Annotated in this window: 51 protein-coding genes (1 of these 51 only partly in view); 13 read left to right on the plus strand and 38 right to left on the minus strand. The window is 68.3% G+C overall.

The annotated features are described in order from the left end of the window. Positions 1-527, minus strand: partial view of a family 4 glycosyl hydrolase gene (locus tag ACZK39_RS02365; RefSeq protein WP_459056395.1) — the start only. 853 nt of this gene lie to the left of the window's left edge; 527 of the gene's 1380 nt are visible here — the first part of the coding sequence; it begins with the start codon at positions 525-527; its stop codon lies beyond the left edge, outside the window. A 133-nt stretch (positions 528-660) separates the two neighbouring features. Between ACZK39_RS02365 and ACZK39_RS02370 the strand changes: the two genes are divergently transcribed. After that, entirely contained in the window at positions 661-1824 is a 1164-nt protein-coding gene (locus ACZK39_RS02370; protein WP_459056394.1) for a carbohydrate kinase family protein, read from the plus strand. Between the two features lie 18 nt (positions 1825-1842). On the opposite strand, the gene ACZK39_RS02375 is transcribed toward ACZK39_RS02370, so the two are convergent. The 17 genes from ACZK39_RS02375 to ACZK39_RS02455 all read right to left on the minus strand — a co-directional run bounded on the left by ACZK39_RS02375 (position 1843) and on the right by ACZK39_RS02455 (position 15945). Further along, positions 1843-2844: a neutral zinc metallopeptidase gene (locus tag ACZK39_RS02375; protein ID WP_463612398.1), complete on the minus strand. Its 1002-nt coding sequence runs from the start codon at positions 2842-2844 to the stop codon at positions 1843-1845. A 36-nt stretch (positions 2845-2880) separates the two neighbouring features. Continuing rightward, on the minus strand, positions 2881-3243 hold the full coding sequence (locus ACZK39_RS02380) for a DUF1707 SHOCT-like domain-containing protein (protein WP_459056392.1): 363 nt from the start codon (positions 3241-3243) through the stop codon (positions 2881-2883). Between the two features lie 60 nt (positions 3244-3303). Continuing rightward, a complete protein-coding gene (gene map / locus ACZK39_RS02385; protein ID WP_459056391.1) occupies positions 3304-4119 on the minus strand; it encodes a type I methionyl aminopeptidase in 816 nt (271 codons plus the stop codon). Continuing rightward, entirely contained in the window at positions 4119-4700 is a 582-nt protein-coding gene (locus ACZK39_RS02390; RefSeq protein ID WP_459056390.1) for an adenylate kinase, read from the minus strand. Before ACZK39_RS02390 ends, map begins: the two co-directional genes overlap by 1 nt. After that, positions 4697-6010, minus strand: coding sequence for a preprotein translocase subunit SecY (gene secY / locus ACZK39_RS02395; RefSeq protein WP_459056389.1), 1314 nt, complete (start codon positions 6008-6010; stop codon positions 4697-4699). The genes ACZK39_RS02390 and secY overlap by 4 nt, the downstream gene beginning before the upstream one ends. Before the next feature lie 193 nt (positions 6011-6203). Then, positions 6204-6644: a 50S ribosomal protein L15 gene (gene rplO / locus ACZK39_RS02400; protein WP_182800129.1), complete on the minus strand. Its 441-nt coding sequence runs from the start codon at positions 6642-6644 to the stop codon at positions 6204-6206. A gap of 2 nt (positions 6645-6646) precedes the next feature. Beyond that, positions 6647-6829, minus strand: coding sequence for a 50S ribosomal protein L30 (rpmD, locus tag ACZK39_RS02405; protein ID WP_182782390.1), 183 nt, complete (start codon positions 6827-6829; stop codon positions 6647-6649). Further along, the gene (rpsE, locus tag ACZK39_RS02410) at positions 6829-7434 is read right to left on the minus strand and encodes a 30S ribosomal protein S5 (protein ID WP_182782389.1); all 606 of its coding nucleotides are present in this window, start codon (positions 7432-7434) and stop codon (positions 6829-6831) included. The genes rpmD and rpsE overlap by 1 nt, the downstream gene beginning before the upstream one ends. 26 nt (positions 7435-7460) lie before the next feature. After that, positions 7461-7844, minus strand: coding sequence for a 50S ribosomal protein L18 (gene rplR, locus ACZK39_RS02415; protein ID WP_182782388.1), 384 nt, complete (start codon positions 7842-7844; stop codon positions 7461-7463). Then, positions 7844-8386 carry a 50S ribosomal protein L6 gene (rplF, locus tag ACZK39_RS02420; protein WP_182782387.1) on the minus strand — a complete coding sequence of 181 codons (543 nt, stop codon included), beginning with the start codon at positions 8384-8386 and terminating at the stop codon, positions 7844-7846. The genes rplR and rplF overlap by 1 nt, the downstream gene beginning before the upstream one ends. 25 nt (positions 8387-8411) lie before the next feature. Then, positions 8412-8816, minus strand: coding sequence for a 30S ribosomal protein S8 (gene rpsH / locus ACZK39_RS02425; RefSeq protein WP_182782386.1), 405 nt, complete (start codon positions 8814-8816; stop codon positions 8412-8414). Positions 8817-8899: 83 nt separating this feature from the next. Continuing rightward, the gene (locus ACZK39_RS02430) at positions 8900-9085 is read right to left on the minus strand and encodes a type Z 30S ribosomal protein S14 (RefSeq protein ID WP_182782385.1); all 186 of its coding nucleotides are present in this window, start codon (positions 9083-9085) and stop codon (positions 8900-8902) included. Between the two features lie 8 nt (positions 9086-9093). Next, on the minus strand, positions 9094-9723 hold the full coding sequence (gene rplE, locus ACZK39_RS02435; RefSeq protein ID WP_182782384.1) for a 50S ribosomal protein L5: 630 nt from the start codon (positions 9721-9723) through the stop codon (positions 9094-9096). Next, positions 9723-10094 carry a 50S ribosomal protein L24 gene (gene rplX / locus ACZK39_RS02440; protein ID WP_182782383.1) on the minus strand — a complete coding sequence of 124 codons (372 nt, stop codon included), beginning with the start codon at positions 10092-10094 and terminating at the stop codon, positions 9723-9725. Before rplX ends, rplE begins: the two co-directional genes overlap by 1 nt. Before the next feature lie 2 nt (positions 10095-10096). After that, entirely contained in the window at positions 10097-10465 is a 369-nt protein-coding gene (gene rplN, locus ACZK39_RS02445) for a 50S ribosomal protein L14 (protein ID WP_068749476.1), read from the minus strand. A gap of 240 nt (positions 10466-10705) precedes the next feature. After that, the gene (locus ACZK39_RS02450) at positions 10706-14371 is read right to left on the minus strand and encodes an ABC transporter ATP-binding protein/permease (protein WP_463612399.1); all 3666 of its coding nucleotides are present in this window, start codon (positions 14369-14371) and stop codon (positions 10706-10708) included. Positions 14372-14529: 158 nt separating this feature from the next. After that, positions 14530-15945, minus strand: a complete 1416-nt coding sequence (locus ACZK39_RS02455) for a DEAD/DEAH box helicase (RefSeq protein ID WP_182800131.1) — start codon at positions 15943-15945, stop codon at positions 14530-14532. Between the two features lie 357 nt (positions 15946-16302). On the opposite strand from ACZK39_RS02455, the gene ACZK39_RS02460 reads away from it, so the two are divergent. Together ACZK39_RS02460 and ACZK39_RS02465 are read left to right on the plus strand one after the other, a co-directional pair. Beyond that, complete coding sequence (locus tag ACZK39_RS02460; RefSeq protein ID WP_182782380.1) at positions 16303-17070, plus strand: NAD-dependent epimerase/dehydratase family protein; 768 nt, start codon at positions 16303-16305, stop codon at positions 17068-17070. 143 nt (positions 17071-17213) lie between these two features. After that, positions 17214-19031, plus strand: a complete 1818-nt coding sequence (locus ACZK39_RS02465; protein WP_463612400.1) for a DUF5585 domain-containing protein — start codon at positions 17214-17216, stop codon at positions 19029-19031. Between the two features lie 74 nt (positions 19032-19105). Here the strand turns inward: ACZK39_RS02465 and rpsQ are convergent, their stop codons facing one another. The 14 genes from rpsQ to ACZK39_RS02535 all read right to left on the minus strand — a co-directional run bounded on the left by rpsQ (position 19106) and on the right by ACZK39_RS02535 (position 31017). Further along, positions 19106-19384, minus strand: a complete 279-nt coding sequence (gene rpsQ, locus ACZK39_RS02470; RefSeq protein WP_182782378.1) for a 30S ribosomal protein S17 — start codon at positions 19382-19384, stop codon at positions 19106-19108. A gap of 2 nt (positions 19385-19386) precedes the next feature. Then, positions 19387-19620 (minus strand): 50S ribosomal protein L29, encoded by a 234-nt coding sequence (gene rpmC / locus ACZK39_RS02475; RefSeq protein ID WP_182782377.1) that lies wholly within the window; start codon positions 19618-19620, stop codon positions 19387-19389. After that, positions 19620-20039 carry a 50S ribosomal protein L16 gene (gene rplP, locus ACZK39_RS02480; protein ID WP_182782376.1) on the minus strand — a complete coding sequence of 140 codons (420 nt, stop codon included), beginning with the start codon at positions 20037-20039 and terminating at the stop codon, positions 19620-19622. Before rplP ends, rpmC begins: the two co-directional genes overlap by 1 nt. Positions 20040-20041: 2 nt before the next feature. Further along, on the minus strand, positions 20042-20857 hold the full coding sequence (gene rpsC, locus ACZK39_RS02485) for a 30S ribosomal protein S3 (protein ID WP_182782375.1): 816 nt from the start codon (positions 20855-20857) through the stop codon (positions 20042-20044). 2 nt (positions 20858-20859) lie between these two features. Continuing rightward, complete coding sequence (gene rplV, locus ACZK39_RS02490; RefSeq protein ID WP_182782374.1) at positions 20860-21261, minus strand: 50S ribosomal protein L22; 402 nt, start codon at positions 21259-21261, stop codon at positions 20860-20862. Between the two features lie 27 nt (positions 21262-21288). Beyond that, the gene (gene rpsS, locus ACZK39_RS02495) at positions 21289-21570 is read right to left on the minus strand and encodes a 30S ribosomal protein S19 (protein ID WP_182782373.1); all 282 of its coding nucleotides are present in this window, start codon (positions 21568-21570) and stop codon (positions 21289-21291) included. Positions 21571-21588: 18 nt separating this feature from the next. Continuing rightward, a complete protein-coding gene (gene rplB, locus ACZK39_RS02500) occupies positions 21589-22425 on the minus strand; it encodes a 50S ribosomal protein L2 (RefSeq protein ID WP_182782372.1) in 837 nt (278 codons plus the stop codon). Between the two features lie 33 nt (positions 22426-22458). Beyond that, positions 22459-22770 (minus strand): 50S ribosomal protein L23, encoded by a 312-nt coding sequence (gene rplW, locus ACZK39_RS02505; RefSeq protein WP_370585710.1) that lies wholly within the window; start codon positions 22768-22770, stop codon positions 22459-22461. Continuing rightward, the gene (gene rplD / locus ACZK39_RS02510; protein WP_182782371.1) at positions 22767-23507 is read right to left on the minus strand and encodes a 50S ribosomal protein L4; all 741 of its coding nucleotides are present in this window, start codon (positions 23505-23507) and stop codon (positions 22767-22769) included. Before rplD ends, rplW begins: the two co-directional genes overlap by 4 nt. Then, the gene (gene rplC, locus ACZK39_RS02515) at positions 23504-24163 is read right to left on the minus strand and encodes a 50S ribosomal protein L3 (RefSeq protein WP_370585709.1); all 660 of its coding nucleotides are present in this window, start codon (positions 24161-24163) and stop codon (positions 23504-23506) included. The genes rplD and rplC overlap by 4 nt, the downstream gene beginning before the upstream one ends. Before the next feature lie 8 nt (positions 24164-24171). Next, the gene (gene rpsJ, locus ACZK39_RS02520; RefSeq protein WP_040284687.1) at positions 24172-24483 is read right to left on the minus strand and encodes a 30S ribosomal protein S10; all 312 of its coding nucleotides are present in this window, start codon (positions 24481-24483) and stop codon (positions 24172-24174) included. Positions 24484-24758: 275 nt separating this feature from the next. Continuing rightward, positions 24759-25598: a pyruvate formate-lyase-activating protein gene (gene pflA / locus ACZK39_RS02525; RefSeq protein ID WP_463612401.1), complete on the minus strand. Its 840-nt coding sequence runs from the start codon at positions 25596-25598 to the stop codon at positions 24759-24761. After that, positions 25599-27869, minus strand: coding sequence for a formate C-acetyltransferase (gene pflB / locus ACZK39_RS02530; RefSeq protein ID WP_463612402.1), 2271 nt, complete (start codon positions 27867-27869; stop codon positions 25599-25601). It abuts the gene before it with no gap. Between the two features lie 166 nt (positions 27870-28035). Then, entirely contained in the window at positions 28036-31017 is a 2982-nt protein-coding gene (locus tag ACZK39_RS02535; protein ID WP_463612403.1) for a glycoside hydrolase family 2 TIM barrel-domain containing protein, read from the minus strand. A 175-nt stretch (positions 31018-31192) separates the two neighbouring features. On the opposite strand from ACZK39_RS02535, the gene ACZK39_RS02540 reads away from it, so the two are divergent. The 5 genes from ACZK39_RS02540 (at position 31193) to ACZK39_RS02560 (ending at position 37951) form a co-directional block, all read left to right on the plus strand. Further along, entirely contained in the window at positions 31193-33016 is a 1824-nt protein-coding gene (locus tag ACZK39_RS02540; protein ID WP_463612404.1) for a DUF294 nucleotidyltransferase-like domain-containing protein, read from the plus strand. Further along, positions 33013-33681 carry an exonuclease domain-containing protein gene (locus tag ACZK39_RS02545; RefSeq protein WP_182782367.1) on the plus strand — a complete coding sequence of 223 codons (669 nt, stop codon included), beginning with the start codon at positions 33013-33015 and terminating at the stop codon, positions 33679-33681. The genes ACZK39_RS02540 and ACZK39_RS02545 overlap by 4 nt, the downstream gene beginning before the upstream one ends. Before the next feature lie 71 nt (positions 33682-33752). Beyond that, positions 33753-35138 carry a cryptochrome/photolyase family protein gene (locus ACZK39_RS02550; RefSeq protein ID WP_463612405.1) on the plus strand — a complete coding sequence of 462 codons (1386 nt, stop codon included), beginning with the start codon at positions 33753-33755 and terminating at the stop codon, positions 35136-35138. 64 nt (positions 35139-35202) lie between these two features. Next, on the plus strand, positions 35203-36954 hold the full coding sequence (locus ACZK39_RS02555; RefSeq protein ID WP_463612406.1) for a DEAD/DEAH box helicase: 1752 nt from the start codon (positions 35203-35205) through the stop codon (positions 36952-36954). Positions 36955-36994: 40 nt separating this feature from the next. Further along, a complete protein-coding gene (locus ACZK39_RS02560) occupies positions 36995-37951 on the plus strand; it encodes a glutathione S-transferase family protein (RefSeq protein WP_182782364.1) in 957 nt (318 codons plus the stop codon). 60 nt (positions 37952-38011) lie between these two features. Here the strand turns inward: ACZK39_RS02560 and ACZK39_RS02565 are convergent, their stop codons facing one another. Next, positions 38012-38464, minus strand: a complete 453-nt coding sequence (locus ACZK39_RS02565; RefSeq protein ID WP_182782363.1) for an Hsp20/alpha crystallin family protein — start codon at positions 38462-38464, stop codon at positions 38012-38014. Positions 38465-38605: 141 nt separating this feature from the next. Between ACZK39_RS02565 and ACZK39_RS02570 the strand changes: the two genes are divergently transcribed. Then, positions 38606-39661: a hypothetical protein gene (locus tag ACZK39_RS02570; protein ID WP_459056375.1), complete on the plus strand. Its 1056-nt coding sequence runs from the start codon at positions 38606-38608 to the stop codon at positions 39659-39661. Beyond that, positions 39654-40577 carry a hypothetical protein gene (locus ACZK39_RS02575; RefSeq protein ID WP_459056374.1) on the plus strand — a complete coding sequence of 308 codons (924 nt, stop codon included), beginning with the start codon at positions 39654-39656 and terminating at the stop codon, positions 40575-40577. The genes ACZK39_RS02570 and ACZK39_RS02575 overlap by 8 nt, the downstream gene beginning before the upstream one ends. 6 nt (positions 40578-40583) lie before the next feature. On the opposite strand, the gene gltX is transcribed toward ACZK39_RS02575, so the two are convergent. Beyond that, complete coding sequence (gene gltX, locus ACZK39_RS02580) at positions 40584-42038, minus strand: glutamate--tRNA ligase (protein WP_182782362.1); 1455 nt, start codon at positions 42036-42038, stop codon at positions 40584-40586. A 32-nt stretch (positions 42039-42070) separates the two neighbouring features. On the opposite strand from gltX, the gene ACZK39_RS02585 reads away from it, so the two are divergent. Both ACZK39_RS02585 and ACZK39_RS02590 read left to right on the plus strand, forming a co-directional pair. Next, on the plus strand, positions 42071-42643 hold the full coding sequence (locus ACZK39_RS02585) for a DUF4112 domain-containing protein (RefSeq protein WP_459056373.1): 573 nt from the start codon (positions 42071-42073) through the stop codon (positions 42641-42643). 37 nt (positions 42644-42680) lie between these two features. After that, positions 42681-44363 carry a glutamine--tRNA ligase/YqeY domain fusion protein gene (locus tag ACZK39_RS02590; RefSeq protein ID WP_459056372.1) on the plus strand — a complete coding sequence of 561 codons (1683 nt, stop codon included), beginning with the start codon at positions 42681-42683 and terminating at the stop codon, positions 44361-44363. 74 nt (positions 44364-44437) lie between these two features. Here the strand turns inward: ACZK39_RS02590 and tuf are convergent, their stop codons facing one another. The 4 genes from tuf to rpsL form a co-directional block, all read right to left on the minus strand. Next, the gene (tuf, locus tag ACZK39_RS02595) at positions 44438-45631 is read right to left on the minus strand and encodes an elongation factor Tu (RefSeq protein WP_182800141.1); all 1194 of its coding nucleotides are present in this window, start codon (positions 45629-45631) and stop codon (positions 44438-44440) included. 216 nt (positions 45632-45847) lie between these two features. Beyond that, positions 45848-47932: an elongation factor G gene (gene fusA / locus ACZK39_RS02600; RefSeq protein WP_463612407.1), complete on the minus strand. Its 2085-nt coding sequence runs from the start codon at positions 47930-47932 to the stop codon at positions 45848-45850. Between the two features lie 69 nt (positions 47933-48001). Further along, positions 48002-48472 carry a 30S ribosomal protein S7 gene (rpsG, locus tag ACZK39_RS02605; RefSeq protein ID WP_182782358.1) on the minus strand — a complete coding sequence of 157 codons (471 nt, stop codon included), beginning with the start codon at positions 48470-48472 and terminating at the stop codon, positions 48002-48004. Continuing rightward, a complete protein-coding gene (gene rpsL, locus ACZK39_RS02610) occupies positions 48472-48843 on the minus strand; it encodes a 30S ribosomal protein S12 (RefSeq protein ID WP_077340453.1) in 372 nt (123 codons plus the stop codon). Before rpsL ends, rpsG begins: the two co-directional genes overlap by 1 nt. A gap of 359 nt (positions 48844-49202) precedes the next feature. Between rpsL and ACZK39_RS02615 the strand changes: the two genes are divergently transcribed. Then, complete coding sequence (locus ACZK39_RS02615; protein ID WP_463612408.1) at positions 49203-50438, plus strand: integrase catalytic domain-containing protein; 1236 nt, start codon at positions 49203-49205, stop codon at positions 50436-50438. The last annotated feature ends 70 nt before the right edge of the window (positions 50439-50508 follow it).

Raw genomic sequence — 50508 nt, forward strand, 5'->3', positions numbered from 1 at the left:
CCGATGGGGGTGTCGCAGATCCCCACGACGCGGTCGCCGAGGACCGTGCGCATCGCCTGGGTGACGATCCCCGCCGGGTTGGTGAAGTTGATGGTCCAGGCGTCGGGTGCGACCTCAGCGATGGTCTCGGCCACCTGCCTCATGACAGGCACCGTGCGCAGCGCGTAGGCCAACCCTCCGGGGCCGACTGTCTCCTGGCCCAGGAGGCCCAGGTTGAGGGCGACCCGCTCGTCGGCGATCCGCCCCTCGGCGCCGCCGACCCGGATGGCGGCGAAGACGAAGCGGGCGCCGACGAGGGCGTCGCGCAGGTCCGTGGTGACGCGCAGGCTGGGTGGATCGACGAGCTGGCGGGCTCGTTCGCCGATCACCCGTCCGATCGCATCGAGCCTTGAGGCCGAGGTGTCGTGGAGGACCACCTCGGTGATGTCGACCGCGGGACGTCCCGAGGCGGACAGCGCGTTGGTGGCGACGGCGTCGTAGACCAGCGGCACGCGGAAGCCGCCTCCGCCGAGGATCACGAGTTTCATGGGTGGCAACCTCCGGTCGACAATGATCCGCTCAGCCGGCGGAGTCGCCGACGTCCAGCTCGCGGCCCTGCAATGAGTGGCAGTATCGAGCATAACGATTCGATTCCGGTACGCCGGAAGGAGCGGCCACGCCATGACGGAGCACGAGCACGCCGAGGACGACGACACGCCGCTGTGCGAGGAATGCTCGCCGTGGGACCCCCTCGAGGGTCAGCGCACACCTGAGGATCCCCCGCTGGACGTCATGACCACCGGGACCATCTTCTTCGACATCATCTTCACCGGTCTCCCCCGCCTGCCGGAGCCGGGTGAGGAACTCTCCAGCGCGGGCATGGGCTCGTGTCCAGGCGGGATCGCCAACCTCGCCACGGCGGCCGCGAGGCTCGGGCTCCGGACCGGCCTGGTGGCCGGGTTCGGCGACGACACGTACGCGGACTGGATGTGGGACACCCTCAGCGGGCAGGAGAAGATCGACCTCACCGCCTCACGTCGATTCTCGAACTTCCACTCGGCCCTCACCGTGTCCATGGCCTTCAAGGGCGACCGCGGCATGGTGACCCACATGCACCCCCTGCCCGAGTCCCTCGAGACTGACCTCTTGGCCGCCCCCGCTGCCCGTGCGGCCACCGTTGAGCTGACGGACCCCGCCTCGTGGTGGCGCACGTTCAAGGATCGCGGCAGCCTGATCTTCGCCGACGTGGGCTTCGACGACACCGGGCGCTGGGACCGATCGGTTCTACAGCTCCTCGAGGACTGTCATGCCTTCACTCCCAACGCGGTGGAGGCCATGTGCTACACCCGCACAGACCGCCCCACCGATGCCGTGCGCAAGCTGGCTGGTCTGGTGCCCCTGGCTGTGGTGACCGACGGCGTCCACGGCTCCTTCGCCATCGACCAGGCGACCGGGGAGGAGGCCTACTGCCCGGCGGTCCCCGTCGAGGCGATCGACCCCACCGGCGCGGGCGACGTGTTCGCCGCGTCGATCCTGTTGGGGACGCTGGCCGGCTGGCCGCTGCAGCACCGCCTGCATTTCGCGGCCCTGACGTCCTCGCTCGCCGTGCGCCAGTTCGGCGGCTCGCTCGCGGCGCCCGGTTGGGGCGACGTGGCCGACTGGTGGCGTTCCACCTCCGCCCGCGCCGCCGCGGGAGACCTGAAGGCCTCCTACGTTCTTCGCGACTACGGCTTCCTCCAGGACCTGCTCCCGGACCATCCGGTCCTCGGGGTGCGTCGGGCGCAGGGCACCTTCGCCCTGGCATCCGACGCGGGCGCCCGCAACGGACTCCGGCCACCGCGCTGATCGGCGTGCAGTTCGCTTTCAGTCCACGTCGGAGGGCTCAGCCGTCCAGGTGTTGCAGTTGGCGAGCGTGGCGGAGTACAGCCCGCGCATGCCCCAGGTGGCCACCGAGTCCTGTGAGCCGTGGATCCCGTCCTCGATGACGGCCCGAAGATAGGGCTCGAAGGAGTCGTACACCTCGCGGGTCATCTCGAAGGACCGGTCGTGGGCCATCATCGCGTAGGAGAAGCAGGTGGCCTGAAGCTCGAGCCGGCGAGCCGACTCATTGTCACCACCCACGCTGTACTCCGCCATGAACATGCCCGCCTCTGACTGGAGGTGGTGCCCGTACTCGTGCCCGGCCATGTCCTTGACGCCGAAGTCGTGCCACGAGGCACCGTTGAGGGTGGTTTCACCGAAGTAGATGGCGCCTCCCTGCGCCGAGCAGTACAACGCCGGAGCAACCACCTCTCCGCAGGGCGTCTCCACCCGGTCTCCGGCGTAGAAGAAGACGGGGATGTCCTCGGTGCTGTAGCCCAGGGCGGCCAGCGTGGGCTTCCACGCCTCCTGGAGACAGGCCATCTGCGCCCGGGCGGCGCCCTCGAGCTCGGCAAGGGAGAACACTGCCGCCGGTGTCGGACATCCGTCGAGCGTGGGCAGGGCGGGGCCGTAGAGCGCGCTCTGCTGCAGCGTGATCCAGTCCGGGTGGGTGGAGGTGGGTCCGGGGAGCGGAGGCCACTCCCGGGCCGGCAGGCCGACGGTTTCAGGCTCGAGGATGGGGGCCACGGGCTCCGACGCGGCCGGCGCCGTCGTCTCGGAATCCTGTGCCTCGGTGGGCTCCGGGGCTGCAGAGGATGGGTCCGGCAGGACGATCTGCGGCTCGCGGGAGGTCATTCCCACGAGCGCGCCGAACAGGGCTGCCGCGACGACCAGGCCCACTCCCCCGAGCACGAGCAGGACCACGAGGACCACACCACCGCCCCCTCGCGAGCGTCGCGGCGGCGGCTGGACCCACACACGGTGCTGCGAGTACCAGTCCTGCATCAACGACCTCCTCGGCCTCGGGAACCCAGGAGCGGCTCAGAGAAGGGTGATCACCAGCAGCAGAAGCAGGACGGCCACCAGCGCCACGCCGACCACGCCCACCCCGAGGGCCATCGGCACCAGGTTGCGGGGTTCCGACACCCTGCCGGCGGGAGGACCTCCCTGCTGGACGATGGCGGGCACCTCAGTGGCCGCGGCGGGCAGCCTCTCGATGACGGGGACCAGGTCCCCCAGCGTCCGCGCCGCGTAGACGACGTCCATGGAGCCGGCGTACTCGTCGTGCGTGATCCGCCCGTCGGCGAACGCGGAGTTCAGCCGGGTGGTGAGAGACTCGCGCTCAGTCTCGTCGACCGGGTCGGCCGCACGTTGGAGGTACTTTGAGGACGGTGGGAGCGCCATGGCCCCATCTTAGGCTGCGCCGGCAAGCCTTGACCCGCGGGCGGGAGCGTCGGCAGGTCGTCAGTCGGCCAGCGGGCCGAACAGGTCCCCGAGCATCTCGGCGCCCCCGTCGTGCTCCGTGAGGACCCACAGGCCCTTCCCGGTGAGGGCCACCGTGTTCTCCCAGTGGGACCCGCGCGAGGAGTCCCTGCTCACCACGGTCCATCCGTCGTCGAGTTCGAGCGTCTGATGGAGGCCTGTGGTCAGCATGGGCTCGATGGCCAGCGCCATGCCCACGGCCAGCTTCGGGGTGGGGCGCCGCCGGTACCAGTTCGGCACGTCCGGCTCCATATGCATCTCGGAGCCGATGCCGTGCCCTGTGTACTCCCGGAGGGTGGCGTAGCGCACCGGCAGAGACTTTACGTAGTCCTCGATCGCCCGCGACACGTCCCCGACGCGCCCGCCTGCGCGCATCGCGCGCGCACCGGCCCACATGGCCTCACGCGTGGCGTCGATGAGGGCCACATCCTCGGGCGCGGGGGCCCCGACGATGATGGTGCGGGCGGCGTCGCCGTGCCAGCCCTGCACGATCGCGCCGAAGTCGATGGAGACGAGGTCGCCGTCGCGCAGAACCCGTTCCCCGGGGACGCCGTGGACCAGTTCGTCGTTGACGGAGATGCAGGCGACCCCCGGGAATCCGACACCCCACATCGAGCCGTAGTCCAGGAAGGACGACTCGGCGCCGTGGCGGGCGAGGACTTCGCGCCCGATGGCGTCGAGTTCGCCCGTGGTGATGCCCACCGCGGCCGCGGCGCACATGGCGTCCAGCCCCTGAGCGACGACGAGGCCGGCCTTGCGCATCAGCCGGAGCTCGTCGGCCGACTTCACCTCGATCATCACGGTGTGCGATCGGTGTGGGCGTCGACCATGTCGAACATGCGTTGGCGAACGTCGTCCACGGTGCCGGTGCCGTCGAGATCGACGAGGAGGCCCTTGCTCTCGTAGTGGAAGAGGAGGGGCGCGGTCTGGCCGGCGTAGACCTCCATCCGGCGACGGATGGTGTCGGCGTTGTCGTCAGCCCGCCCCTCCTTCGCGGCACGCGCGAGCAGCCGCTGGACGAGGGCCTCCGGCTCCACGTGCAGCGAGACGACGGCGTCGAGCTGCTGGCCGTGAGAGGCAAGGTAGCGGTCCAGGAAGTACACCTGGTGCATGGTCCGCGGGAATCCGTCCAGCAGGAAGCCCGGTTCGCAGTCCGGGGCCGAGAGCCGGTCCGCGACGATCTCCTCGGTGACGTCGTCGGGGACGTACTCGCCCGCGTCGATGATCTCCTTGACCTTGATGCCGAGGGGGGTCTGGTTCTTGATGTTGCTCCTGAAGATGTCCCCCGTGGAGATCGCCGGCACGCCGTAACGCTCGGCGAGCGCGGTGGCCTGTGTCCCCTTCCCCGCACCCGGCGCGCCCATGATCAGCAGCTTCATCGCAGGAAGCCCTCATAGTTGCGCTGCTGGAGCTGGCTCTCGATCTTCTTGACGGTGTCCAGAGCGACGCCGACGATGATGAGGATGGAGGTGCCGCCGAAGGGGAAGTTCTGCTGGGCGCCGACCGCCATGAAGGCGATGGTGGGGATGAGCGCGATGATGGCGAGGTACAGCGACCCGGGGGCGGTCAGCCGCGACAGTACGTAGGCGAGGTAGCGCTCGGTGGGCTTGCCCGCACGGATCCCGGGGATGAAGCCGCCGTACTTCTTCATGTTGTCCGAGACCTCCTCCGGGTTGAAGGTGATGGACACATAGAAGTAGCAGAAGGCGATGATCAGCACGAACTGCACCAGGTTGTACACCCAGGACTGACCGCCCTGGCCGGTGAAGTTCGCCTGGATCCACTGCGAGATGGCGCCGTCCGGCCGGAAGGTCGAGTAGAGCACCGGGAGGTACAGCATGGAGGAGGCGAAGATCACTGGGATGACGCCGGACTGGTTGACCTTGAGCGGGATGTAGGTGGTGGATCCGCCGACGAGGCGTCGGCCCACCATGCGCTTTGCGTACTGCACGGGGATCCGGCGCTGGCCCTGCTCGACCCAGATGATGCCCAGCATCACGAGCAGGCCGATACCGATCACGAGGAAGAACAGGAACCAGCCCGTCACGCCCTCGTGGCTCTGCTTGATGGACCACAGGCCGGCGGGGAAGCTGGCCGCGATCTGCGTGAAGATCATGATCGACATGCCGTTGCCGATGCCGCGCTCGGTGATGAGCTCGCCCATCCACATGATGACAGCGGTGCCGGCCGTCATGATCATCACCATGGTGATCAGGGGCAGCAGCTCGTCGCTGTAGAGGATGCCGTCGCAGCCCTGGAAGAGCTGGCCGGTGCGGGCGAGGGTGACGAAGGCCGTGGCGTTGAGGACCGCGAGCACCAGGGTGAGGTAACGGGTGTACTCGGTGATCTTCTGCTGGCCTGTGCCGCCCTCCTTCTTGAGGGCCTCCAGCTTCGGGATCACGACGGTGAGCAGCTGGAGGATGATCGAGGCCGTGATGTAGGGCATGATCCCGAGCGCGAAGATCGTCAACTGGAGCAGCGCCCCACCCGAGAACAGGTTGATCATCGAGTAGAGGCCGGCCGAGTCGCCCTGCGCGGCGAGCGCCAGACACTGGTCGATCCGCGAGATGCTCACGTTGGGTGAGGGGATCGTGGATCCCAGGCGGAACACGGCAATGATGCCCAGCGTGAAGAAGATCTTCTTGCGAAGATCCGGTGTCTTCAACGCGTTGGCCAAGGCGGAGATCATCCGACCCTACTTTCGGTTTCGTTGTACAACACGGCGCCGTGCAGTGTCGGCACGGCAACCAGGGAAGCCTATCAAGGCACGTACCGGCACCAAAACGCCGGAGCACCTGAGGGGCGCGCCGGAAACGCCGACGGGGTGGACCCGGGAGACCCCGGGCCCACCCCGACGGTGGTGTAGCTGGTGCGCGACCGACTCAGAGTTCGGTCACGGATCCGCCGGCGCCTTCAAGCTTCGCCTTGGCGGAGCTGGAGAATGCGTGGGCGGTCACGTCGAGCGCCACGGTGACGTCGCCGTTGCCGAGGATCTTGACGAGGTTGCCGGAGCGCACAGCGCCTGCATCCACGAGTTCCTCGACGCCCACGGAGCCGCCCTCGGGGAACAGCTCGGAGAGACGGCCGACGTTGACCACCTGGTACTCAACCCGGAACGGGTTCTTGAAGCCCTTGAGCTTCGGGATCCGCATGTGCAACGGCATCTGGCCGCCCTCGAAGTTCTGGGGAACGTTCTTACGCGCCCCGGTGCCCTTCGTACCGCGACCAGCGGTCTTACCCTTCGAACCCTCACCACGGCCAACACGGGTCTTAGCCGTCTTGGCGCCGGGGGCGGGGCGCAGATGATGCAGCTTGAGCGTCATCGTCACTTCACCTCTTCCACGGTAACCAGATGGGCGACGGTGCGGATCATCCCGAGCACCTCGGGGCGGTCCTCACGGACCACCGAGGAGCCGATGCGACCCAGACCGAGCGTCCGCAGCGTCTCGCGCTGGTTCTGCTTTCCACCCACCCCAGACTTTGCCTGGGTGATCTTCAGCTCGGCCATCAGTGAGCCACCTCTTCCTTCGAGGCGCGGATGAGCGCCGCCGGAGCGACGTCCTCGATCGCCATGCCGCGACGCTTGGCCACGGCCTGGGGCTCTTCGAGCTGCTGAAGCGCATCCACCGTGGCGTGCACCACGTTGATGGCATTGGACGAGCCGAGCGACTTGGCGAGCACGTCGTGCACGCCTGCGCACTCGAGGACGGCGCGAGCCGACCCACCGGCGATGACGCCGGTACCCGGGGACGCGGGGCGCAGCATGACCACGCCCGCGGCCTTCTCACCCTGAACCGGGTGCGGAATCGTGCGCTGGATCAACGGCACGCGGAAGAAGTGCTTCTTGGCCTCTTCAACACCCTTGGCGATCGCGGCCGGCACCTCCTTCGCCTTGCCGTAGCCGACGCCCACCATGCCCTCGCCGTCGCCGACGACGACCAGAGCGGTGAAGCTGAAGCGACGACCACCCTTGACCACCTTGGCGACGCGGTTGATGGTCACCACGCGCTCGAGGTACTTGCTTTCTTCCTTCGGAGCCTGGCCACGACGATCGTCACGGCCACGACGCTCACCTGTAGCGCCAGAACCTCGGCGCTGTTGGGTTTCACTCATCGTGAAAAACCTTTCCTTTCGTCGTGTTAGAAGCCGAGCCCGGCCTCGCGGGCTGCATCGGCCAGAGCAGCGATCCGCCCGTGGTACTTGTTACCCGCACGGTCGAAGACGACCTGCTCGACGCCGGCAGCCTTCGCGCGCTCGGCGATCAGGACACCGACCTTGCGTGCCTTCTCGGACTTGTCCGCCTCGGTGCCGCGCAGGTCGGCCTCCATGGTGGACGCGGACGCCAGCGTCTTGCCCTGGACATCGTCGATCACCTGAACGAACAGGTGCCGGGAGGACCGGTTGACCACCAGACGGGGACGATCGGCCGAGCCGTTGATCTTCTTGCGGCCACGGAGCTGCCGACGGGCGCGGGACGCCGTCTTGGGAGCCAGCGACTTGCGGTTGCTGAGCGAAATGGCCATCACTTGCCAGCCTTTCCGGCCTTGCGGCGGACTTGTTCGCCCGCGTAACGGACACCCTTGCCCTTGTAGGGCTCGGGCTTGCGGATCTTGCGGATGTTGGCCGCGGTCTCGCCGACAAGCTGCTTGTCGATGCCGTGGACGCTGAACCTGGTGGGCGCTTCCACCACGAAGGTGATGCCCTCGGGGGCGTTCACGATCACGGGGTGGGAGAATCCGAGCGCAAATTCCAGCTGCTGCGGGCCCTTGAAGATCACGCGGTAACCAACGCCGACGATCTCAAGCTTCTTTTCATAGCCCTCGGTCACGCCCTGGATCATGTTGCTGATCAGGGTGCGGGTGAGGCCATGGAGGGACCTGCTCTGACGCTCGTCGTTGGGACGGGCGACGGCGAGCTGGCCGTCTTCCTGCTTCTCGATGGTGATGGGCTCGGCGACGGTGAGCGTCAACGACCCCTTGGGTCCCTTGACGTCAACCTGTCGGCCGTCGAGCAACACGTCGACGCCGGATGGGATGGCGATGGGGAGCCTGCCAATACGCGACATTAGTTTTTCTCCTTACCTTCGCCGGTCACCAGACGTAGGCGAGTACTTCGCCGCCCACGGACTTGGCTTTGGCGTCCCTGTCGGTCAACAGACCCTGGGACGTCGAAATGATGGCGATGCCGAGACCGCCCAGCACCTTCGGCAACTCCGTGGACTTCGCGTAGACGCGGAGCCCCGGCTTGCTGATGCGACGAATGCCCACGATGGAGCGCACGCGCGAGTCGCCGTACTTCAGAGTGACCTTGAGGACCTTGCCAACCTGCCCCTCAACCTCGGTCAACTCGAAATCCGAGATGTAACCGTTGGCCTTGAGGATCTCGGCGATGCCCACCTTGATCTTCGACGACGGCATGGTCGTCGAGTCCAGGAACGCCTGGTTGGCGTTCCGCAGACGTGTCAGCATGTCTGCAATCGGATCAGTCATTGTCATGACTTGTTGCCTCTTTCTCGCGCCGGTTTCCGGGGGACCCGGACCTGTCGCAACTTGAATTCCTTAGGAACAGTGGTTCCGGATCACCAGGACGACTTGGTCACACCGGGCAGTTCGCCGGCGTGCGCCATGTCGCGCAGGCAGATGCGGCAGAGGCCGAACTTGCGGTAGACCGAGTGGGGCCTGCCGCACTTCTGGCAACGGGTGTAGGCGCGCACGCCGAACTTCGGCTTCCGGGCCTGCTTGACCTTGAGTGCTGTCTTTGCCATGGGTCAGCTCACTTCTTCTTCTTGGCGTAGAACGCGGGGCCGCGCTTCGACTTCTGCTTCTTGGCGTCATCGACGGCTTTGAAGGGGAAGCCGAGGAGCTTGAGCAGCGCCAGGCCTTCCGCGTCGTTGGCCGCCGTGGTCACGAAGGTGATGTCCATGCCACGGACACGATCCACCTTGTCCTGATCGATCTCGAGGAACATGACCTGCTCCGAGAGGCCGAAGGTGTAGTTGCCGTTGCCGTCGAACTGGTTGCCGTTGAGTCCACGGAAGTCGCGGATACGGGGCAGCGCGAGCGTCAAAAGCCGGTCTGCGAACTCCCACATGCGGTCGCCGCGCAGCGTGACGTGGCAGCCGATGGGCTGACCCTCACGAAGCTTGAACTGGGCGATCGACTTGCGGGCCTTCGTCACCGACGGCTTCTGGCCGGTGATGGCGGTGAGGTCCTTGATGGCGCCCTCGATGATCTTCGAGTCGCGCGCGGCCTCGCCGACGCCCATGTTGACCACGATCTTGACCAGACCGGGGATCTGCATGACGTTGTCGTAGTTGAACTCGTCCTGCAGTGCCGGGACGATGCTCTCGCGGTACTTGGCCTTCAGCCGCGGAATCGCGGTGGGGGCTGCGGTGGCGGTCATCAGATCTCCTCCCCGGTCTTGCGGGCGATGCGCACAGAGCGCTGCGCGGTGTACTCGGAGCCGTCGGGGCGGCGCTTGGTGACGTCGACGCGCTTGTGACCGATGCGCGTGACGACCTCCTTGCCGTCGACCTTGACCACGAGCTGCACGTTGGACACATGGATGGGGGCCTCGACGGTGATCACACCGCCCTCGACCTTGCGGCCGGCCGCGGTCTGGGACTCGCGACGGTGCTTCTTGACGAGGTTGACACCCTGCACCGTGACGCGCTTGGTTTCGGGGTTCACGGCGATGACTTCGGCGACGACCCCCCTGTCCTTGCCCGAGATGACCTTGACGCGGTCACCCTTCTTGATGTTGAGCGATGCCATGATCAGATCACCTCCGGGGCGAGCGAGACGATGCGCATGAACTTCTTCTCGCGGAGTTCGCGCGCAACCGGGCCGAAGATGCGGGTGCCGCGGGGCTCCCCGTCGTTCTTCAGGATGACGGCGGCGTTCTCATCGAACTTGATGTAGGACCCGTCGGCGCGGCGACGCTCCTTGACGGTGCGGACGACGACGGCCTTGACCACGTCGCCCTTCTTGACGTTGCCGCCAGGGATCGCGTCCTTGACGGTGGCGACGATGGTGTCGCCGAGGTAGGCGTAGCGGCGCTTAGAGCCACCGAGCACACGGATGCACAAGATCTCCTTGGCACCAGTGTTGTCGGCGACTTTCAGTCGCGACTCCTGCTGGATCATCTACTTCTCCTTGATCCACCGGTTCCCATGCATGGGGCCTTGTGAAACTAGAAATGAACCCCCTGGATTTTGCCAGGCGGCAGCCCCCAGCCCGAGAGAGAGGGAGCGTGGTGTGAACCCGGGAAAGGTCCCCTCGAAAGGGCACAGTCCCAAGGCAACTGGGACAGTCTAGCCCGTAGTGGACCCGGGGAAGAAATCAGCCCCGACGAGGCCCTCTCCCGTCTCCGCGCGCCTCTGCCGTCATTCGCTGCGCAGCGCCTCGACCGGGTCCTTGCGCGACGCGGCCGACGCCGGGATCAGGCCCGCCAGCGCCGTCAACCCCATGCTGACCAGCACCAGGATCACAGCCGCCTGCAGCGGCAGCTGAGCCACGTTCGGCACGTCGAAGTTGGCCTCGACGATGGCGTTGGCGGGAATGGTCAGCAGGAACGTGACCACCACGCCGAGCAGGCCCGCCACGAACCCGACGATGAGGGTCTCGGCGTTGAACACGCGCCTGATGTCGCGCTTGCTCGCACCGATGGAGCGCAGGATTCCGATCTCCTTCTTGCGCTCCAGCACCGAGATGTAGGTGATGACGCCGATCATGATGGAGCTGACCACCAGGGAGATCGCCACGAAGGCCACCAGCACGTAGCTGATGGTGTTGATGATGTCGGTGACCGAGCCCATCAGCGCCCCGACGATGTCGGTGAAGGTGATGACGCGATCCTCGTCGCCGGCCTCCTTGGCGCTGGCGTTGTAGGCGTCGAGGATGTCCAGCACGCGCTCCTTGGACTCGAAGTCCTTGGGAAAGATCTGGATGGTGGACGGGTCGGTGAGATCGGCGAAGCCGAGCGTACGCAGGTTGCCCTCGTAGGAGCTCAGCTGCCGCGTGGTCATCGCCATCAACAGCTGGGTCAGCTCGTCCTGGTTGCGGTTGAGCTGGAACGCGTCGGCGAAGACCGCCTCGTCGATGCTCATGGCGTCGGCCATGTTCTCGCTCAACCGGCCCATCGAGCCCTCGATGGCGGCGGAGACCTGGGTGCCGAGCGCGTCCGCCAGCTGCGTGGACAGGGCGCCGGTCAGCTCTCCCATCACATCCGCGATGTAGGAGCCCATCGCGCTTTGCAGCTGCGCGGTGAGGGCGTCGGTGTCGATCAGGCCACTGGTCTCGGCGAGGAGGTCCGCGCCTTGAGGCGAGGCGAGGAAGCCGTCGAGGTTAGCCTCCACGCCGTCGATGGGCAGGCCGTTGTCGACGGTGTAGGCCAGGTAGCCGCGCACCAGCTGCGTGAGCAACCCGGCCTCCTCCCCCGGTGCCTCGGCAGCCGGTGCCTGCCCGGCGGGCGCCGCCCCCAGGCGCGTCAGCAGGTCCAGGCCCTGCGGCGAGTCCAGGAAGGCCCGCACCAGCGCCGCGACGTCGGGCTGCTCGTCCGTGGCCGGCTGCACCTGCTCGACGAACCGGTCATAGGCCTGAGCGGCCGCCACCAGCGCCTCCGGGTCGATAAGCCCGCCGGTGGCCGCCAGCGCCGCCTGACCCTGCTCCGAACTCAGGAACGCCTCGACCCTCGCCTCAGCGCCGGGCGACGGGGCGCTCGGCGCGGGGGCGGGCTGCTCGGTGGCGTCGGACGGCGGTTGAAGGGGCGTCGCGGCGAAACCGAGGAGGGCCTCCAGCAGTCCTGCGAGAGTCTCGGCGTCGAGCGGACGAGGTTCCTGCACGGTGCCGACGAGGAGCTGTTGCCCGGTCGGCGATTGGAGGAAGAGCCGGAAGTTGGCCTCCGTGTCGGCCGGATCGAGCTTGTTCTCAGTGACGAAGACCGCGAACGAGGTGGCCAGCGAGGTGGTCCAGCTGACCACCTGACCGGCCTCGGCGCCCATGTCTGGCGCCGCGACGACGGAGGCCAGGTCGAGCTCCCCCAGGAGTGCGGCGAGATCCAGCTCCGGCAGGGACGAGGGGTCCAGAGCGAACTCCGGCAGGCTGAGATTCTCCAGTGCTGAGGTGTCGATCTCGAGGGCGTCGGCGTCGAAGGTGAAGGCCCCAGCGATGGCATCCTGGTCGAAGCTGATGAGCTGCGAGAGGTCCATCTCCTCGGCGGCGGCCCGGTCGTCGGCGAAACTGCGGCCGGTGAGCACGTTGGTGTCGCTACGGGCCAGCTGGTCGGCGACGATCTCGCTGCCCGCCGCCTTCTCGATGACGTGCCTGGTGAGCGCGGGGGTGTAGTAGATGCCAGACTGCAGGATCGTGCTGTCCTCCACGGCCTGCACGACGCCGACCACCTCCAACGTCTCGGCCGAGTCGACGACGCTCGCCACGTGGCCCTCGTCGGAGCTCCGGTCGGTCCACACGCCGAACTCGGCGTCGTAGCTGTAGAGGTCGGGCACGTTGACGAGCCGGAATGTCGCGGCCAGCAGGTCGTCGTAGGTGACGGTGATCGCGGCACCGGGCTCGGTGATGGGCTCCTCGTTCGCGAGTTGGGTGACCATCACGTCGAGCTCGGCCGGGTCGCGCAGCCCCATGGCATAGAGCGTGAGGTCGCTCACCCTGCCGCTGGGGCTGAGCACGACGACGGTCTCGAGGGCGTCGTCGGGCCAGTCTCCGGCGAGCACCTCGTAGTGGGTCTCCACCAGCGACAGGTCCTCGACCAGCTCGCTGAACACCCCGGATCCCGCGCCGGGGCCCAGGAGCGAGTTGACGGTGGAGGTAGGGTCCAACCCGACGGAGTTGAAGGTGGTGTCGGGGTTGACCTGGCGGGGCCCTTCCCGCGTCTCGGCGTAGATCCGAGGGGTGACGTCGTAGCTGTACTCGATGGAGTTGACGAAGTCGTCGATCCCGCTGTCGCCGTCGTCGAAGTATCTCTTCAGGGAGGCGAGGTCGTTGGTGCCGACCCCGCCGAGCATCCTGGAGACGCGCTGGGCCTCCGGCACCTCACCCTCGACGGGCGCCGGGGCATCGTCGTCGCGTCCGTCTGGCGACCCCGCCAGTAGGGAGGTGAGGTCGAAGCCCTGCCGCTCGATGGACAGCGGATACATCGACAGCGTGTCCTCCTCGACACCCTTGATGTAGAGGCCGACGCCGTTGGCGAGCGCGAGGATCGCGGCGATGCCGATGATGCCGATGCTGCCCGCGAACGACGTCATCAGGGTGCGGCCCTTCTTCGTCATCAGGTTGTTGAACGACAACGCGATGGCGGTGAGGAAGCTCATGGCGGTGCGCCGCGCCGGGCGTCCGCTCTCCTGCTGCTGCCCGGGCTGGTAGGGATCGGTGTCGGAGAAGACGACCCCGTCGCGGAGCTGGACGGTGCGGGTGGCGTACTCCTTGGCCAGCTCGGGGTTGTGCGTCACCATGATGACCAGGCGGTCGCGGGCGATGTCTGTCAGCAGGGCCATGATCTGGACGCTGGTGGCCGTGTCGAGGGCGCCGGTGGGCTCGTCTGCCAGCAGGATGTCCGGGTCGTTGATCAGCGCGCGGGCAATGGCGACGCGCTGCATCTGGCCGCCGGAGAGCTGGTTGGGGCGCTTGTGCACGTGCTCGGCCAGGCCCACCTCGGACAGCGCCGCCATGGCTCGTCGCTTCCGCTCGGAGGGCGAGACGCCTGCCAGCGTGAGAGCCAGCTCGACATTGGAGAGGACGCTCTGGTGCGGGATGAGGTTGTACGCCTGGAAGACGAACCCGATGCGATTGTTGCGGTAGGTGTCCCAGTCACGGTCGCGGTACTCGTCGGTGGGGATGCCGTCGATGACGAGGTTGCCCGAGTCGTAGTGGTCGAGACCGCCCACGACGTTGAGCAGGGTGGTCTTGCCGGAACCTGAGGGACCGAGGATCGCGACGAACTCGTTGTCGCGGAAGGCGATGGAGACGTCGTCCAGTGCCACCTGGGTGAAGTCGCCTGTGGTGTACGACTTGCGGACTTTCTCAAGCTGCAGCATGGGGCCTCGGTGACAGGATGTCGCGGCTTCTGGGCCGTGAGCCTTCCAGGATACGTCACTGCATCCAACAGACCAGAGCCGGTTCGCCGGACGTGCGAGTCGCCCGGGCCGCGTGGTGCGGACCGGGCGACTTGTGACAGCTCAGGATGAGTGTCCCGCTAGCGGCTCCTGCGACGACCGCTCTCGGCCGAGAACCGGGCGACTCCACCCGCCGAGGCGGTGGCCGCCGCGGCGGGCCGTCGGGAACGGCCCTCGGCGGGACGCTCGCCGCGCTGGACCTGGGGACGCTGGCCGCGACCACCCTGCGGACGGTCGGACCCACTGCGCGGTCGCGCTGACGCCCCACCGCGACGGCCGCCACCGCCCTGCCCCTCCTGGGGTTCGGGCTTGATGAGGCCGCCCGGGAAGGAGCGCTCCCCGGGCGCGATCTCGCGCAGCACCGGGTGTCGCGCGTCGGCGCGGGTGATGGTGGGATTGACGCCCGCCTTGCGGGTGAGGTCGCGCACGTCCGAGCGCTGCCCGTCGAGCATGAGCGTGACGACGGTGCCCTCGGCCCCGGCGCGGGCGGTGCGGCCCGAGCGGTGCGTGTAGGCCTTGTGTTCCACCGGCGGGTCCGCGTGGATGACCAGGCCGACATCGTCGACGTGGATGCCGCGCGCCGCGACGTCGGTGGCCACGAGCGTCTGGGCCGTGCCTGCATGGAAGGCCGCCATGGAGCGCTCGCGCGCGTTCTGGCTCATGTTGCCCTGCAGCTCGACGGCCGGGATCCCGGCGGCATTGAGCTGGCGGGCGATCTTCTTGGCGCGGTGCTTGGTGCGGGTGAACACCACCGACCGGCCCGGAGCGGCCGCGAGGTCGATGAGGACCGGGAGGTGGTGGTCGTCTGCCACGTGCAGCACGTGGTGGGTCATCGTGGCGACGGGCGACTCGGCCGAGTCCGCCTCGTGCACGACGGGGTTGGTCATGAACTGGTTCACCAGGGTCCCCACGGCCTTGTCCAGGGTGGCGGAGAACAGCATGCGCTGCCCGGCCTTCGGGGTCTGGGACAGCAGCCGGCGCACGGACGGCAGGAACCCGAGGTCCGCCATGTGGTCGGCCTCGTCGATGATGGTGATCTCGACGCCGGCCAGGGAGGCGACGCCCTGGGCGATCAGGTCCTCCAGACGGCCCGGGCACGCGACGATCACGTCAACGCCCCTGGTGAGGGCCGCCGCCTGCGGCTTCTGGTTGACGCCGCCGAAGATGGTGCGCGAGGTGAGCCCCGCGGAGGCCGCCAGCGGCGCGAGCGCCTCGTCGATCTGGATCGCGAGCTCCCGGGTGGGGGCGAGGATCATGGCGCGCGGCCGCTTGGCGGCGCGACGGGTGCCGGAGGATGAGAGGCGTGCCACCAGCGGCAGCAGGAAGGCGTAGGTCTTGCCCGAGCCTGTGCGGCCCCGGCCCAGCACGTCGCGGCCGCTGAGCGAGTCCGGCAGCGTCGCGGCCTGGATGGGCGTGGGGAGGGTGATGTCTCGCTCAGCGAGGATGGAGGCGAGGGGTGCGGGCACGCCGAGCGCGCCGAAGGACAGTGAAGACATGAGGAAAGACTCCCGTGTGGGGGTGATGCAGCGGTTCTGCCCGGCGCGGACTAGGAGTGTGCTGAACAATGCTGTCTCCGGCGAGGACGTGCCGGGCGGGATGAGGTGGTGCCACTACATCTGGTGCGTGTACTTGACGTCCATATCCAGATGGAGGGGTGCCAGATCGCCCGATCCGGTGCGCCGCAGCCGAGGCATGATTGTTCAGCAGGCTCCTAGGTGTCCGCAGCGCGATGGCATCGGAGAAAGAAGCTAGAGGAACTCAGAGCAGAACGATCCGAGTGCTGGGCGGTACTCTACCCCACGCGTTCCACGGAGGCCGCATCGTGCCTCGTCGCCGCTGGCAGGATGGGCGTCATGGCACAGCGCAGAATCCTCATCACGGGCGCCACAGGCGGCATCGGAGCACTCCTGGCACGCCGGTTGCGCGACGAGTACGACCTCGTCCTCCAGGGGCGTCACCCCGACGATGACGACCCGGACACCATCCGCATCGCGGACCTCACGGACTACGACGACACCCTCGCCCTCATGGAGGGGGTGGACACCGTCGTCCACATGGCGGGCGCGGCATCGCCCGAGTCGACGTGGGACGCCGTGCTGAGCGCCAACATCGTGGGCCTGCGCAACGCGCTGGAGGCCGCCCGCGAGGCGGGGGTGCGGCGCTTCGTCTTCGCCTCCTCCAATCACGCGATGGGGATGTACGACCGCGACGAGCAGTGGCCGGTGTATCCGCACATGCTCCCCCGCCCGGATTCGCTCTACGGGGTGTCAAAGGTGTTCGGCGAGGCGCTCGGCCGGTTCTACCACGACCAGCACGGCATGGACTTCATCGCGTTGAGGATCGGCTGGAGCTCAAAGACCACCCACGACACCGACCTCGACCTGCTGCGGGCGATGTGGCTGAGCGAGGACGACACCGTCGAGGTGGTGCGCTGCGCCATCGAGGCGGAGGTGCGGTTCGGGCTCTACTACGCCGTCTCGGACAACCCCAATCGTCGTTGGGACCTCACCAACACCATGCTGGAGCTCGGCTACCGGCCGAAGGACTCGTGGACCGACCATTCCGAGGCCGAGGAGGACACCGCGGAACCCACGCCGGACTCCTGGCCCGAGGGCTCCTGAGCCTGCCGGGCGGCGCCCTTCCCTCCACAGCACGAGGTCGGCGCGGCTGACACGTTCTCCACAGGCCGCACGTGACCTGGGAAAGCGGTGGGGTTCTCACCAAGAGTGGTGCGAACCCGACCGCAACCAGGAAGCCCCTGATCATGAGACCACGCCCCGCCATCGCCCTGCTCATCACCGTGATACTGACCCTCCTCGTCGCGCCCGCTCCCGCCGACGCCCGGCCCCAGGACGGCCCGCTGGCCGGCGCCGGGCACACGGTGTCGATGCCTCGCACCGGGCGGGACTGGTACGGCGCCTACCGGATGGGCCCGGTCACCGCGTACTGCGCGGACCTGATGTCCGCACCGCCCAGGCGCGCCACGGACTGGGAGGAGGCTCCCGCGGGGACGCCACTGGTCAAGCAGTCGGGTCTGGCCGACGACGGCGCACTCCTGCACGGCAACGGCACCGCGACACTCTCCGAGGCTGAGAGGGCGGACCTCGCCTGGGTCCTCACGCACACCGGGCAGAGTCCCTCAGCCGACACCGGCGCCGCCGTCGAGCACTTCGTCCGCGTGCGGACGGTCGACGGGGCGCAGCAGCGGGCCCGCGAGTCCGCCCGATGGGCGGCCGTGGTCGCCGCGCAGCCGTCGACGGGGACGGAGTTCGAGCGCCTCACCCGCGCGGCGGCCAGATTCGCGGGGCCCTACACGGCCCGGCTCGAGTGGGTCTCCCGCCCCACCCTGGCGGCGCCCTCAGGCCAGCTTCGCGCCTCGGTGACCTCGAGGGCGGGCATCGCCGTGCCAGGGGTCACGCTCTCGGTCGCGCCAACGGGGGCCTCCACCGTCGAGTCGGCGCCCTCCACGACGGGGACCTCCGGCGTGGCCGACATCCGCGTGACGATGGCGCGCCCAGGATCCGAGCCCTCGGTCGGCAATGTGTCAGTCAGCTTCGCTGGGCTGGCGGGATCGGCACCCCGGGTCTTCGTGCCCGCCGAGCGGACTGTCCAGCGGCTGCTCGCGGCGCCCAGCCCTGAATCGGTCGTCGCCACCGTGGAGGCCTCGCTCGCCCCCCACTTCACCCCCGCCGTCACCACGCGCACCCGGGACGTGGTGGCCGTGGCCGGCGAGCCGGCGGTGGATCTGGTGACCGTGGCCGGCGGCAGGCCAGGAGCGCGCTTCTCCGGCACCACCACCCTCTACGGTCCCTTCGCCTCCCTCGAGGACCTCGCTGCCGCATCCGCGGCCGACACCCAGCCCGTGGGCGAGGCGGTCTTCTCCGGACGCTACGGCCCCGACGGTTCGGCCGAGGCCGCGTCCACCTCGCTGAGGTTCCCCGGCCCCGGGTACTACCACTGGGTGGAGGCCCTTGCGCCGGCTGAGTTCGTCACTCCCCCGGCCGCGCCCAGCTGGCCCCAGCTGCCCGAGACAAGCCTGGTGCTCGCCCCCATGATCACCACCCGCCTGAGCCCGCACGGCACGGCTCGTGCCGGGGTCGAGGCCTCTGACGCACTGAGCCTCGACGGCGTGCCCGGGGTGGCGGTGCCCGATTCGACGGAGCTGGCTGTGAGCGCCTCAGGACGCATCATCGGGCCCGTCAGTCCGCGGCAGGCCGACGGCGGGCCCACCTGCGAGGGCGTGGACTGGTCCGGGGGAGCAACCGTCGGGCGCTATGACGACGTGTTGCTGCCTGGATCGGGCGCCGGCTTCGGGGCCACGGGGCTGGCCCGGACCCGGCTGGCCCTGCCGGGGTGCTACTCGGCTGAGGCTACCGTCACCATCGAGCACCCCAGCCGTGCCCCCATCATCGCGCGCCACGAGCTGGGCCACCCTTCCCAGACCGTGTTGATCACCGAGGAACCACGGCCATCCCCCTCCCCCACGCCCACCCCGACTCAGGCTCCGACACCGACGCAAAAGCCCAGCAAGGCGCCCGCGCCTGAACTCGCCCGTCCCGGTCTCCCCTCCACCGGCCGGTAGCCAGGCCAGTCGCCGGACATGCAGAAGGCCCGCTCCCCAAGAGGGGGTGCGGGCCTTCTGCTGGTGAGTCTGCCTTACTTGGCGCGCTCGATGATCTCGACCAGGCGCCAGCGCTTCTGCGCGGACAGCGGACGGGTCTCCATGACGCGAACGCGGTCGCCGATGCCGGCCGAGTTCTCCTCGTCGTGCGCCTTGAGGCGGGACGACTTGGTCATGACCTTGCCGTACAGCGGGTGCTTGACGCGGTCCTCGACGAGGACCACGATCGTCTTGTCCATCTTGTCGGACACGACAACGCCCTGCAGCACCTTGCGGGCGCCGCGCTGTTCAGTGGTGGTGGTGTCTTCGCTCATATTCACTTCTCCTCAACAACCGGCTCGTCGACGATGCCGAGGTTGCGCTCCTGCAGCACGGTGTAGATGCGTGCAATGTCCTTACGGACGTTGCGCATGCGGCTGCTCGACTCCAGCTGGCCGGTGGCAGCCTGGAAACGAAGGCCGAACAGTTCCTCCTTCAGCTCAACGACCTTGGCGTTGAGCTGATCACGCGACAGACCACGAAGATCGTGTGCGGCGAGAGAGTTACTCATCAGATATCACCTGCTTCGCGCTTGATGAAGCGTGCCTTGAAGGGCAGCTTGTGGATGGCCAGACGCATGGCCTCGCGGGCCACGTCCTCTGGGACGCCGGACAGCTCGAACAGCACGCGTCCGGGCTTGATGTTGGCGATCCACCACTCGGGGGAACCCTTGCCGGAACCCATGCGGGTCTCGGCCGGCTTCTTGGTCAGGGGGCGGTCCGGATACACGTTGATCCAGACCTTGCCGCCACGCTTGATGTGACGGGTCATGGCGATACGAGCGGCCTCGATCTGACGGTTGGTCAGGTACGAGGACTCGAGCGCCTGGATGCCGTACTCACCGAAGGCGAGCTTGGTGCCGCCCTTGGCCGCACCGTCACGCGTGGGGTGGTGCTGCTTACGGAACTTCACGCGACGAGGAATCAGCATGATCAGGCTCCTGCGTTCTCGGTTGCGGGCGCAGCCGGGGCCTCGGCCTGGGCTGCGTCGGCGCGACGGCGACCGCCGCGCTCGGGACGGTCCCCACGAGCCTCGCCGCGGGCGGGACGACGGCCCGGACGCTGCTGACGGCCACCGGGGGCGTTGTTACGGGCGGCCTTCTGGGCAGCGCGCTCGGCGCGGGTGCCGGTGACGTCGCCCTTGTAGATCCACACCTTGACGCCGATCCGGCCGAACGTGGTGCGGGCCTCGAAGAAGCCGTAGTCGATGTCGGCGCGCAGCGTGTGCAGCGGCACACGGCCTTCGCGGTAACCCTCGGAGCGCGACATTTCGGCGCCACCGAGACGACCCGAGCACTTGATCTTGATGCCCACGGCGCCGGAACGCATGGCCGTCTGCTGGGCCTTGCGCATGGCGCGACGGAAGGCGACACGGGCGCCGAGCTGCTCGGCGACTCCCTGAGCCACGAGCTGCGCATCGATCTCGGGGTTCTTGACCTCGAGGATGTTCAGCTGCACCTGCTTGCCGGTCAGCTTCTCCAGCTCGGCGCGGACGCGCTCCGCCTCGGCGCCGTTGCGGCCGATGACGATGCCCGGACGTGCGGCGTGGAGGAAGATGGTCACCCGCTCCGAGCGACGCTCGATCTCGATCGACGAAACGCCGGCGCGCTCAAGAGTCTTGGTCAGGTACTGGCGGATCTTGACGTCCTCGCCGACGAACTCCGAGTACTGCTTGTCGCTGTACCAGCGGGAGTTGTGATCGGTGGTGATGCCGAGGCGGAAGCCAATCGGGTTGATCTTTTGGCCCATAATCAGGCTCCCTTCGTCTCGCGGGGTTCGACGACCACTGTGATGTGGGCGCCGCGCTTGAGGATGCGGCTGGCCGACCCCTTCGCACGGGGCCGGATTCGACGCAGCGTCACGCCCTCGTCGACGAACGCCTTGGAGATGTACAGGTCGCCGGAGCGCAGGGCCTCGGCCGACTCCGCGTTGGCCACGGCCGAGGCCACAACCTTGTACACGGGCTCGGACGCGGCCTGCGGGGCGAACTTCAGGGCGACAAGGGCGTCCTTGACGTCCATGCCGCGGACCAGGTCGACGACTCGACGGACCTTGGTGGGGCTCATCCGGACGTGGCGCGCGATGGCGAACGAGCCAGGACGATCACCGAGCAGGTTCTCGCGACGACGGCTGTTGCCGTTTTCGTTGCTCATAGTTGATTCAGTTCCTTATCTCGCGCCTCAGCGGCGACGGGCCTTTTTGTCGTCCTTCACGTGACCCTTGAAGGTGCGCGTGGGAGCGAACTCGCCCAACTTGTGACCGATCATCGACTCGGTGACGAACACCGGGACGTGCTTGCGGCCGTCGTGCACTGCGATGGTGTGCCCCAGCATGTCGGGGATGATCATCGAGCGTCGCGACCAGGTCTTGATGACATTCTTGGTGCCCTTGTCGTTCTGAACGTCCACCTTCTTCTGCAGGTGGTCGTCGACGAAGGGGCCCTTCTTCAGGCTGCGTGGCATATTTCCTCAGGCTCCCTATCAGCGCTTCTTGCCGGTCTTGCGACGGCGGACGATGAGTCGACTGCTCGCCTTGTTCTTGTCACGGGTGCGTCCCTCGGGCTTGCCCCAGGGCGACACAGGGTGGCGGCCACCCGACGTGCGGCCCTCGCCACCACCGTGGGGGTGGTCGACGGGGTTCATCACGACGCCGCGGACGGTCGGGCGGATGCCCTTCCAGCGGTTGCGGCCGGCCTTGCCCCAGTTGATGTTGGACTGCTCGGCGTTGCCGACCGTGCCGATCGAGGCGCGACAGCGGACGTCGACCAGGCGCATTTCACCAGACGGCATGCGCAGCGTGGCGTACTTGCCCTCGCGGGCAACCAGCTGGATGGCCGCGCCGGCCGAACGGCCGAGCTTGGCTCCGCCGCCTGGGCGCATCTCCACCGCGTGCACCGTGGTGCCGACGGGGATCTGGCGCAGCTCGAGGTTGTTGCCCGGCTTGATGTCCGAGCCCTCGCCGGCGGTGACCACAGTGCCCTGAGCCAGGCCGTTCGGCGCGATGATGTAGCGCTTCTCGCCGTCGGCGTAGTGCAGCAGCGCGATGCGGGCGGTGCGGTTGGGGTCGTACTCGATGTGAGCGACCTTGGCCGGCACGCCGTCCTTGTCGTAGCGCTTGAAGTCGATGATGCGGTAGGCCTGCTTGTGGCCTCCACCGATGTGACGCGTCGTGATGCGCCCAGTGTTGTTGCGGCCACCGGTCTTCGACTTCGGCGCGAGCAGCGACTTCTCCGGCGTGGAGCGCGTGAGTTCAACGAAGTCGGACACGCTGGAGCCGCGACGGCCCGGCGTGGTCGGCTTGTACTTACGGATACCCATGAGTCTAAGTTCCTTCTCTCAGCGGCTCGCCGGTCAGTTGACCGGGCCTCCGAAGATGTCGATGCTCTGGCCCTCGGCCACGGTGACGATCGCACGCTTGGTGTCGACCTTCTTGCCGTACCCGTACTTGGTGCGGCGGCGCTTACCCGTGCGGTTGAGGGTGTTCACGGAGGTGACCTTGACATCGAAGATGGCCTCAATGGCGATCTTGATCTCGGTCTTGTTGGCGTCCGGGGAGACGATGAAGGTGTACTTGCCGTCATCGAGCAGGTTGTAGCTCTTCTCGCTCACCACGGGGCGCAGGATGACGTCGCGGTGATCGCGGATCTTCAGCGCAGTGGTCACTTGTCCTTCTCCTCAGTCTTCTTCTCGGCCTTGGGGGCCTCGACAGCGGTCTCCTCGGCGGCGGCCTCGGATTCGGTGGCGACGGCCTTGGCCGACTTGCCCACCGCGGGACCGGCCGAGAACGCGGCCAGTGCAGCCGAGGTGAAGACCACCTTGTCGTTGACCAGCACGTCGTAGGTGTTGAGCTGATCGACGGCGAGCGCGTGCACCGTGGGGACGTTGCGCAGGCTCAGCCAGGCCACGTCCTCGAAGCGGTCCAGCACGACCAGCACCTTGCTCAGATCCCCGGCCACGCTCGTCAATGCCTCGATGGCCGACTTGGTGGAGGGCTTCTCCCCCGCCACGATCTCGGAGATGACGAACACGCCGCCCTCGCGGGCCCGGTCCGACAGCGCGCCGCGCAGTGCGGCGGCGATCATCTTCTTGGGGGTGCGCTGCGAGTAGTCGCGCGGCTGCGGGCCGTGCACGACGCCGCCACCGGCCCACTGGGGGGCGCGGCGCGAACCCTGACGGGCGCGGCCGGTGCCCTTCTGGCGCCACGGCTTGATGCCACCGCCGCGGACTTCACCGCGGGTCTTGGTGGAGTGCGTGCCCTGACGGGCCGCGGCCAGCTGGGCCACGACAACCTGGTGGATCAGGGGAATGTTGGTCTGCGTGTCGAACAGATCGCCGGGAAGGTCGACCTTGCCGGCCTTCTTGCCCTTGGCGTCGACGACGTCAACTGTCAGATCGCTCATGCGACAACACCCTTCTTGGCTGCGCTGCGGACGACGACGAGCGACCCGTTGTTACCGGGGATGGCGCCGCGGACCAGCAGCAGACCACGCTCAGCGTCGACGGCGTGGATCTTGAGGTTCTGGATGGTGACCTTCTCGTTGCCCATCCGGCCGGCCATCTTGAGGCCCTTGAAGACCTTGCCGGGGGTGGAGCAGCCACCGATGGAGCCAGGCGAGCGGTGCTTGCGGTGCACACCGTGCGAGGCCTTGAGGCCGTGGAAGCCGTGGCGCTTCATGACGCCCGCGGTGCCCTTGCCCTTCGTGGTGCCGGTCACGTCGACGATCTCGCCGTCGGCGAAGACCTCCGCGGTCAGCTCCTGGCCCAAGGTGAACTCCGACGCATCAGCGGTGCGGAGCTCCACCAGCCGCTTGCGCGGGGTGACGTCCGCCTTGGCGAAGTGCCCGGCGGCCGGCTTGGTGACCTTCTTGGCCTTGATGGCACCGAAGCCGAGCTGCACGGCGGAGTAGCCGTCGGTCTCGGGGGTGCGCACCTGCGTGACGACGCAGGGTCCGGCCTGGATCACGGTCACAGGGACGATCTTGTTGTTCTCGTCCCACAACTGGGTCATGCCGAGCTTGGTGCCCAGGATGCCCTTCACGATTCGTTCACTCATCACTTCAGACCTCACGGGAGCTTGATCTCGATGTCAACACCGGCGGGCAGATCGAGGCGCATCAGCGAATCGACGGTCTTCGGCGTCGGGTCGAGGATGTCGATGAGGCGCTTGTGCGTGCGCATCTCGAAGTGCTCGCGGCTGTCCTTGTACTTGTGGGGCGAACGGATGACGCAGTACACGTTCTTCTCCGTCGGCAGCGGCACCGGGCCGGCCACCTTCGCGCCCGTGCGGGTCACAGTGTCGACGATCTTGCGCGCCGAGCTGTCGATGACCTCATGGTCATAGGCCCGCAGCCTGATGCGGATCTTTTGTCCAGCCACGTCGTTCCTTACTTCTAGCCCTGTGGAAATTTCACGTTCCTTTGAGGGTATAAACCCTTGTCACTCCAACCCCCGAGGTCGGGAGTGTCGCGCCCTCAGCCGCAAGGTAAGACAACCCTTCCGGTGAAGGAAGGCCACATCTCGCGCTTGGGCGTCTGCTCGACCTCACTCGCGGGGCATGGCGCCAAGGACGCCGACCCCATCGCGGAGCAACCGGACCATTCTGGCATGCCTGGGGCGAGGCGCCAAATCGCGGGGTCCCTCAGCAGGGAGGGTCAGTACACCACGAGCCCCCGGCCGCGGAACAGCGCCCGCGCCTCCTCAACTATCTCCGGCGACGGCGCCCGCGTGTCCGCGAGGGAGTACTCCAGTCCGGCCTCCGCCCACTTCTGCCGGCCCATCTGGTGGAACGGGAGCACCTCGACACGCCCGACCGCGGGGAGTGAGGCAGCATACTCGGCGATCGGCGCGATGGTGGCGGGATCGTCGGTCAGGCCGGGGACCAGGACGAACCGGATCCACGTCTCGATGCCGAGCCCTGACAACCGTCGGCCGAACTCCAGCGTGGGGGCAAGGGACCGCCCCGTCACCCGCCGGTAGGTGGCCTCGTCCCCCGCTTTGACGTCCAACAGCACCAGATCCACGTCGGCCAGCAGCTCGTCGGTGGCGTGCCGGCCGAGGAACCCGGAGGTGTCCAGGGCTGTGTGGACGCCCATCTCCTTGGCGCCCCTCAGAACCCGCGCCGCGAACGCCGGCTGCTGGAGCACCTCGCCGCCGGAGAGGGTGATCCCGCCGCCCGTGGCGCGGAAGACGCCCCGGTAGCGCCGGATCCGGGCCAGCAGGTCCTCGGCCCGCACTGGAACCCCGCGCGAGGCCGCCATCGTGTCCGGGTTGTGGCAGTAGAGGCAGCGCAGCGGACACCCCGCGAGGAAGGTCGTCATCCGCGTGCCCGGACCGTCGACGGCGGTGACCAGCTCCCAGGAGTGCAGCGAGCCCACCTCGCCGGCGCGCTGCGCGGCCAGGAGCTCCGAACGGCCCAGCGCCTCCGCCGTCGGGATTCCCCCGAGCATGGAGGCGTGACGCGCCGCGGGCGCCGCCGGGGAGGCCACAGCCACCTAGAGGGCCTCGTGGAAGGTCCGCGAGAGCACGTCGAGCTGCTGCTCGCGGGTCAGCTTGACGAAGTTGACCGCATACCCCGAGACGCGGATGGTGAGCTGCGGATAGTTCTCCGGGTGCTCCATGGCGTCGAGGAGAGTCTCGCGGTTCAGGACGTTGATGTTGGCGTGGTACAGCCCCTCCTCCATGCCCGCGTCGAGGATGCCGACCAGGTTGGCGACGCGCTCACCCTCGGTGCGGCCGAGCGCCTGGGGCGTGATGGTGTTGGTCAGCGAGATGCCGTCCAGTGCGTCGTCGTAGGCGAGCTTGCCGACGCTCATCATGGAGGCGAGCATCCCGTGGGTGTCGGCCCCGTTCTCCGGGTTGGCACCGGGCGCGAAGGGCGTGCCGGCGGCGTGGCCGCAGGGGAAGGCACCGGTGGCCTTGCCGTAGACGACGTTGGAGGTGATGGTCAGCACCGACTGGGTGGGCACTGCGTCCCGGTAGAGCCGGATGGCGCGGATCTTGTCCATGACCGTGGAGACCACGAGTTGGGCGAGCTCGTCGGCGCGGTCGTCGTCGTTGCCGTACCTCGGGAAGTCCCCCTCGGTGAGGTAGTCGATCACCAGGCCCGTGTCGTCGCGCACCGGGGTGACGGAGGCGTACCGGATGGCCGCGAGCGAGTCGGCCACGATGGACAGTCCGGCAATGCCGCAGCCCAGCGTGCGCACGATCTCGTCGTCGTGCAGCGCCATCTCGATGGCCTCGTAGGCGTACTTGTCGTGGCAGTAGTGGATGATGTTGAGCGCCTCGACGTAGGTCTCGACGGCCCAGGTGAGCATCTCGTCGTAGCGCGCCCAGACGGTCTCGAAGTCCAGCGGCTGGTCACCGGTGATGGGCGCATAGCCGTCCACCACGGTCTTGCCGGTCATCTCGTCCCGGCCGCCGTTGATGGCGTACAGGAACGCCTTGGCGGTGTTGAGCCGGGCGCCGAAGAACTGCATCTGCTTGCCGATGGCCATGGGCGAGACGCAGCACGCGATGGCGGTGTCGTCGCCCCAGTGGCACCGGATCTCCCGATCCGACTCGTACTGGAGCGCGGAGGTCTCGATCGAGATGAGCGAGCAGAACTCCTTGTACCCGGCCGGCAGCGCCGCATCCCAGTAGACGGTGATGTTCGGCTCCGGGGCGGGGCCGAGGTTGCGCAGCGTCTGCAGCAGCCGGAACGACGTCTTCGTCACCAGGGTGCGGCCGTCGTCGGCGAACCCGCCGTCGGACCAGGTAGCCCAGTAGGGGTCCCCGGAGAAGATCTGGTCGTAGTCCTTCGTGCGGAGGAACCGGACGATGCGCAGCTTGGTGACCAGCGCGTCGATGACCTCCTGCACGCCCTCCTCGGTGAGGAGGCCGGCTGCGAGGTCGCGTTCGGCGTAGACGTCGAAGAAGCCGGAGAGCCGGCCGATGCTCATCGCGGCGCCGTCCTGGCTCTTCACCGAGGCGAGGTAGGCGAGGTAGGTCCACTGCACGGATTCGACGAAGGTCGCGGCGGGGCGCCGGAGATCGAAGCCATAGCTGTCGCCCAGGTTCTTCAGCTTCTGGAGCGCCTTGATCTGCTCGGCGTGCTCCTCGCGGTAACGGGCCCAGTTCTCGGAGAACGGCTGGCCGGCCACTGCGTCGAGGTCGACCTTCTTCTGCTCGATGAGGCGGTCCACCCCGTACAGTGCCACCCTTCGGTAGTCGCCGATGATCCGCCCGCGACCGTAGGCGTCCGGCAGGCCGGTGATGAGGTGCGCGCTGCGCGCCTTGCGGATCCGGGGGGTGTAGATGTCGAAGACGGCCTCGTTGTGGGTCTTGCGGTACCGGGTGAAGATCTCCTTGACCCGCTGGTCGGGCTCCAGCCCGGCCTCGCGGATGGCCGTCTCCACCATCCGCCAGCCGCCGGCGGGCATCATGGGGCGCTTCAGCGGCGTGTCGGTCTGCAGCCCGACGATGACATCGTCGTCGCCGCAGATGTAGCCCGCGGGGAAGGCGTCCACGTCGCCGGGGATGTGGGTCTCGACGTCATAGACGCGACGGGCGCGCTCCACGCTGAGGAAGTCCCGCTGCAGGGTCTCCCAGACGCGCAGCGTCTTCTCCGTGGGTCCGGTGAGGAAGGCGGCGTCACCGGTGTACGGGGTGAAGTTGCTCAGGATGAAGCTGCGCACATCGATGCTGTGCTGCCACGGCCCCGGGCGGAAACCGCTCCAGGGGTCTTCTGCGGTGTCGGTGTTGCGGAGGGTGGCCGAGGCCGTCATGGTGCTCCCTGTGAGAAGGATCAAGAGTGTCTCTCACTGGCGAGCGACGTCGGCCGAGCACCGGGGCGGTTCCGTCCAGGAGCCGGCCACCGCGGTGTCGCCAACGATGGAATTGATACTACTCCTCGTAGGAACTCCGCCGGGGGCCGGCCCCACCTATCGCGGGCTACTCGGCGGCCCACCTCAATGACCACGCGGCGGCGCGGGGGCGCAGCATATACTCCGGCCGCACGTCGGGCCCGCAGGATCGGGAACCGAGCCCGTGCTGTTGGGCGTCGACGTACAGGTGCATGGCAGTGGGCTCCCCCAGTTCGTGCGGATGGCGGGCCGTCGTCACCTGGTGGGCGTCGTGGGCGCGCAGGGAGAAGCCGGGCAGCTCCCCTCCGGCCCGCTCGGCGTGGAGGGCGAGGCCCAGCTCGGGGAGGCTCAGCTCGCGCAGCTCCATCCGATGCCCGCTCTCCTGCGGGACGGCGTAGTTCACCACCAGATCCTCGATCATCGACCGGAATCGCCCCACGTGGGCGGCGGTCGAGGAGTCCACATAGTTTTCGTGCGGGCCGGTGCCGAACCAGGCCGCGCGGGTGAGCCCGAGGGGAAGCTCGAAGTGGAGGCCGATCCGCGGCCACGTGCCCTCCCAGTCCTTCGTCGGCTCGGCTGAGGCATCAAGCCGGAGGTCGTCGCCGTCGAGAGACCAGATCAGCTCGACGGTGACCGCCTGCCTGGTGGCGGCGGGGGCGTAGCGATGCAGGACCGTGAGGCGGCCGGGACCAGGGGTGACCGACAGCACACGACGGTGCAGGCGGTCCAACCCTGCGTCTCGCCACTGCTCAAGCGACGACGGCGCGGGCGCGCCGACGCCACGCGAGGCGGTGGCCTCCACGTCCACGTAGGAGTTGAATCCCGCGAGCGAGTCGTTCTCAGTGGGGGCCCGCCACAGCTCCAGCCGCGGGCCGCGGACATCGCGGCCGGCGAGTTCCAGGAGGTCTCCGGTGCGCGCGTCGAAGGCGGCGGGGCCGAGGTTGTAGACGCCGCCGGAGGGCGTGGGCGTCTCGCCGGTCACCGGGTGTCGCGGGGCGGGCGGCGCCTCGGCGAGGAGTGACTGGACCCGGCTGACCACGTGGCCGGCCGGCGCCCATGGCCCGCCGTCGGCCATCACGGCCTCGACGGTGCGCCACAGCTCCCCGGCCTCGGGGGCGTGGAACGGCGGCAGCTCGACGCAGACCAGCTCCCCTGGGGCCACCGGCCGGATCTCCACCTCGCCCGAGGCGATCTCGAGGCCGTCCAGCTCGTCGCGCCACACGATGCGCAGATCGCTGGTGTCGCCGTCGTGGCGTCGGTTCTCCACCCCGAGCTCCTCGTCTGTGACGGTGAGCTTCACGGGGGTCACCACCGCGGCGTACTCGGCCAGCATCGTGGTGGGGGTCCCGTCGGAGAGCACCATGCCGTCGCAGACGAAGGAGCCGTCGTGGAGCTGCTCGCCGAAGTCGCCGCCGTAGCCGAAGTACTCCACGCCGTCGGGTGTGGTGGTGCGCAGCCCGTGGTCGCGCCACTCCCACACGAAGCCGCCGTGCCATTGGGGCAGCGCGTCGAAGCGCTCCTCGTACTCGGCCACCGCCCCGGCGCCGTTGCCCATGGCGTGCAGGTACTCGCACAGGATCATGGGGCGGCCCGCGAGCACGGCGCTGCGCCCCGCGGAGCCACGGAGGTTGCGGCCGGTGCCGGCGGACAGGTCCTCCATCTCCTCCACCGTGGCGTACATGCGCGAGACCATGTCGGTGTAGCGGCCCTCGAAGTCGGGCTCGTAGTGCACGGGGCGGTCGGGGTCACGGCGGTGCAGCCACGCGGCCATCGCGGCGGCGTTGGCCCCGGTGCCGGCCTCGTTGCCGAGCGACCACGCGACGATCGACGGGTGGTTCTTGTCGCGTTCGAACATCCGGATCACGCGGTCCACGAGCGCCTCGCGCCAGCGGGGATCGTCCGTGGGGTTGTCCACCCACCCGCCGCGCTCGAAGCCGTGGGTCTCGAGGTCGCACTCGTCGATCACCCACAGCCCCACCTCGTCGGTCAGCTCGAAGAACTCCGGGTGGGGCGGGTAGTGCGAGGTACGCACGGCGTTGATGTTGTGGCGCTTCATCAGGTGAAGCTGGGCGCGCACCCGGTCGCGATCGAAGACCCGGCCGTGGTCGGGGTCGTACTCGTGCCGGTTCACGCCGCGGATACGCAGCTTGCGGCCGTTGACGAGCCACTCGTGGCCCACGATCTCGATGCGCCGGAACCCCACTCGCAGGGTTCGCGTCTCCGCGGCGTTGCTCACCCGGGCGTCGTAGAGGCGGGGCCGGTCCGCGCTCCACGGGTCGACGACGCCCACCGGGATCGGCGCAACGTCTCCTGGGGCCTCGAAGGTGTGGGCCAGGCCGAGCTCGTCGAGACTGATCGTGACCGGGAACGCCGCGGCGTCGGCGCGCACCTCGGGCATCAGGGTGCCCTCGCCGGTCTCGGGATCGAAGTCCGCGCGCAGCCAGAGGTCGTCGATCCCGGCAGCGGGGCGGGCAAGGACGGTCACCGGCCGGAAGATGCCGGGCAGCCACCATTGGTCCTGGTCCTCCACGTAGCTGGCCGCCGACCACTGGTGGACGCGCACGTGGAGCACGTTGCGCCCGGGCCTGGCCTCGTCGGTGACGTCGAGCTCCTGGGCCAGCCGGCTCCCCCGCACCACGCCCACCAGGGAGCCGTTGAGGGACGCGATGGCAAGGGACTCCACGCCGTCGAAGCGCAGGAACACCCGGTCCCCGAAGCCGTCGGGCAGGTCGAACTCGACGCGGTAATCGCCGGTGGGGTTGTCGTCGGGGACGTGCGGGGGCTCCACGGGGAAGGGGAAGTTGACGTTGGTGTAGGCAGGTCTGCCCCAGTCGCCGCGACCTGGAAGGACCCAATGGCTCGGCACGTCGATCTGGTCCCAGCCGGAGTCGTCGAGGTCGACGGCGGCGGCACCGTCGGGCGCCAGGTCGGGCCGGGCGGAGTACCGGAAGCGCCACGTGCCGCTCAGGTCGATCTCGGCGGCGTCCGAGGCCACCCGCGACCTCGGCTGCACCCGTCGCCCCGACCCCGGCGCGAACGACTCGATCTCCGACACTGCTCTGCCCTCCATGGCTCGTCCAGACTCCCCCTCACCCTATCCAGCGCCCCCTCCCCGTGCACGACACGCCGTCGCATCCCTACCCCGGCGCCCTCCCGGTACCCGAGGCCCCACTCAGACGGCGAGTCGTGCCCGGCGCAGGGGCGACGGGTAGGCTGCGCGCAACGACGATCGAAGGGGATCCGCCGTGTCTGAGCTTGCCGACATCACCCAATTCCTGGCCGCCCGCGAGCCGTGGTCCCTGCTCCCTCCCGGCCGCATCTCCGCCTTCGCGAAGCGCGCCGTCGGGCGCTACGTCCGCAGGGGCACGGTGATCCTCGCCGCCGGCTCCGCCCCCACCGCGATGTTCCTGGTCCGCTCGGGGGCCGTGGAGATCGTCGACGCCGGGGGCGACCTCATCGACCACGACGAGCAGGGCGCCTGCTTCGGGCAGCTGTCCATCATCGAGGAGCGGCCGTCCCGCTTCACGTTCACCGCGCTCGAGGACACGTTGCTGTGGTCGTTCGCCCCGGACGCGGTCCGGGAGCTGCTCGCGGTGCCGGAGGTGCGGCGTTACTTCACCGAGTCGCGGTTGAGCGATGCCACCCGCCAGGTCCCCGAGGGCGGCCCCGTCCTGCAGGTTCCCGTCTCCGAGATGATCACCCGCTCCCCCATCACCATCCAGGCGGACGCGACCGTCGGCGAGGCCGCCCAGGCGATGGACGAGGCGCGCGTCTCGGCCATCCTCGTCACTGAAGCTGACGCCCTGGTGGGCATCCTCACCGACCGGGACCTGCGCCGGGTGGTCGCGCGGGCCGTGGCACCCTCGTCGCCGCTGGCGGAGTCCATGTCCACCGCGCCGCACACGATCAGCCACGACGCCCTCGCCCTGGACGTCCTGCTGAACCTCGTGGAGCACAAGATCCACCACCTCCCGGTGATGGATGGCGACCGGGTCCTCGGCATGGTCACCTCAGGCGATCTGATGCGGTTGGAGCGCTCGAGCCCGCTCTACGTGGTCGGGGACCTGGCGCGGCAGTCGGACCCTGCCTCGCTGGCGCGCGTCATGGGGAGGGTACCGAAGCTGGTGGGTCGCCTCCTGCGCCAGGACGCCACCGCCGAGGACATCACCCGGATCGTGAGCCGGACCACGGAGGCGCTGTGGCAACGGCTGCTGGAGCTGGCCGAGGAGCAGCTCGGCGCCCCCCCGGTGCCCTACTGCTGGGTGGCGCTGGGCTCGCTGGCCCGCGGGGAACAGGCGCTCGCCTCGGACCAGGACCACGCCCTGATCCTCAGCGACGACTACGAGCCCGGCCACGCGCCCTACTTCGAGCAGCTGGCCGAATCGGTGACCTCCGCCCTCGTCGAGTGCGGCTTTCCCCGCTGCAAGGGCGATGCCATGGCCACCAACCCGCAGTGGCGCAAACCGCTGGCGGCGTGGAGCCGCGAATTCGTCTCCTGGCTCGCGGCCCCCACGTCGGAGGCCGTCCTCAACTCCTCGATCTTCTTCGACATGCGCCCCGTCCACGGCGACCACACGCTGTACACGGCCCTCCAGCAGCGCATCCTGCGGACCGCGCCGTCCTCGACGCGGTTCCTCGGCCACCTGGCCAAGCACGCCAACGACGCCGAGGTGCCGATCGGGTTCCTCCGCGGCCTCGTCGTCGAGAAGAAGGGCCAGCACCGCGACCGTCTCGACATCAAGCTGGGCGGCATCAACCCCATCGTCGACGTGGCCCGCATCCACGCGCTGCACAAAGGGCTGCCGCAGGTCTCCACCCGGGGGCGGCTGCTGGCCGCGGCCGAGCACGGCGCCGAGGTGGACAACCTGCTCGACGCCTACGAGTTCCTCGGCTACACGCGCCTCCAGCACCAGGGGAGGCAGGTGGCCGCCGGCGAGGAGCCTGACAGCCACATCGATCCCGGGGACCTGTCGGACTTCGAGCGCCGCCACCTGCGCGACGCCTTCTCGATCGTCGGCAAGGCCCGATCTGCGCTCACCGTGACGTTCCAGACGCACTTCATCTCATGAGGTGGCCGTTCCGCCGCACCAACGCGGGGGCCGCGGACAAGGTGCCCGACGGCGCGCTGCGCCGCTACCTCAGCGCCGAGCCTGTGCCACGAAGCACCCCGATCTCCGAGCTGGCCCTGCTCGCCGTCGACTTCGAGACCACCGGCTTGACCCCGGCCGCCGACCACATTCTCTCGGTCGGGATGATCGACGTGACGGGGCTGAGTATCCCGCTCGGCACCGCCACCAACTTCTACGTCAACCCCGGTCACGAGGTGGGCCAGTCCGCCGTCATCCACCAGATCACCGACGACGAGCTCGCCGACGCCATCCCCAGCGCCGAGGCGCTGGACCGCGTGTTCGAACGCCTCACCGGCAGGGTGCTGCTGGCCCACCATGCCGCGATCGAGGTGGGGTTCCTGGCCGCCGCGGTGCGCCTCCTCTACGGCGTGAGCATCGAGCTGCCCGCCGTGGACACGATGGCGCTCGGGCATCGGGCACTGGGCTTCGACGAGGACCACCCCCGCGACGCGCTGAGGCTCTGGAAGCTCCGCTCACGCGCCGGGCTGCCGCACTACCGCGGCCACGATGCCGTGGTCGACGCCCTGGCCTGCGCGGAGCTGTACCTGGCCCTGGCCCAGGAGCTGGGAGTCAAGGACCTCGGCCAGCTCCTGCGCTTCTCCTGACCCCCGCCACTACACTCGCCCCACGTCCCTCGCGCGCCCCGGCCGCGGCGATCAAGGAGCTTCGATACCCGATGACCACCATCTGCTGGTTCAGGCGAGTACTTCGCGTCGAGGACCATCCGGCCCTCGTGGCCGCCGCCGCCGAGGGCAGCGTCGTGCCGCTCGTCATCCTCGATCCCGACGAGGCGGCCGCGCACCCCGCCTCCGCCGAACGACAGGCCTTGAGCCTGCCCGCGCTGGACGCCGAGCTCCGGCGCCACGGCAGCAGGCTCACGGTGCGGCGGGGGCGCCCCACGGACGTGTTGGCCTCGGTCATCCGCGACACTGATGCGGCATCGGTCCACACCACCGTCGGCTTTCCCTTCGCCGCCGACGACGGCCTCGACGACGCGGTCACCCGGGCCGGCGCGCGGCTGAGCCTCCATCCCTTGGCGGACCTGGTGCCGCGCGGCTCCGTGAGGACCGGCTCGGGCGGCACGTTCCGCGTGTACTCGCCCTTCTTCAAGGCGCTCAAGCAGCTGGACATCCGTCAACCCGTGGCGCCACCGGAGCTCCGGCCGCCCGACTCCTGGCCGTGGTCGGACCCGCTGGACTGGCCCGAGGCCCGGGCGGCGATGCGCCGCGGCTGGGACGTGGTGGCCGGCCACGTCGACGCCGGGGAGGCGGCCGCCGTGCAGCGCCTGGAGGACTTCCTGGACGCGGCCGTCGAGGACTACCAGGCGCACCGCGACGACCCGTGGCGCCCGGCCACCTCAGGCCTGTCCGATGCGCTGGCCGTCGGCGAGATCAGCGCGCGCACCATCTGGCACCGGTGTCTCCCGGCCTGGCACGAGGGACGACCCGGCGTGGAGGGCTTCCTCTCCGAGCTGGCCTGGCGCGAGTTCGCCCGCGACCTGTTCCACGAGTCCCCCACCCTCGGCGAGCGCTGCTGGCGCCCGGAGTGGGAGTCCTTCCCGTGGGACGGCGACGGGGAGGCGGCCGAGCTGTGGCGCCGCGGCCGCACCGGGGTGGCCATGGTCGACGCGGGGATGCGGGAGCTGTGGGCGACCGGCCGGATGCACAACCGGGTGCGGATGATCGCCGCCAGCTACCTGACCAAGCACCTTCTCGTCGACTGGCGCGTGGGGCTGGGCTGGTTCGAGCGGACGCTCACCGACTGGGACGCCGCCTCCAACGCGATGAACTGGCAGTGGGTGGCGGGCTGCGGGCCCGACGCGTCGCCCTACTTCCGGATCTTCAACCCCGACACGCAGGCCACCAAGTTCGACCCACGAGCCGCCTACCGCTCGCACTGGCTCGCCCCGGAGGCCGACGGCGCCCGAGACTTCGGCGCGGCCGCCCCACTGTCCTGGCACGTCGACCTCGCCGATCGACCCGAGCCCGTCATCTCGCTCGCCGACGGCCGAGCCCGCGCGCTCGCCGCCTACGAATCCCTCCGCGCGGGAAAAGCCGGCTGAACGCCCTGCCCGGCGTGTCGGGGCTTGGGTCACGGCGCACCCGGCGGCTAGAGTCACCGACCGTATGTCTTCCTCCGCCCTGGACCACCTGTCCCCCGCATTCCCGCAACGGGCGGCGTGGGGTACCGCGTCGTCGCTGCGGGCCTGGCAGGCCGCGGCGCTTGAGCAGTACGCGCGGGACCAGCCCCGCGACTTTCTCTGCGTGGCCACCCCCGGAGCAGGCAAGACCACGTTCGCGCTGAGGGTCGCGCTGACCCTGCTGTCGTCGCGGACGGTGCGCCGCATCGTCGTGGTGACCCCCACCGAGCACCTCAAGGTGCAGTGGGCGGACGCCGCCGCCAGGGTCGGGATCCAGCTGGACCCGGGGCTGGGTGGGTCGTCGCGGCGGGGCCGTGCGAAGGAGTACCACGGGTCGGCCGTCACGTACGCGGGGGTCGCGGCCCGCTCCTACGTCTACGAGGCGCTGTGCCATTCGAAGGAGACCCTGGTCATCTTCGACGAGATCCACCACGCGGGCGATTCCAAGAGCTGGGGCGAGTCGATCTCCTACGCGTTCACCCACGCCACCCGCCGGGTCGCGCTGACGGGCACCCCCTTCCGTTCGGACGACCACCCCATCCCGTTCGTCGCCTATGACGACATCGCCCCCGGCGTGCAGCAGTCGCGCGCCGACTACACCTACGGCTACACCGAGGCCCTGGCCGACCACGTCGTGCGGCCGGTGATGTTCATGAACTACGGCGGGCAGATGCGGTGGCGCACGAAGTCCGGCGACGAGCTGGGCGCCGACCTGGGCGTCCCGATGACCAAGGACCTCACCGCCCACGCCTGGCGCACCGCCCTGTCGCCCACCGGCGAATGGATCCCGGCGGTGGTGCGCGCGGCGGACAGGCGACTCAGCGAGGTCCGCCGCCACGTCCCCGACGCCGGGGGCCTCGTCATCGCCACCAACCAGACCACCGCGCGCGCCTACGCCCGGCTCCTACACGACCTCACGGGCAGCAAGCCCTGCGTCGTGCTCTCCGACGACGCCAAGGCCACGACCCGCATCGAGACGTTCGCCTCGTCCGACGAGCGGTGGATGGTGGCCGTGCGAATGGTCTCGGAGGGCGTCGACGTGCCCCGCCTGGCCGTCGGGGTCTACGCCACCGCAACCTCCACGCCGCTGTTCTTCACGCAGGCCGTCGGCCGGTTCGTGCGCAGCCGACGACGGGGCGAGGTGGCCACCGTCTTCCTCCCCACGGTCCCGGTGCTGCTCGCCCACGCCGCGACCCTCGAGCGGCAGCGCGATCACGTCCTCGGTAAGCCCAAGGGCGACGACGTCGACATCTGGGCCGAGACGGAGGCGCTGATCGAGCAGGCCAATCGCAGCGAGACGACCGCCGACGACCTGCTCGGCCAGTTCGAGGCGCTGGAATCCTCCGCGACCTTCGATCACGTCCTGTTCGACTCGCAGGCCTTCGGCATGCATGCCGAGCCCACCTCGGCCGACGAGCAGGACTACCTCGGCCTGCCCGGCCTGCTCGAGCCAAGCCAGGTCAGCGCCCTCCTCGCCGACCGGCAGCGTCGGCAGCTCCGGCGGCGTGAACGCGACGACCGGAAGGCCGAGCCCGAGGTGGCTCTGCACCGGGCGATCGCCTCGAAGCGCAAGGAGCTGAACTCGCTGGTGGCGCAGTTCGCGCGGCACAAGGGCGTTCCGCACAGCCACGTGCACGCGGACCTCCGTCGAGAGTGCGGCGGGCCGCCGCTGGCGCAGGCCTCGCAGGCGGAGGTGGACCAGCGGGTCAGCACCATCCGGGCCTGGCTGCGCGGCTGACCGTTCCTGGCGGCTCCGAACCGGCGGCTAGCCTGGGGCCATGACCGAGCACACTGAACACTCAGCAGGCGGCGTCTACTCCGTCAAGGGACGCGAGTTCACCCGCGACTCCCGCTACATCGAGACCCGCATCGTCGCCGATCCGCGTCCGGGCACCGACGACTACCCCGTCGAGCCTGGGCGCTACAGGCTGGTCGCGGCCTACGCGTGCCCGTGGGCCAACCGCGCCATCATCGTCCGCGAGCTCCTGGGCCTGCAGGACGTGATCTCGCTGGGCACCCCAGGCCCCACGCACGACTCCGACTCCTGGACCTTCGACCTCGATCCCGGTGAGGTGGACCCTGTGCTCGGGATCCCCCGCCTGAAGGACGCCTACGAGAGGCGCTTCCCCGGCTACCCCCGTGGCATCACGGTCCCCGCCATCGTCGACGTGCCCACCGGGATGGTGGTGACCAACAACTTCCCCCAGATCACCGAGGACCTGTTCTTCGAGTGGCGGTCCTTCCACAAGCCCGATGCGCCGGACCTCTGGCCCGAGGGCCTGCGGGGCGAGATGGATGAGGTGATGCAGCGCGTCTTCACGGAGGTCAACAACGGCGTCTACCGGTGTGGCTTCGCCGGGTCCCAGGAGGCCTACGACGCGGCCTACGACCGGCTGTGGACGGCGATGGACTGGCTGGAGGAACGGCTGGCGGACAGGCGCTACCTGATGGGGGACTCGATCACCGAGGCCGACGTGCGCCTGTTCACGACGCTGGTGCGCTTCGATCCCGTCTACCACGGCCACTTCAAGTGCAACCGCTCCAAGCTCTCGGAGCTGCCGAACCTGTGGGGGTACGCCCGCGACCTCTTCCAGACGCCGGGCTTCGGCACCAACGTGGACTTCGAGCAGATCAAGCGGCACTACTACGTTGTGCACACGGACCTCAACCCGCTCAGCATCGTGCCCAAGGGACCCGACCTGTCCGGGTGGACCACCCGTCACGGTCGCGGCTGACCCGGCACGCACGACGGCGGGGCGCCCCTGGGTGGAGCGCCCCGCCGTCGTTGTCCGCGGTCAGGATTCAGGCTGTGCCGCGTCGGTCTCGACGCTGCCCTCGATCTGATTCATCTTCGCGGAGTGCTGTACCTCGATCTTGCGGGGCTTGGCGGTCTCGGCGACGGGGATGGTGAGGGTCAGGACGCCGTCGGAGTACGAGGCGCTGATCTTGTCCACCGCGAGCCCGCGGCCGAGCGTCAGCTGGCGGGCGAAGGTGCCGACGGCGCGCTCACGGGTCAGCCACTGGGCGCCCTCGTCCTGGGCGGGCGAGGTGCGCTCGGCGCGGACGGTGACGGTGGCGCCGTCCATGTCGATGTCGATGCTGGCGGGGTCCACACCGGGCAGGTCGATGTGCGCGACGAACTCGTCGCCGGTGCGGTAGAGATCCATGGGCATCGCGACTGAGGCCGGGGTGCGGGTGACGTCGCCGAGGAGGCGGTCGATGTCGCGGAAGGGGTCGAAGCCAGGCATTGTGCGTTCCTTTCTGGGGTCAAATGGGTGCCGGACTTGGTTTCAAGTTGAGTGTACCTCGCTCAATTCGGGAGTCAAGCGAAGATTGAGTGGCCCTCGCTCAACCTCAACGACCGAAGGTGCTGGGCCTAGGATGCCGCCATGACGACGCCGCTGCCCGCATGGACGCTGATGTCCCGGGAGGCCCCGGTTGGGTCGCTCACGAACCACACCGTCTCCCTCGTCGGCGACACTCCGGATGCGATCTACGTCATCCGGGTCACCGACGCGTCACGCAAGCGCGATGCAGCGAAGGACACAGTCACGATCGACTACGCCCCACTGGGGTCAGCGGAAAGGCCGGCCCGGGCGACGGTCCCCTCTTGGCGGCGCCTGGACGACTTCGCCGACGAGGAGTTCGATCTCCGGGTCACCCGGGTCGTCGTTGTCCCCGGCAGCGCGCTGAGCGCTAGGAGACCTGGGTCACCGCGCGCATTCGGCCGCGGGCTCCTCGCGCTGGTGATCCTCGGCACCCTGGCAGGTATTGCTCTCGCCGTGGTCACACGCTCATGGTGGCTCCTTCCAGCGACGCTGCTGCCGCTGTTCGGCCTGGTCGCGCTCCTGGCTCATCTCAGGAAACGACGTGTCGCTGCCGTGCCTTCAGATGAGGACAGGCAGGAAGCGCTGGCCCGCGAAGAGATCCGCGCTCGTCTCACCCCTGCGATGACACCCGGACCTGCCGGTCCGGCGATGGACCCAGCACACGAACGGATCGCTTCGATCAAGGATGACTTCGGGCGCTTGGCCGGCGACATCGTCTACCGGATCGAGAGCTCAGCACTGTTCGACGCCTCGGTACCGACAACTCACCAGTTTCAGCTCGAACTGTTGCGGTGGGACGACGACTCAGCCCGCCTCGGGCCCGAGGGACGCAATCGGCTGTCCTTCGAGGTCGCCCTCGCCTTTCGGAACGCCCGGGAGAACGCGGAGCGGGTGGGGCTTGCCCACCTTCCCACCACAGCCCGCCCAGGGGCCGAGCGGGCGATCAAGGTCGCCCGCCTCGCGACGAGCGCCACCACTCCGGGCGAACGACAGGCCGCCGCGAGCCAGCTGGGCGACCTGTTGGACGACCTGGCGCTGCACTATCTCCCCAAGCCCGTTGACGTCCCTCGCATGTTGGCCCTCCACAGGACGGAACTAGAGGCAACCCATGACTGAGGCGATTCGGCCGCTGAGCCGGATGGAGCAGTTGGCCGGCCGCACCATCGTGGTCTCTTCTGCATTCCTCATCGGCCCCGTCACCCCATTTGTGCTGCAGGCCCGCCTCACCGGCGATCGGATCACCGTGAAGTACTCCGCGATCCGAGGCGACGTCTCGCCCCGTACTGTCACTGTGCCACTCCGTCGTCGGTTGGAGGACTTCGTACGCCAGTACTGCAACATCGCCATCGTCGGCCGCATCACCGTCGTTAGGGGGGTGCGGTGGCACGGCGCGACGGAGAGCGCGGTACGCAGTGCACTGGAGGAGAGCCCCCCGTTCGGCCGGGCTTCGCTCCGCTTGCCGCAGGGCATGACCTTCGAGGATCTGTACCCCGGACTCCGGGAGCTTCCGAGGCAGTCTTCGGCCGTCACCTACGTCCTGGGGACACTCGCCGAACCGTCGGACCCCACTGCCTCCCGGGATCGGGTGGACGAGATCAAGGCCGATTACGGGGAGCTCCTCACCGATGTGGTCTACCGCATCGAGAGCTCCGCCCTCTTCGACAGCAGCGTCCCCCTGACCAAGGAGTTCACCCTGCTCCTGATGCAGTGGGACGACGAACACAGGCGCCTGGACGGGCAGGCCCTCGACGCTCTGTCACGCCGCATCAGCATCGCCTTCGACACGGCGCGGGCTCATGCCGAGACCGTCGGGCTCAACCATCTCCCCCTCACCGCCCGTCGCCCCGCACGGCGCGCGGTCAAGGCCGCTCGGCTTGCGACGGAGGCGGTCACCGAGGGAGAGCGGGTTGCGGCTCGGACGCAGCTGGCCAAACTGCTCGAGGGTTTGAGGCTCCACTACCTGCCCTCGCCGAGCGAGGCTCCCCTGATGGTCGGCGGCTCCCGCCCGGCGCTTATCGGCCCCGGGCACTGACCTCCGTCAGAGGGAGGCGCGCAGAGCTCGGAGGCGGGCGAGCGAGGACTCCCTGCCCAACAGCTCCATCGACTCGAACAGCGGCGGTGAGACCTTCCGGCCCGAGATCGCCACGCGGATGGGGGCGAAGGCGAACTTGGGCTTGATGCCCATCCCCTCGACGATCCGCTCCCGCAACCCCGCCTGGATGGCGTCGGTCGAGAACGGCACGGACTCCGCCACGGCGATGGCCGCGTCCAGCACCTCAGCCGCGTTCTCAGCGAGGCCGGCCAGGGCGTCGTCGTCGATCACCAGCGCCTCGTCGACGGCGAAGAGATAGTCCAGCTGGGGCCGCGCATCCTTCAGCAGCACCAGGCGCTCCTGAATGAGCGGCACGGCGCTGCGCAGCAGGGCGGCCTCGGCCCCGGTGGGCGCCCAGTCCGCCTCGAACTCCAGGATCCGCGACGCCAGCTCCTCGGCAGACAGGCTCCGGATGTAGTGCCCGTTGAGCCAATCCAGCTTCTTCAGATCGAAGATGGGGCCCACTGTGTTGACCTTGGACCAGGAGAATCCCTCGACGAACTGCTCGAAGGTGGACACCTCGGACTCCTCGTCTCCCGCGTAGCCGAGCAGCTGGAGGAAGTTGCGCACGGCCTCGGGCAGATATCCCTGCTCCTTGAACCACATCAGCCGCGCGGCGGGGTTCTTGCGCTTCGAGATCTTGGACTTGTCCGTGTTGCGCAGCAGCGGCATGTGGGCGAACGCCGGCCGCTTCCAGCCCAGCCAGTCGTAGAGCAGCACGTGCTTCGGCGTCGAGGAGATCCACTCCTCGCCGCGCACCACCGTGTCGATCCCCATGAGGTGGTCGTCGACGACCACGGCGAGATGGTAGGTCGGGAAGCCGTCGGCCTTGAGGATGACCTGGTCGTCCGGGCGGGGCGCCTTGACCGTCCCGCGGACGATGTCCTCGAACTCGAGCGGCGCGTCGTCGGGAATCAGCATCCGCACCACCGGGGTCTCGGAGAAGCCCGGCAGCGCCGCCCTCTCCTCCCGGGTCTTCCCCAGGCACAGCCGGTCGTAGCCGGTCACCGACAGCTTGAGCGCCTCCTGCTCCTTCCGCAGGCCCGCCAGGCGCTCCGAGGAGCACCAGCAGTGGTAGGCGTGGCCGTCAGCGAGGAGCTGCTCGACGAACGGGCGGTAGGTGTCCAGCCGCTCCGACTGACGATACGGGCCGAAATCGCCTCCGAGATGCGGCCCCTCATCGGCCTGCAGCCCAAGCCACTCGAGCGAGTCGTAGATCTGCTGCTCGCTGCCCTCCACCAGCCTGGCCTGATCCGTGTCCTCGATCCGGAGCACGAACGCCCCGCCGGTCTTTCGAGCCCAGGCGAGGTCGAACAAAGCCATGAAAGCGGTGCCGACGTGCGGGTCGCCGGTGGGTGACGGGGCGACGCGGGTCCGGGCCGGGGTGGGTGTAGCGCTCATGGGACTTCACCCTATCGGGCATCCTTGAGGCTATGACGACCGAACCGGGCCCTACCCCCGCCAAGGCGCTCCAGCACGCGCGGGACGCGGTCGACGACGCTGCGCGCGGGCGGATCCGCGCAGACCTGGCCGCCGATCCTCCGCCGAAGCCGGCGCAGATGACGCGCACCCTGAGCTACTTCCTCGACGATCTCGTGCAGATCCCAGGCACCAAGGTGCGCGTCGGAATTGACCCGTTCCTCTCCTTCATCCCCTGGGCGGGCACGGCCGTGGGGGCGGTGTTCGGTAGCGTGGTGATGGCCGACGCCATCCGGCTCCGCGCACCACTGCCGGTCCTGCTCCGCATGGGCACCAACTCACTGCTGGACTGGGCCCTGGGCATGATCCCCTTCGTGGGGGCCTTCTTCGACGCCGCGTACCGCGCCAACAAGATGAACCTGAAGCTCCTGAACCGCACGATCGAGAACCGGGAGCTGGTCCGCCGGGCGTCCATCCGGTACTGGATCGGCGTCGCTGTGCTCGTGACCCTGCTGGTGGCCGCGATGGTGGCCATCCCCATCGCGTTCATCATGGGGATCAACCACCTCATCGCCACCACCGGCTGACCGGCCCCCACCGCTGGCGGCGTGCTAATTTACCGGCATGACCGAGCCCTCCGCGATGCCCTCCAACTTCATCTACGAGGCCGTGAACGCGGACGTGCAGGCGGGGAAGCGGGGCGGCCGGGTCCAGACGAGATTCCCTCCTGAGCCCAACGGATACCTCCACATCGGGCACGCCAAGGCGATCGTCGTGGACTTCGGGGTGGCTGCGGACTTCGGCGGCATCTGCATCCTGCGCCTCGACGACACCAACCCGGAGACCGAGGACACCAGCTTCGTCGAGGGGATCGTCGAGGACATCGAGTGGCTCGGCTACGAGCCTGCAGACGTGCGCTACGCCTCCGACTACTTCGAGGAGTTGTACTCGTGGGCCGAGCGGCTGGTCAGCGCAGGCCTCGCCTACGTCGATGATCAGGACGGCGAGGCCATCTCGGCCGGCCGCGGTGGCTTCGGCAAGCCAGGGGTGAATTCGCCCTTCCGCGACCGCTCCCCCGAGGCGAACCTGGACCTGTTCCGGCGCATGCGCGCCGGTGAGTATTCGGATGGTTCGAGGGTGCTGCGCGCCAAGATCGACATGGCCCACGAGAACATGCAGCTGCGCGACCCCATCATGTACCGGATCCGGCGCGTGACGCACCACCGCACGGGCGACGACTGGGCGATCTATCCCACCTATGACTGGGCGCACGGCCAGTCCGACGCCATCGAGGGCGTCACCCACTCCATCTGCACTCTCGAGTTCGAATCACACCGCCCCCTGTACGACTGGTTCCTGACCCAGCTGGGCGTCGAGGAGCCCCCGCGACAATACGAGTTCGCCCGCCTCGAGCTCACCCACACCGTCACCTCCAAACGGCGGCTGGCGAAGCTGGTCATGGACGGCGTCGTCGACGGGTGGGACGACGCCCGGATGCCCACCCTGCGGGGCCTGCGCCGCCGGGGCTACCCGCCCACCGCGATCCGCACCTTCTGCCGAGAGGTGGGCACCACCCGCACCAACTCTCGACAGTCCATCGAGGCCCTCGAAAGCTATGTCCGGCGCGAACTCAACTCCACGGCCCAGCGCCGGATGGCGGTCATCCGCCCGCTCAAGCTGCGCATCACCAACTGGCCGGTCGACGACGCGGGCCTGCCCGTGGTTGAGCACTTCGAGCTGGCGAACAACCCGGAGCGAGCGGAGGACGGCACCCGCAGCGTCGCGTTCAGCGGCGATCTCTGGATCGAGCAGGAGGACTTCCAGGAGGTGCCCCCGCCCAAGTACTTCCGGCTCTCCCCCGGCCGTGAGGTGCGCCTTCGGGGCGCCTACTTCGTGACCGCCACCGACGTCGTCAAGGACGAACAGGGCAACGTCGTGGAGGTGCTCGCCACCTACGACCCGGCCTCAAAGGGGGGCAACTCCCCGGACGGCCGCAAGGTCAAGTCCACGATGCACTGGGTGTCGGCGCAGCACGCGGTGGCCGCCACCGTGGCGCTGTACGGCCGGCTCTTCACCGCCGAGGCCCCGGGGGACGCGACGGGCGAAGCCCTGGACGATCTCAACCCCGATTCACGAGACGTCCTCGCCGGGGCGAAGGTGGAGGCGGCGCTGCTCGACGCGCGGCCCGGTGAGGTGGTGCAGTTCGAGCGCCTGGGCTACTTCGCCGCGGACCTGGACGAGCCGATGCACTTCCACCGGACCGTGGGTCTTCGGGATGAATGGGCGGCCATCCAGAAGCGGGGCTGAGCTCCGCCGCCCGGGAACGCGACGAGGGCCGTGCAGCCGAAGCTGCACGGCCCTCGTCAGGCGTGGAGTCTAGATCACTTGAGGATCTTGACGACGTTGCCTGCACCCACGGTGCGGCCGCCCTCACGGATGGCGAACTTGAGGTTCTCCTCCATGGCGATCGGCTTGTTGAGGTGCACGGTCATCTCGGTGTTGTCACCAGGCATGACCATCTCGGTGCCGGCAGGCAGCTGGACGACCCCGGTCACGTCCGTGGTGCGGAAGTAGAACTGGGGGGAGTAGTTCGAGAAGAACGGCTTGTGACGGCCACCCTCCTCCTTCGCCAGCACGTAGACGTTGGCCTCGAAGTCCGTGTGGGGAGTGGTGGAACCGGGCTTGATGACAACCATGCCGCGCTCCACGTCCTCCTTCTTGGTGCCGCGAAGCAGAAGGCCGACGTTCTCGCCCGCGCGACCCTCGTCGAGGATCTTGCGGAACATCTCCACACCGGTGACCGTGGAGGACTGCTTGGTCTCACGGATGCCGATGATGTCGACGGTCTCCCCGGTCTTGACGATGCCGCGCTCGATGCGGCCGGTGATGACGGTGCCACGACCGGTGATCGTGAAGACGTCCTCGACGGGCATGAGGAAGGGCTTGTCGGTGTCGCGAGCAGGCTGCGGGATGTTCTCGTCGACGGCGTCCATGAGATCGAGGATCGTCTGGGCCCACTTCTCGTCGCCCTGGAGGGCGGGGAACGCGGCGACGCGGACGATCTTGGTGTCTTCGAATCCCTGAGCCGACAGGATCTCGTCGAGTTCCATCTCGACGAGCTCGATCAGGTCAGCGTCCGCGTCGTCGATCATGTCGCACTTGTTGAGGGCGACGACCATGGCGGGCACGCCGACCTGGCGGGCCAGGAGGATGTGCTCGTGGGTCTGAGCCATCGGGCCGTCGGTGGCGGCGACGACGAGGATCGCGCCATCCATCTGGGCCGCACCGGTGATCATGTTCTTGACGTAGTCGGCGTGCCCGGGGCAGTCGACGTGCGCGTAGTGGCGCTTCTCGGTCTGGTACTCGACGTGCGAGATGGAGATGGTGATACCGCGCTGACGCTCTTCGGGCGCCTTGTCGATCTGATCGAACGCCGACACAGCATTCCACTGCGGGTACTTTTCGTGGAGCACCTTCGTGATCGCCGCGGTCAGAGTGGTCTTGCCGTGGTCGACGTGTCCGATTGTGCCGATGTTGCAGTGCGGCTTAGTCCGCTCAAACTTGGCCTTTGCCACGAGGGCTCCTTCTTGGGATCTCGCCTCGCTGGTTGCGGGGCGTCGCTTATGGTTCCTCTAGAGAGGTCAGCATCTGAGCTTAGCGCCCAAACGCATACCTGACCAATCCTATAGGAGCCTGGTTCTCAGTCAAACCGGGCGAGGTGGACTCACCCGGAAACGGCGGATGGCCGGGGTCTCCCCCGGCCATCCGTTGTCGCAGCGCGTCGCAGAAGCTCACTCGCCCCCGCGGGACTTCGCGACGATCTCCTCGGAGATGAACTTCGGCGTCTCAGCGTAGGAGTCGAACTCCATCGAGTACGAGGCCTGACCCGAGGTCTTCGACCGCAGGTCACCCACGTAGCCGAACATCTCGGACAGCGGCACGAGGGCCCGCACCACGCGGTTGCCGTGCTGCTCATCCATGGCCTGGATGTGGCCGCGGCGCGAGTTGATGTCGCCGATGACCGTGCCCAGGTAGTCCTCCGGCGTGGTGACCTCGACCGCCATGATGGGCTCCAGGATCGCCGGGTCCGCCTTGCGGGCCGCCTCCTTGAACGCCATGGAGCCGGCCAGCTTGAAGGCGAGCTCCGAGGAGTCGACGTCGTGGTAGGCGCCGTCGGTGAGGGTCACCTTGATGTTGTCCACCGGGTAGCCGGCCAGGACGCCGAACTGCAGGGCATCCTTGACTCCGGCGTCCACCGCGGGGATGTACTCCCTGGGGATGCGTCCGCCGGTGACGGCGTTGACGAACTCGTAGCCCGAGCCCGGCTCCGTCGGCTCCAGGTCGATGATGACCCGCGCGAACTGACCCGACCCACCGGTCTGCTTCTTGTGGGTGTACTCGATCTTCTCCACCTTGCGGCGGAGCGTCTCGCGGTAGGCCACCTGCGGCTTGCCGATGTTGGCTTCGACCTTGAACTCGCGACGCATGCGGTCGATCAGCACATCGAGGTGCAGCTCGCCCATGCCCGCGATGATGGTCTGCCCGGTCTCCTCGTCCGTGTGCACACGGAAGGTGGGATCCTCCTCGGCCAGGCGCTGGATCGCGTGCGACAGCTTCTCCTGGTCCGACTTGGTCTTCGGCTCGATGGCCTGCTCGATGACGGGGTTCGGGAACGTCATCGACTCCAGCACGATCGGGTTCCCCGGATCACACAGGGTCTCTCCCGTGGTGGTGTCCTTGAGGCCCATGACCGCGCAGATCATGCCGGCGCCGATCTGGGGGATCTCCTCGCGCTTGTTGGCGTGCATCTGGTAGATCTTGCCGATGCGCTCCTTGCGGCCCTTGGTGGCGTTGAGCACCTGGGAGCCGGAGTGCAGGACACCGGAGTAGATGCGCACGAACGTCAGGCGCCCGAGGTGGGGATCAGCGGCCACCTTGAAGGCCAGGATCGACAGCGGCTCGTCGTCGGCGGGGTGACGCTCCATGCGGACCGTCTCGTCGTTGGGCTTGAACCCCTCGATGGCCGGCACGTCGAGCGGGGACGGCAGGTAGGCGTTGATGGAGTCGAGCAGGGGCTGGACGCCCTTGTTCTTGAACGACGACCCGCACACCACAGCGGTGAACGTGTTGGAGATGACGCCCTTGCGGACGGCCGCCTTGATCTGCGCGACCGTGGGCTCCTCGCCCTCCATGTAGAGCTCCATGATGTCGTCATCGACGTCAGCGATGCGCTCGATCAGGACGGCGTGGGCGGCCTCGGCGGCCTCCTTGAGGTCCGCGGGGATCTCCTCGACGGTGTAGTCCTCACCGATCGTGGTCTCGCCGTGCCAGGTGAGCGCACGCATCTCGACGAGGTCAACCACACCCAGGAAACCGCCCTCGGAGCCGATCGGGAGCTGAAGCAGCACCGGATCGGTGTTGAGGCGCTCCCGAATGGTCTTGACGCAGTGGTCGAACGACGCGCCCGTGCGGTCCAGCTTGTTGATGTAGCAGATGCGCGGCACGCCGTACTTGGTGGCCTGACGCCACACCGTCATCGACTGCGGCTCAACGCCGGCCACGCCGTCGAACACCGCGACGGCGCCGTCGAGCACGCGGAGCGAACGCTCCACCTCGACGGTGAAGTCGACGTGCCCGGGGGTGTCGATGATGTTGATCAGGTGGTCCTTCCAGAAACAGGTCGTGGCGGCCGACGTGATCGTGATGCCGCGCTCCTGCTCCTGCTCCATCCAGTCCATCACGGCGGCGCCCTCGTGAACCTCACCGATCTTGTAGGTCTTGCCGGTGTAGAACAAGATGCGCTCGGTGGTGGTGGTCTTGCCGGCGTCGATGTGCGCCATGATGCCGATGTTGCGAACCTTGGAAAGGTCGGTCACTGTGCAGTCCTTATGTCTCTGGGTAGTAGACGGTGAAGGCCCCCGGGGTTGAGACCCGGGGGCGACCGATCACCAGCGGTAGTGCGCGAAGGCGCGGTTGGCCTCGGCCATCTTGTGCGTGTCCTCGCGACGCTTCACCGAAGCACCGAGACCGTTGGAGGCGTCGAGGATCTCGTTCATGAGGCGCTCGGTCATCGTCTTCTCGCGACGGGCGCGGGAGAAGCTGACCAGCCAGCGCATGGCCAGCGTGTTCTGGCGGCCGGGCTTGACCTCGATCGGCACCTGGTAGGTGGCGCCGCCGACACGACGGGACTTCACCTCGATGGAGGGCCGGACGTTGTCCAGTGCGCGCTTGAGCGTCTGCACCGGATCCGTGCCCGTCTTGACACGGGTGCCCTCGAGGGCGTCGTAGACGATCGACTGCGCGATGGTCTTCTTGCCGTCGAGCAGAATCTTGCTCACCAGCTGAGAGACGAGCGGGGAGCCGTACACCGGGTCGATGGGGACCGGGCGCTTCGGGGCGGGACCCTTGCGTGGCATTACTTCTCCTTCTTCGCGCCGTAGCGGCTACGGGCCTGCTTGCGACCCTTGACACCCTGGGTGTCGAGCGAGCCGCGGATGATCTTGTAGCGCACACCGGGGAGGTCCTTCACGCGACCGCCGCGGACGAGCACCATCGAGTGCTCCTGCAGGTTGTGGCCGACGCCCGGAATGTAGGCGGTGACTTCGATGCCGGAGCTCAGGCGCACACGAGCGACCTTGCGCAGCGCGGAGTTCGGCTTCTTCGGGGTCGTGGTGTACACGCGGGTGCACACGCCGCGACGCTGGGGCGAGCCCTTCAACGCGGGCGTCTTGTTCTTCGAGACTTTGTCGGTGCGGCCCTTGCGGACCAGCTGCTGAATAGTTGGCACCTGTTGGTATCACTTTCGTTGTCTGGGTGGACGTTTGTCATCCCTGGCGCAACCCTTCGACGTGGGGCCGGGTCACCGTTTCCAACCTCACGACACATCGAGTTGCCGTGCGAACTCCGCACAGGTCTGGTCTCTTCGCAACGAATAAGAACGCCAGGATCATGCCAGGGCACGCACATATGGGCCCGAGCAACCGAGCACGCCCACTTAGGTTACTCCAGCGCCCCACTATGGTCAAAAACGCGACGATCATCAGAGAAGTCAGCCGCGAAAGGGTGATCGTTCCTCACACAACTGCAGCCGCGAACGTGAGGGCGGTTCACGCTGGAGCGATGGGATCGGATCTATCGAGGACTGCCGTGATCGAAGTGACACGCAAGTACGCCCGGGCGTATGTGGCGGCGACGAAGAAGGTCAAGGGTGCGATGCTCGACGAGTTCTGCCTCGTGACCGGGCTGTCGCGGGACCGGGCCCGGCACCTGTTGACCGCCACCGGCACCCGGCCCTCGAACGTGGCCAGGATCGACCGCCGCCGCGCGAAGCCGAGGAAGTACTCCACCGATGCCGCCAGGGTTCTGGAGCGGGTGTGGGTGCTCTCCGGCTGTGAGTGCGGCCCCTACCTGGCCGCGGACATGACCAGGCTCCTGTCGAACCTGGAGGCCAACAGTGAGCTCGCCCCGGGGCGGGGCGGTTACAGCCCGGGGGTGCGTGCCGAACTGGAGGCGATGTCCGGGGCCACGATCGACCGCTATCTGGCCGGGTTCAAGGCCACCCACGGGCTACGCGGGTTCACCACCACCCGGCCGGGTCCGCTGCTGCGGACCTCGATCCAGATCCGCAAGGCCGGCGACGAGGCCGAAGCCGAGCCCGGGTTCCTCGAGGTCGACACCGTCGCCCACTGCGGCCCCACCCTGAAGGGCGAGTTCGCCCGCTCCGTGTCGTTGACCGACGTGGTCACCGGCTGGACCCAGGTGATCGCGATCCGCAACAACGCCCGCCGCTGGATGCTTGAGGCCCTCGACCAGGCCATCGACCTGTTCCCATTCCCGATCCAAGGCCTCGACTGCGACAACGGCTCCGAGTTCATCAACCACGACGTCATCAACTGGGCCGGCCACCGCGACATCTTCTTCACCCGATCACGGCCCTACCGGAAGAACGACCAAGCCACCATCGAAGCCAAGAACAACCACATCGTGCGCCGGCGAGGGTTCTACTACCGCTACGACACCCCCACCGAACTCGCGCTCCTCAACCAGCTGTGGCCCCTCGTGGCTGACCGCGGTAACTACTTCATCTCCACCAAGAAACCCGTCGGCTGGGGCGCCGACAAGGCCGGACACCGTAAACGCATCTACGACCGCCCCAGTCCACCCCTGGACCGGCTCCTCGCCGCCCAGATCCTGTCCCCAGCCCAGCAAGCCGACCTGCTGGCCCGCCGCGAGCAGCTGAACCTGGCCGAACTCACCCGCGACATCACCCGCATCCAAGGGCTCCTGATCGCCGCCGCCAAAGACAAAACCGACGCCCTCTACACCGCCAAGCTGACCCTCCCCAGCGCCACCACAGCGATCAAGACCCCACGCACCGCCTGACCCATTTCGCGGCTAAACCATGTGAGGAACCAGGAATCATTTCGCGGCTACCTTGACATGAGGAACTACG

The organism is Tessaracoccus luoxuelianae, assembly GCF_055326245.1.

Bases quoted from the DNA above. Each gene is read 5' to 3' on its own strand.
- ACZK39_RS02370 (WP_459056394.1), top strand. From the start codon at position 661: ATGACGGAGCACGAGCACGCCGAGGACGACGACACGCCGCTGTGCGAG.
- ACZK39_RS02375 (WP_463612398.1), bottom strand. From the start codon at position 2,844: ATGCAGGACTGGTACTCGCAGCACCGTGTGTGGGTCCAGCCGCCGCCG.
- ACZK39_RS02380 (WP_459056392.1), bottom strand. From the start codon at position 3,243: ATGGCGCTCCCACCGTCCTCAAAGTACCTCCAACGTGCGGCCGACCCG.
- map (WP_459056391.1), bottom strand. From the start codon at position 4,119: ATGATCGAGGTGAAGTCGGCCGACGAGCTCCGGCTGATGCGCAAGGCC.
- ACZK39_RS02390 (WP_459056390.1), bottom strand. From the start codon at position 4,700: ATGAAGCTGCTGATCATGGGCGCGCCGGGTGCGGGGAAGGGGACACAG.
- secY (WP_459056389.1), bottom strand. From the start codon at position 6,010: ATGATCTCCGCCTTGGCCAACGCGTTGAAGACACCGGATCTTCGCAAG.
- rplO (WP_182800129.1), bottom strand. From the start codon at position 6,644: ATGACGCTCAAGCTGCATCATCTGCGCCCCGCCCCCGGCGCCAAGACG.
- rpmD (WP_182782390.1), bottom strand. From the start codon at position 6,829: ATGGCCGAGCTGAAGATCACCCAGGCAAAGTCTGGGGTGGGTGGAAAG.
- rpsE (WP_182782389.1), bottom strand. From the start codon at position 7,434: ATGAGTGAAACCCAACAGCGCCGAGGTTCTGGCGCTACAGGTGAGCGT.
- rplR (WP_182782388.1), bottom strand. From the start codon at position 7,844: ATGGCCATTTCGCTCAGCAACCGCAAGTCGCTGGCTCCCAAGACGGCG.
- rplF (WP_182782387.1), bottom strand. From the start codon at position 8,386: ATGTCGCGTATTGGCAGGCTCCCCATCGCCATCCCATCCGGCGTCGAC.
- rpsH (WP_182782386.1), bottom strand. From the start codon at position 8,816: ATGACAATGACTGATCCGATTGCAGACATGCTGACACGTCTGCGGAAC.
- ACZK39_RS02430 (WP_182782385.1), bottom strand. From the start codon at position 9,085: ATGGCAAAGACAGCACTCAAGGTCAAGCAGGCCCGGAAGCCGAAGTTC.
- rplE (WP_182782384.1), bottom strand. From the start codon at position 9,723: ATGACCGCCACCGCAGCCCCCACCGCGATTCCGCGGCTGAAGGCCAAG.
- rplX (WP_182782383.1), bottom strand. From the start codon at position 10,094: ATGGCATCGCTCAACATCAAGAAGGGTGACCGCGTCAAGGTCATCTCG.
- rplN (WP_068749476.1), bottom strand. From the start codon at position 10,465: ATGATCCAGCAGGAGTCGCGACTGAAAGTCGCCGACAACACTGGTGCC.
- ACZK39_RS02450 (WP_463612399.1), bottom strand. From the start codon at position 14,371: ATGCTGCAGCTTGAGAAAGTCCGCAAGTCGTACACCACAGGCGACTTC.
- ACZK39_RS02455 (WP_182800131.1), bottom strand. From the start codon at position 15,945: ATGTCTTCACTGTCCTTCGGCGCGCTCGGCGTGCCCGCACCCCTCGCC.
- ACZK39_RS02460 (WP_182782380.1), top strand. From the start codon at position 16,303: ATGGCACAGCGCAGAATCCTCATCACGGGCGCCACAGGCGGCATCGGA.
- ACZK39_RS02465 (WP_463612400.1), top strand. From the start codon at position 17,214: ATGAGACCACGCCCCGCCATCGCCCTGCTCATCACCGTGATACTGACC.
- rpsQ (WP_182782378.1), bottom strand. From the start codon at position 19,384: ATGAGCGAAGACACCACCACCACTGAACAGCGCGGCGCCCGCAAGGTG.
- rpmC (WP_182782377.1), bottom strand. From the start codon at position 19,620: ATGAGTAACTCTCTCGCCGCACACGATCTTCGTGGTCTGTCGCGTGAT.
- rplP (WP_182782376.1), bottom strand. From the start codon at position 20,039: ATGCTGATTCCTCGTCGCGTGAAGTTCCGTAAGCAGCACCACCCCACG.
- rpsC (WP_182782375.1), bottom strand. From the start codon at position 20,857: ATGGGCCAAAAGATCAACCCGATTGGCTTCCGCCTCGGCATCACCACC.
- rplV (WP_182782374.1), bottom strand. From the start codon at position 21,261: ATGAGCAACGAAAACGGCAACAGCCGTCGTCGCGAGAACCTGCTCGGT.
- rpsS (WP_182782373.1), bottom strand. From the start codon at position 21,570: ATGCCACGCAGCCTGAAGAAGGGCCCCTTCGTCGACGACCACCTGCAG.
- rplB (WP_182782372.1), bottom strand. From the start codon at position 22,425: ATGGGTATCCGTAAGTACAAGCCGACCACGCCGGGCCGTCGCGGCTCC.
- rplD (WP_182782371.1), bottom strand. From the start codon at position 23,507: ATGAGCGATCTGACAGTTGACGTCGTCGACGCCAAGGGCAAGAAGGCC.
- pflB (WP_463612402.1), bottom strand. From the start codon at position 27,869: ATGACGGCCTCGGCCACCCTCCGCAACACCGACACCGCAGAAGACCCC.
- ACZK39_RS02535 (WP_463612403.1), bottom strand. From the start codon at position 31,017: ATGGAGGGCAGAGCAGTGTCGGAGATCGAGTCGTTCGCGCCGGGGTCG.
- ACZK39_RS02545 (WP_182782367.1), top strand. From the start codon at position 33,013: ATGAGGTGGCCGTTCCGCCGCACCAACGCGGGGGCCGCGGACAAGGTG.
- ACZK39_RS02550 (WP_463612405.1), top strand. From the start codon at position 33,753: ATGACCACCATCTGCTGGTTCAGGCGAGTACTTCGCGTCGAGGACCAT.
- ACZK39_RS02555 (WP_463612406.1), top strand. From the start codon at position 35,203: ATGTCTTCCTCCGCCCTGGACCACCTGTCCCCCGCATTCCCGCAACGG.
- ACZK39_RS02560 (WP_182782364.1), top strand. From the start codon at position 36,995: ATGACCGAGCACACTGAACACTCAGCAGGCGGCGTCTACTCCGTCAAG.
- ACZK39_RS02565 (WP_182782363.1), bottom strand. From the start codon at position 38,464: ATGCCTGGCTTCGACCCCTTCCGCGACATCGACCGCCTCCTCGGCGAC.
- ACZK39_RS02570 (WP_459056375.1), top strand. From the start codon at position 38,606: ATGACGACGCCGCTGCCCGCATGGACGCTGATGTCCCGGGAGGCCCCG.
- ACZK39_RS02575 (WP_459056374.1), top strand. From the start codon at position 39,654: ATGACTGAGGCGATTCGGCCGCTGAGCCGGATGGAGCAGTTGGCCGGC.
- gltX (WP_182782362.1), bottom strand. From the start codon at position 42,038: ATGAGCGCTACACCCACCCCGGCCCGGACCCGCGTCGCCCCGTCACCC.
- ACZK39_RS02585 (WP_459056373.1), top strand. From the start codon at position 42,071: ATGACGACCGAACCGGGCCCTACCCCCGCCAAGGCGCTCCAGCACGCG.
- ACZK39_RS02590 (WP_459056372.1), top strand. From the start codon at position 42,681: ATGACCGAGCCCTCCGCGATGCCCTCCAACTTCATCTACGAGGCCGTG.
- rpsG (WP_182782358.1), bottom strand. From the start codon at position 48,472: ATGCCACGCAAGGGTCCCGCCCCGAAGCGCCCGGTCCCCATCGACCCG.